This is a genomic window from Micromonospora marincola (assembly GCF_056150385.1).
Genome location: NZ_JAXCFT010000001.1, coordinates 726,823 through 784,493, shown reverse-complemented (window position 1 = coordinate 784,493; position 57,671 = coordinate 726,823). Strand labels below are relative to the sequence as shown.

Below are 57,671 nucleotides of genomic sequence, written 5' to 3'. Positions count from 1 at the left end.
GGTGAAGTTGGCCGCGATGGTGAACAGCCGCCCCAGCGCCCGGGCCTGCTGGCCGAACACCTGGCGGGCCAGCGGGTCGCCCTGTTCGCCGTGGTCGCGCAGCAGCTTCGCGGCCCGGCCGGGCTCCTCCGCGGCCAGCGGGTGATCGGGATACCGGGCCAGCCAGTATGGCAACAGGTTGCGCTTGATAGCGGTGAGCGAGGCGACGCTCTCCGCGTCACCGGCGAAGCCACAGGCACAGACCGGCACCGGCTGCCCCGGTTCGAGCAGCCCGTCCAGCGGGATGTGCACGTGCCCGAACTCGCCCGCCATGCCGGCCGCGCCGCCGACCACCCGGCCGCTTTCCACCACGCCCCCGCCCAGGCCGGTGCCGACGATCGCGGACACCGACGAGCGGGCTCTCGCGTCCGCGCCGAAGTGCACGTGGTGGGCGTAGAGGGCGGCGGCGTTGCCGTCGTTGGCGTACACCACAGGCAGGCCGAGCCGCCGCTCCAACGCGCCACGCACGTCGTAGCCCCGCCAGGCCGGCTGGGCGAAGTTCGTCGACCCGCGCGAGGAGATCACCCCGGTGGCGCTCGCCGGGCCGGGCGTGTCCAGGCCGACCGCGTGCACCAGTTCCCGGGGCACCCCGGTGTGTGCGAGCACGCCGTCGAACGCCCGCGCGAGGGCCTCGATCGCCGCCTCCGGGCCGGCGCCGACCTCGCTCGGGATCTCCAGCAGCCCGTCCACCAGGAACCGGCCGTCGACCGTCAGCACGGTGGCGTTGTTGCTCGTGCCGCCGTTGTCCAGCCCCACCACCACCGGCACCCCTGCGCTGCCCACCGCCGCCACCTCCCCGCCGAGCCTGACCTGAGGTTAGTTCCCGGCGGGTCCACCCGCCACGCGGAGATCAGCCGGGACGGCGCGCGGTCACGGCGGTGGCCTCCCGCTCCTCGTCGCGCACCACTGTCGGATCGAGCCCGGCGGCGCTGAGCACCGCGCAGAGCGTCGGCGCCTGCTCGACGCTCACCTCGACCGCGAGGTGCCCGCCCGGGGCCAGCCACTCGGCCGCGCCGGCGGCCACCCGACGCAGCACCGCCAGCCCGTCCGCGCCGCCGTCGAGCGCCACCGGGGCCTCGTGCAGCCGCGCCTCGGCCGGCAGCGTCGCCACCGCGCCGCTCGGCACGTACGGGGCGTTCGCCACCACCAGGTCCAGCCGGCCGCGCCTGTCGTCCGGCACCGCGTCGAACAGGTCGCCCTGGTAGACCGGCACGCCCAGCGGGTCGAGGTTGCGCCTGGCGCAGGCCACCGCCACCGGGTCGATGTCGGCGGCGCCCAGCCAGCGGGGCGTCAGCCGGTCGTGCAGCACAAGCGCGGCGGCGCCGGAGCCGCAGCACAGGTCGAGCACCGCCGGCTCCGGCCCGGCGACCGCCGCCGCGGCCTCGACGAGCAGCGCGGTACGCCCGCGCGGGACGAAGACGCCGGGATGGACGACTACCCGCCGCCCGCAGAACTCGGCCCAGCCGAGCAGGTGCTCCAACGGCAGGCCGGCGACGCGGCGGTCGACGAGGAAGGTAAGCGCCCGCGCCGAGTCGGCGGCGGCGATCAGCAGGTCCGCCTCGTCCTCGGCGAAGACGCAACCGGCGGCGCGCAGCCGGCGGACGAGGGCGGGACGGTCGGGAGTGAACACGGTGGATGCCATGGCAAGCCTTTCGGGGAACGCTCGTCGGCGCCCCCGGCGTCGCCTCAGCCCCGAGGCGACACGGACTCGGAGGGAGCGCCGGTCCTCTGCTTGTGGATCGGACTCACCTCCTCGGGTCGGGGCCGCACGGGCCGTGGCTGCCCGTCACGATAGCGGAGCGCGCGGCCCGCCGTCAGCCCGTGGCGGCGTCGAGCGCCGCGGCCACGTCGGCGACCAGGTCGGCGCTGTCCTCGATGCCGCAGGAGAGCCGGACGAAACCAGGGGCGGTGTCGTCGCCCCACTGGGCCCGCCGGTCGGCAGTGGTGTGCAGCCCGCCGAAGGAGGTGGCGGCGGCCACCAGGCGGGACGCGTCGACGAAGCGGGCGACCCGGTCGGCGTCGCCCAGATCGAAGGAGAGCACGCCGGGCATCCGCCGCATCTGCGCCGACGCCACCGGGTACGCCGGGTCCGCCGGCCGCCCGGGCCAACGCAGGCCGGTGACGTCCGGCCGGCCGGCCAGCAGCTCGGCGAGCGCCTCGGCGTTGGCGCTCTGCCGGGCCAGCCGCAGGTCGACTGTGGCAAGCGAGCGGTGGGCCAGCCAGCAGTCGAACGCGCCGGGCACCCCGCCGGTGGTGGTCCGCCAGGCGGTCACCGCGTCACGCAGCGTGACCTCGCGCGTCGCCACGTAGCCGAGCAGCAGGTCGGAGTGGCCGGTGAGCGCCTTGGTGCCGGACGCGACCACCACGTCCGCGCCGAGGTCCAGCGGACGCTGCCCGAGCGGTGTCGCGGTGGTGTTGTCGACCGCCAGCAGGGCGCCCGCGGCGTGCGCCGCCGTGGCCAGCGCCGGCACGTCGGCGACGTCGAGCCCGGGGTTCGCCGGCGTCTCCAGCAACACCAGCCGCACGCCGTCGAACGACGGGTACGGCCCGGCGGTCGGCACGAGGCCGACGCGTACCCCGACGCGCTCCAACGTGTCGGTGGCGAACGCCCGCACCGGGAAGTAGCCGTCGGCGGGGAGCAGCACGGTGTCACCGGGACGCAGCACGGTCAGCAGCAGCCCGGTGATGGCCGCCTGGCCGCTGGCGAAGACCCGGCAGTCACCGCCTTCCAGCTCGCCGATCGCCGCCTCCAGGAGCCGGCGGGTCGGGTTGTCCGGCCGCCCGTACCCGTCGGGGGCCGCCGCCGGCCCGCGCCACGGGTCGAGGTGGTAGGGCGCGGCGAAGACCGGGCCGGGCAGGAACGGCTGGCCGGGCGCGGGCTCGGGCAGCCCGGCGTGCACGCTGCGGGTGCCGTCCCCCCAGTCGGCGCTCACTCGTACGACTCCGGCTTGGCGGTGCGGCTCATCAGCGTGTCCACGGCCAGGCGCGGATCCATCCCCTCGTGACAGATCCGCTCGATCTGCTCGGTGATCGGCATCTCCACCCCGTGCGCCCGGGCCAGGTCCCGGATGGCCAGGCAGCTCTTCACGCCCTCGGCGGTCTGCCGGGTGGCCGCCTGGGCCTGCTCAAGCGTCTCCCCCCGGCCCAGGTGCTCGCCGAAGGTGCGGTTGCGCGCCAGCGGCGAGGAGCAGGAGGCGACCAGGTCGCCCATGCCGGCCAGCCCGGCGAAGGTGATCGGGTCGGCGCCGAGCGCCACGCCCAGGCGGGCGGTCTCGGCCAGGCCGCGGGTCATCAGCATGGCCCGGGTGTTGTCGCCGAAGCCCATCGCGGTGGCGATGCCGTACGACAACGCGATCACGTTCTTCACCGCCCCGCCCAGCTCGCAGCCGATCACGTCGTCATTGGTGTACGGGCGGAAGTAGGGCGTCCGGATGGATGCCTGGACCAGCGCCGTACGCCGGGTGTCGGTGCCGGCGACGACTGTCGCGGCCGGCTGCTCAGCGGCGATCTCCGGGGCCAGGTTCGGCCCGGAGACGACCACCACCCGGTCGGCCGGCACCCCGGCCGTCTCCATGATCACCTGGCTCATCCGCTTGGTGGTGCCCAGCTCGATGCCCTTCATCAGGGACACGAGCGTGGCGTCGGGAGCCAGGTGGGGGGTCCACTCGGCAAGGTTGCCGCGCAGTGTCTGCGAGGGCACCGAGAGCACCACCACCTCGGCCCCCTCGATCGCCTCGGCGGCGTCGCCGGTGGCGGTGACCCGCTCGGGCAGGCGCACGCCCGGCAGGTACTCCGGGTTCTGCCGCCCGGTCCGGATCGCCTCCGCCACCGCGCCGCGGCGGGCCAGCACTGTCACGTCCCGCCCGGCATCGGCGAGGATCTTGGCGAACGCGGTCCCCCAGGAGCCCGCGCCCAGCACCGCGACGTGCCCGCTCATTCGGAGACCTCCGGCGTGCCGGTGCGGGCCGGCCGCTGCCAGAGCGGCGGTGGCGTGCCGCCGCGGATCTCCGCGACCAGGTCCCGGATCCGCAGCATGATGGTGTCCGTCATCTCCTCCAGGATCGCCCGGGTCGGCGTGGCGCCCGCCCACCGGTCCAGGTCGACAGGTGGCCCGGCGACCACAGTCACCGGGGTACGCGGGCGCAGCCCGACCCGGGCCGTGCGGGGGTCGAACATCCGCTCCGGGCCGACCATGGCGACCGGGATCACCGGGGCGCCGGTGGCAAGCGCCAGCCGGGCCGCGCCGGTCTTGCCCCGCATCGGCCACAGGCCCGGCTCCCGGGTGGTGGTCCCCTCCGGGTAGATCACCACGGCGCCACCCTCGTCAAGCGCGGCGATCAGCTTGTCGAGCGACTTGACCGCCTCGACGCTGCCCCGCTCGACCGGGATCTGCTCGCACCGGTGCAGGATCCAACCGACCACCGGCACCCGGAACACGCTTGCCTTGCCGAGGAACCGCGGCCAGCGCCCGGCGTCGTGGATGAAGTGCGCGGCAACAAGCGGGTCGGCGTGCGAGATGTGGTTGGGCACGATGATGATGCCGCCGTCGTGCCGCAGGTGCTCCATGCCCCGCCAGGTGCGCCGGGTCCAGACGGTCAACACCGGCTTCACCAGCACCACGGCGAACCGTTGCCAGAATCCCAGCCTCCGCGGTGCCACAGTGCCTCCTCGTTCCGCCCCACGCGCCCCGGGAGAGAATCATGCCTGCTCGCCCCCGGTCCGGCCAGTGCGGGTGCCACCGCCCGCGCTGGCAGGATGGTCACCGTGCCTGAGTCGAGCTGGACCGTGGTGATGCCGGTGAAGCGCCTCGGGGTGGCGAAGAGTCGCCTGCGGGGCGCGCTGCCCGGCGTACCCCATGAGGAGCTGGCGCTGGCCCTGGCGGCCGACACGGTCGGCGCGGCCCTCGCGTGTCCGGCGGTCGGTCGGGTGCTCGTGGTCACCGACGACCCGCGGGTGACCGCGGCGGTGACCGCGGCGGGCGCCCGGGTCGCGGCCGATCCGGCCGCCGGGCTCAACGCGGCCTTCCGGCACGGCGCGGAGGTGGCCGGGCCGCGCGCCGCGGTGGCCGGCGTCACCGCGGACCTGCCCGCGCTGCGCCCGGCCGACCTGGCCGCGGCGCTGCGCGCGACCGAGGGGGTACGCGGGTTCGTGGCCGACGCCCCGGGCGGCGGCACCGTGCTGCTGGCCGCGCCGGCCGGGGTGCCGCTGGCGCCCCGGTTCGGGCCCGGGTCGGCCGGCGCGCACGCGGCGAGCGGGGCGCTGCCGCTGGCCGGCGACTGGCCCAGCCTGCGCCGGGACGTGGACACCGCGGCCGACCTGGCCACCGCCGTCGGGCTCGGGGTGGGTCCGCGCACCGGCGCGCTGCTGGCCGGGCGGGGCGTCCCGGTCCGGTACGGTGCTGGCATGCAGGGGACGGTGGCCACCTTCGACGCGTCGACCCGCAGCGGGGTGCTGCTGCTCGACGACGGGACCGAGCTGGCCTTCCCGGCCCGCGCCTTCGACGCCTCCGGGCTGCGCCTGCTGCGCCTCGGGCAGCGCGTGCGGGTGGAGCGGGACGCCGCCGGCGAGATCATCCGGGTGACCTTGCCGACGATGGCCTGACCAACCTGGCCGGAGTTCATTTTCTGTTCACCCTCGTCGGGCAATCATGAAGAGGTGAGCACCCCTCGCGAGCCCGCCGATCCACCGCCGCCCCTCCTCGACCCCGACGCGCCCCGCAACGGCCGCCCGACCCGCGGCCCGGACGGACGGTTCCGCCCCACCCGCCCGCCCGAGGAACGCCTCGACGCCGACCCGGACGCCGCCGGCGCCAGCGGGCTGGACGAACCCCTCGACCCGGTCGAGGGGCCCGGCCCGGTCGCCGGCACCGACCCGGACGCCGGGCCACCGCCCGCGGAGCCACTGCCGGAGGACCGCTTCCTCAACCGGGAGCTGTCCTGGCTCGACTTCAACGCGCGGGTGCTGGCGCTCGCCGAGGACCCCCGGACGCCGCTGCTGGAACGCGCGAAGTTCCTGGCGATCTTCGCCGGCAACCTGGATGAGTTCTACATGGTCCGGGTGGCCGGGCTGAAACGACGGCTCTCCGCCGGCCTGCCGGTACGCGGCGGCGACCGGCTGCCGCTGCGCGCCCAGCTCGAACTGATCACCGAGAAGGCGGCCGACCTGGTCACCCGGCACGCCGCCTGCTTCGTCGACGACGTGCTCCCCCGGCTCGCCGAGGAAGACGTGCGGATCCTGCGCTGGAGCGACCTGGACGACGCCGAGCGGGAGCGGCTGCGCACCTGGTTCCGGGAGCACATCTTCCCGGTGCTCACCCCGCTCGCGGTCGACCCGGCGCACCCCTTCCCCTACATCTCCGGCCGGTCGCTGAACCTGGCCGTGTCGGTGCGCGACCCGGACGGCGGCTCGGAACTGTTCGCCCGGGTCAAGGTGCCGAACAACGTGCCCCGGTTCGTCCGGGTCGCCCGGGACCGGCCCGGCGTCCGGTTCCTGCCCGTGGAGGACCTCATCTCGGTCCACCTCGGCCAGCTCTTCTCCGGCATGCAGGTGGTCGAGTGCCACCTCTTCCGGGTCACCCGCAACGCCGAGGTGGAGGTCGACGAGGACCGCGACGAGGACCTGCTCCAGGCGTTGGAGCGGGAGCTGGCCCGGCGCCGGTTCGGCCCGCCGGTGCGGCTGGAGGTGGCCGCCTCCATCTCCGACCACATGCTGGAGCTGCTCGTCCGCGAGCTGGACGTGGACGACCACGACGTGCTGCGGGTCCGCGGCCTGCTCGACCTCTCCGCGCTCTGGCAGGTGTACGGCGAGGCCGACCGCCCCGACCTGAAGGACCGGCCGTTCGTGCCGGCCACCCACCCCCGCCTGGCCGAGGGCGAGGTGCCGCGCAGCGTCTTCGCCACCCTGCGCGACGGCGACGTGCTCGTGCACCACCCCTACCACTCCTTCGCGACGAGCGTGCAGCGCTTCGTCGAGCAGGCCGCGGCCGACCCGAACGTGCTCGCCATCAAGCAGACGCTCTACCGCACCAGCGGCGACTCCCCGATCGTGGACGCGCTCGTCGACGCCGCCGCCGCCGGCAAGCAGGTGGTGGTGCTCGTCGAGGTGAAGGCGCGCTTCGACGAGGTGGCGAACATCGGGTGGGCGCGCACGCTGGAGCGGGCCGGCTGCCACGTGGTCTACGGCCTGGTGGGCCTGAAGACGCACTGCAAGACCGCGCTGGTGGTGCGGCAGGAGGGCAACCAGATCCGGCGCTACTGCCACATCGGCACCGGCAACTACCACCCGAAGACGGCCCGGCTCTACGAGGACTTCGGCATGCTCACCGCCGACCCGGAGATCGGGGCCGACCTGACCGACCTGTTCAACGTGCTCACCGGCTACAGCCGGCAGACCGCCTTCCGGCGGCTGCTCGTCGCGCCGCAGGGCATCCGCAGCGGCCTGATCGAACGGATCGACCGGGAGATCGAGCACGTCCGGCTGGGCATGCCGGGCCTGGTGCAGTTCAAGGTGAACGCGCTCGTCGACGAGGAGATCACCGACGCGCTCTACCGGGCGTCCCGGGCCGGGGTGCACGTGGACCTGCTGATCCGGGGCATGTGCACGCTGCGCCCGGGCGTGCCCGGCCTGTCGGAGAACATCCGGGTCCGCTCCATCCTCGGGCGGTTCCTGGAACACTCGCGCATCTTCCGGTTCGGCAACAGCGGCGACGCGGAGTTCTGGATGGGCTCGGCCGACCTGATGCACCGCAACCTGGACCGCCGGGTGGAGGCGCTGGTGCAGGTGAGCGACCCGGTGGCCCGGGCCGAGCTGGACCATGTGCTCACCGCCGCGTTCGACGCCGACGTGGACGCGTTCGAGCTGGCCGCCGACGGCACCTGGAGCCGACGTACCGGCGACGGCGACGAGCCGCTGACCCACCTCCAGGACCTGCTGTTGCGCCGGGTCGCCGGGCGGGCGGACTGAGCGGGTCGGGCGGCATACGGTGATCCGATGAGCGATGACGAGCCGGTGCGGATCCGGGCGGCGGGCGGGGTCGTGTGGCGTCCGGGTCCCGCCGGCGTCGAGATCTGCCTGGTGCACCGTCCCCGGTACGGCGACTGGTCACTGCCCAAGGGCAAGTTGGACGCCGGCGAGCACCCGCTCGTGGCCGCCGTCCGGGAGGTGGCCGAGGAGACCGACGTCCGGGCGGTGCCGCAGGTGCGGCTGCCCACGGTCCGCTACCGCAGCGAGGGCCGCGCCAAGGCGGTCGACTGGTGGTCGATGCGGGCCGTCGGCAGCGGCGGCTTCCAGCCCGGCACCGAGGTGGACGAGGTGGCCTGGTTCCCGGTCGACGGCGCGGCCCGCCGGGTCAGCTACCCGCACGACGCCGAGGTGATCGGCGCGTTCGCGGCGCTGCCGCCGGTCACCGCGACGGTGCTGCTGGTCCGGCACGCGCACGCCGGCAGGCGGGGCACCTGGTCCGGTCCGGACGACGGCCGGCCGCTTGACGCCGAGGGCTGGGCGCAGGCCCGCGCGCTGGTCCCGTTGGTGGCCCTGGTCCGCCCGGCGCGCCTGCTCTCCGCGTCGGCCCGCCGGTGCGTGCAGACGCTGGATCCGGCGGCGGCCCGGCTGGACCTGCCGATCGAGGTCTGCGGCGACCTGGACGAGCCGAAGCCCGGCCAGCAGGCCGCGGAGTGCGCGCTTGCCGCCGCGGCGCGGCTGGCCGCGTTGGCCGACGCCGCCGAGCCGGTGGCGGTGTGCAGCCAGGGCAAGGTGATTCCGGGCGCGCTGGAACGGCTCACCGGCCGCGCCGACGACTTCACCACCGCCAAGGGCGGCGGCTGGCTCCTGGCCTTCACCGGCGACCGCCTCCTCACCCCCGACCGCTTGTAAGGCGGGGGCCCCGCTTAACGCATTCGGTATAGGCGGGGCCCCCGCTTAACCCCGCCTGTTAAGCGGGGCCCCCGCCTAACGCACAGGTGGGCCGGGCAGCGCCACCGTGACCCGGACCGGGAGGTGGTCGCTGGCCTCGGTGCGCGGGGCGCGTGCCTCGGCGGCGCTCAGGCCGGGCGAGACGAAGACGTGGTCGATCTGGGCGCGCGGCTCGTCCGCCGGGCTGGTCCACAGCGGCCGGGCCGCGGCCAGCGCGTCCGCCAGGCCGGCGCGGGTGAACTCGGCGAACGCCGGATCGTCCGGCTCGGTGTTCAGGTCGCCGCCGAGCACAAGTGGCCGGCCGGCCGCGTACCCCCGGGCGAACACGGCCACCTCCCGGGCCTGCTGCACCGGGTCCCGACCGGGCGGCGGTTGCAGGTGGGTGGCGACCACGGCCAGCTCGCGACCGCCTAGTTCGAGCGTGACGCCGAGGGCCTGCGCGCCGGTCGGCGCGCCGTGCGCGGCCAGCGTCCGGCTCCGGGCGGAGCGCGCCGGGAAGCGGCTGAGCACCGCGTCACCCCAGAGCGGGTCGGCGGCGGGCGCGAAGACGTACGGCATCCGCAGCCGCGCGGCCAGCAGAGCCAGCGTGTCGTGGCCACCGTTGAGCCACCAGCCCCGGTCGACCTCACTGAGCAGCACCACGTCCGCCCCGCGCAGCACCCGGGCCACCGCGTCGAGGTCCAGCCGGCCGTCCAGGCCGAAACCCATCCGGATGTTGTACGCGGCCACCCGGATCACGGCCGGTGGGCCCGCCGGTCGCGGTGCGGGCGGCGGCGCGCGATGGAACAGCGGCCCGAGCGCGGTCAGCAGCACCAGCGCGAACGTGCTCCATCGTCGGGCCGGCCCGGGCAGCGCCACCGGCGACCAGGACGACCCGGCCAACGCCACCAGAACGACGAGGACGGCCGTGACGATCGGCACCCACCCGTTGGGGTACCCCAGGTCGTAGGCGGCGTAGTAGGCCACCGTCGCCACCGCGAAGACCACCATCCCGACGACGGCCGCGCGACCGCGCCGCTGCGCCGCCCGCGCGGCGGTACCGTGGTCGCCGGTCCCGGCCGTGTCGGCGAGCGCCAGGCAGCCGCCGATTCCGGCGGCGGTGAGCAGGTACGCCGGCACGAGCCGCCCGGCCGCGAACAGCACCGCCCCGGCGAACACCGCTACCGGCCAGAGCACCCGGGCCAGCCGGGCCGGCGGCCGGTACAGGGCGGTCAGCAGGAACAGCGCGACCGCGAACGCGCCGAGCGGTGAGGCGCCCCCGGGCGCGTGCGACAGGCCGGGAAAGCCGGCCGAGCCGGTGCCCGAGGCGGCGGCCCAGACCGCCGGGGCGAGCGCGATCTGGTTGGCCAGCAGCAGCGCCGGACCGCACATCAGCCACGCCCGACGCCCGCCCGTCGACGTCGACGGCGGCGGCGCCGGGTCGGACCCGGACGACGCCGGTCTCCCGGGCCGTTGCCACGACCCCAGCGCGGTGGCGGCCAGGAACGACAGCACCAGCAGGCAGCTCAGGGTCCAGCCGCTCGCCCCGCCACGCCATACCAGGTCCTCGGTGCCGAGCAGGGCGTGCCCGGTGGCCTGCCCGGCCAGGCCGAGCGCCAACCCGGGAACGGGCCGGTCCACAAGCGCCGCGGTGGCGGCGAGCCAGAGCAGGCCGGCGAGCAACCCGGCACACGCGAGCCAGAGCTGGGCCGCCCCGCCCGGTCCGGCGGTCAGCGCCAGCCGGACGGCGGCGAGCACGCCGGCCGCGGCGAGGCCGACCGGGCGGGCGCCGAGCCGGCGTACCAGGGTGGGCGCGCCCAGTGCGAGCACGAACCAGCCGAGCGCGAATGCGCCCAGCAACTCGGCGGGCGTCTCGGCGGCCCGGCCGAACAGGGTGATGACCGACGGGAGCCATACCCGCAGCACGTCCAGCAGAACCGCGACGCCCAGGGCGAGCGTGAGGGTGGAGAGGTGACGGTGCCGCACGGGCGCCTCTTCTCGTGACCGGCGGGGGTTTCGGCACGGCGATTCTGCGGGCCGGTGCGGCGGCCGGTCAACGCGTACCCACGCACGAGGGCGCCCACCGCGAACGGTGGGCGCCCTCGGGTGGGCCGTCCGGTCAGCGCCGGCTGGCGGCCTTCTTGGCCGGCGCCTTCTTCGCGGGCGCCTTCTTCGCCGCCGTGGTCTTCTTGGCGGTTGCGGACTTCGCCGCGGTCGTCTTCTTCGCCGCGGTCGTCTTCTTGGCCGCAGTCGTCTTCTTGGCCGTGGCGGACTTCGCCGCGGTCGTCTTCTTCGCCGCCGTGGCCGTCTTGGTCGCGGCGGTCTTCTTGGCCGGCGCGGCCTTCTTGCTCGCGGCGGAGGTCTTGGTGGCCTTCGCCGCCGTGGTCTTCTTGGCGGCCCCGGCGGTCTTCGCCGCCGTGGTCTTCTTCGCCGCCGTGGTCTTGGCGGCCCCGGTCGTCTTCTTCGCGGCGCTGGTGTCCTTCGGAACCTTGCCGCTGGCCACCATCTCCTTGAAGCCCGCACCCGCCCGGAAGGTCGGGACGGAGGTCTTCTTGACCTTCACCGCCTCGCCGGTCCGCGGGTTGCGAGCTGTTCGGGCCCCCCGAACGCGCTTCTCGAACGCTCCGAAACCGGTGATCGCCACCTTCTCGCCCTTGGTGACCGCCGCCTGGACCTCAGCGAGAACCGCGTCGAGCGCGGCCGTCGCCGTTTTCCGGTCCCCCAGGCGAACGGCGAGCGCCTCGATGAGCTCGGCCTTGTTCACGACTTCCTCCCGATTGTGCAACTGACTCGACGCGAGCCATTCTGCGCGCACCGTATGCCCTGTGCTGCCTGGACACAAACATTCGGTGGAAAAAACCCCTTGTGTCGCAACGGATTCGCCCCCACCGGCGCGGCCGGTGGGGGCGAAAAGGGGTCCGCGGTCAGGCGATCGAGGGCAGGAACGCCGGCCTGGTGGCCTCGTACTCGCCGATCTCGGCCTCGTGGCGGAGGGTGAGTCCAATGTCGTCCAAGCCCTCCATCAGGCGCCACCGGCTGTGGTCGTCGAGCGGGAACGCCCAGGTGGCGTCACCGGCGTGGACCTCGCGGGCGGTTAGGTCGACAGTGATGGGGATGGTCGGTTCGGATTCCACCAGATCCCACAGTTCCTCGACGGCCTTCAATTCCAGCTCCACCGGAAGGAGACCTTCCTTCAGGGCGTTGCCCCGGAAGATGTCACCGAACCGGGGCGAGATCACCGCCCGGAAGCCCCAGTCCCGGAGCGCCCAGACGGCGTGCTCGCGGGACGAGCCGGTGCCGAACTCGGGACCGGCGACAAGAATCGACGCTCCCGAATAAGCGGGGTTGTTGAGCACGAATGACGGGTCCTCCCGCCACGCGTTGAAGAGCCCGTCGGCGAAACCCGTCCGGGTCACCCGCTTGAGGTACACGGCGGGGATGATCTGATCGGTGTCCACGTTGGACCGACGCAGCGGCACGGCGGTGCCGGTGTGGGTGGTGAACTTGTCCATCTCGGCTGCCCTTCTACAGGTCGGCGGGGGCGGCCAGCCGGCCGACCACGGCGGTCGCGGCGGCGACCGGCGGGGACACCAGATGGGTACGCCCGCCCCGGCCCTGGCGGCCCTCGAAGTTGCGGTTGGAGGTCGAGGCCGAGCGCTCGCCCGGCTTCAGCGTGTCGGGGTTCATGCCCAGGCACATCGAGCAGCCGGCGAACCGCCACTCGGCGCCCGCGTCGGTGAAGACCTGGTCCAGCCCCTCGATCTCGGCCGCCTCCCGGACCGCGGCGGAACCGGGGACCACGAGCATGCGTACGCCCTCGGCGACCCGGCGCCCGCGCAGCACCTCGGCCGCGGCCCGCAGGTCCTCCAGCCGCCCGTTGGTGCAGGAACCGACGAAGACCACGTCCACGGCGAGGTCGCGCAGCGGCATGCCGGGGGTGAGGTCCATGTATTCAAGCGCCCGGCGGGCGGCGACCCGCTCCGGCTCGGTGACGAACTCCTCCGGGTCCGGCACCGCCGCGCCGAGCGGCACGCCCTGACCGGGGTTGGTGCCCCAGGTGACGAACGGGGTGATCCGGCTCGCGTCGAGCGTCACCTCGGTGTCGAACGTCGCCCCCTCGTCGGTGGGCAGCGTCCGCCAGTGTTCGAGCGCCGCGTCCCAGTTGGCGCCCTGGGGCGCGTTCGGCCGCCCCTTCAGGTACGCGAACGTGGTCTCGTCCGGCGCGATCATGCCGGCCTTGGCACCCCACTCGATGGACATGTTGGCGATCGTCATCCGCCCCTCCATGGAGAGTTCGCGGATCGCCTCGCCCCGGTACTCCACGATGTGACCGCGCCCGCCGCCGGTGCCCACCTGCGCGATCAGCGCGAGCACCAGGTCCTTGGCGGTGACGCCTGGCGCCAGCTCGCCGACGACGTTCACCGCCATGGTCTTCGGCCGGGCCTGCGGCAGCGTCTGGGTGGCGAGCACGTGCTCGACCTCGCTGGTGCCGATGCCGAACGCGAGCGCGCCGAACGCGCCGTGGGTGGCGGTGTGCGAGTCGCCGCAGACGATCGTCATGCCCGGCTGGGTGAGACCGAGCTGCGGGCCGATGACGTGCACGATCCCCTGGTTCTCGTCGCCCAGCGGGTGCAGCCGTACGCCGAACTCGGCGCAGTTGCGGCGCAGCGTCTCGATCTGGGTGCGGGAGGTGGGGTCCGCGATCGTGAGCAGGTCGCCGCGTCGGGCGCGGAACGCCGGGTCGTCGTACCCGGTCGGGGTGTTGTGGTCCTCGGTCGCGATCGTCAGGTCGCGCCGGCGGACCCCGCGCCCGGAGAGGCGGAGCCCGTCGAACGCCTGCGGGCTGGTCACCTCGTGCAGCAGGTGCAGGTCGATGAAGAGCAGGTCCGGCTCGCCGTCGGCGGAGCGGACCACGTGCGCGTCCCAGACCTTCTCGGCCAGGGTCCTCGGTTGAGTGACTCCCACCATCTGGACATCCTAAATTCTGGGAGGTAAATTTCGGCTTGTGGGACACAGTATGAGCGGTGTCGGCGTTCTCGACAAGGCGGTGGTCATCCTGGCCGCCTGTGTCGACGGCGCCAGCCTGGCCGAACTCGTTGAACGCACCAAGCTGCCCCGAGCCACCGCACACCGGTTGGCGCAGGCGCTGGAGATCCACCGGATGCTCGTCCGGGACACGCAGGGCCGATGGCGCCCGGGCCCACGCCTGGGCGAGTTGGCGAACGCGGCCCCGGACGTGCTGCTCACCGCGGCCGAGCCCCTGCTCTCCGCGTTGCGCGACGCCACAGGTGAGAGCGCCCAGCTCTATCTGCGTCGCGCCGACGAGCGCATCTGCGTGGCCGCCGCCGAGCGTGCCAGCGGTCTGCGGGACACCGTCCCGGTCGGCTCGGTGCTGCCGATGACTGCGGGTTCGGCGGCGCAGATCCTGCTCGCCTGGGAGCCCCCGGAGGCGGTCATGCCGCTGCTCCCCCGGTCCAAGTTCACCGGCCGCACCCTCGCCGAGGTGCGCCGACGTGGCTGGGCCCAGAGCGTGGCCGAGCGGGAGGCCGGTGTGGCGAGCGTCTCGGCCCCGATCCGGGACCGCACGGGTCGGGTGATCGCCGCGGTAAGCATCTCCGGCCCGATCGAGCGCCTCGGCCGCCGCCCCGGCGAACGTCACGCCATGGCCGTAGTCCGAGCCGGCCAACGCCTGTCCGGCCTCTGACCCACCCACCCCCGCCCACCCCCGCCTTCACGGGTTGATCATGAAGTTGGCGGCATTTTTGATCTCCCTGACTGCCGCCAACTTCATGATCAACGCGGCGGACGGCGGGGTGGGGTGGGGCCGGGGGGTGGGGGGGGAAAGGCAGACGGCCCGCCTCGCGGAGCGAGACGGGCCGTTCGATACGTAGCCCCGACCGGATTCGAACCGGCGCTACCGCCTTGAGAGGGCGGCGTCCTGGGCCACTAGACGACGGGGCCAGGCACTTTTCCTGCTTCACCAACCCTCGCGGGCGGTGCGGCAGTAGTCTAGCGGCACCAGGTCCGGCGCCGCCGCCGGGGGTCACCTCCGCACCACCGGAAACAACAGAACAGCCCGCCCCGGAAAACGGGACGGGCTGACGGTGCTGTAGCCCCGACCGGATTCGAACCGGCGCTACCGCCTTGAGAGGGCGGCGTCCTGGGCCACTAGACGACGGGGCCAGAACTTTCGTGTGCACTCCGGCAGCGGCAACTGCCAGAATCCAGCGGCCGAGATTCTCACGAACCCGCGGCTGCGCTGGGGTACCAGGACTCGAACCTAGACTAACTGAACCAGAATCAGTCGGGCTGCCAATTACCCCATACCCCATTGGCCCCTTGCGGCGCCGGGAACGAACTTTACCCTTCCCGTGCCGACAGGCCAAATCCAACCCCCCGAACCGCACCTGAGCTGCGGAAACGGGGGCATCGGACCGGATCAGGCGACCGGGACCACCGGGTTGCTGAGCTCCCCGATCCCCTCGATCCGCACCGTGACCGTATCCCCCTCGGTGAGCGGGCTAACCCCCGCCGGTGTGCCGGTGAGCACCACGTCGCCGGGCAGCAGCGTCATCACGTGGGAGATGTACGACACCAGGCCGGGCACGTCGAACACCATGTCCTTGGTCCGGCCGAGCTGGCGCACCTCCATCTCCTCCGGGTTGCGCCCCACCTCGCAGCGGACCTCCAGGTCGCGGACGTCCAACCCGGTGGTGATCCACGGCCCGATCGGGCAGAACGAGTCGAAGCCCTTGGCCCGGGTCCACTGCCCGTCCGAGCGCTGGAGGTCCCGCGCGGTCACGTCGTTGGCGCAGGTGTAGCCGAAGATGGCCCGCTCGGCGGCGGCCCGGTCGGCCCGGCGCGCGCCGGGAGCGCCGATGACCACGGCGAGTTCCGCCTCGTGCTCGACCTGCTTGGAGAAGATCGGCAACCGGATCGCGTCCCGCGGGCCGATCACCGAGGTGGAGGGTTTGAGGAAGAGCAGCGGCTCCTTCGGCACCTCGCTGCCGTGCTCGGCGGCGTGCTCGGCGTAGTTACGGCCGACACACACCACCTTGCTGGGCAGGATCGGCGAGAGCAGCCGTACGTCGGAGAGCGCCCAGCGGGCGCCGGAGAACTGGATCTGCCCGAACGGGTGGCCCTCGATCTCGGCGATGGTCAGGCCCTGCGGCCCGGCCTCCATCTCGCCCTCGACGACCCCGAACGACATTCCCTTGGCATGAGCGAAACGAGCGATGCGCACCCGGCCAATCTATCCCCGCCCGCCGGACCGGCCGTCGGACACCGGCAGGTGACACCCGGCACGACCGGAAAGGGCGCAGGGTACGCCGGATCTCGCCGGCCGGGGCGGGAATGACGGCTTCGTACCCGCCCGGCAGGCCCCGGCCCATAGCTTCGGGACCGGAGGTTCGTTGGTATGCCTGCATCGAGACGACACCACAGGACCCTGGCAGTGCTTGTGAACTGCCTCGGCGTCATCGCCGCCGTGCCGGCGCTGACCCCGGCGGCGCTCCGGGCGACCGTCGCACCCGGCCCGTCGGCTCCACCACCGGCCGTGGCTGCCGCAGCCGCCCGGCCCGCCGCGGCGGCCACCCCGATCCCGACCGGCGTGCCGGCGGCGCCCCCGGCGGTGCCGACCACCGGCCCGGCGCCGGTGCAGCCGTCGATGCCGCAGGTGAGCGTGGCCGTCGGCGCGGCCGGCACCCCGGCGCCGGGTTACCGGATCGAGGTCCGCAACGCCGGCACGGGCATGGTCGAGACGATGGTCCGGCAGGAGATGCCGGGCGACGCCCGGGCGACCACGGTGACCGGCGGCGGGCACGCCACCGGCGCGGGCGGGGTGAGCGGCGGCGCCATCGTGTGGCGACTGCGGCTGCCGGCGCGGAGCACCACCACACTGCACACCGCGCTTGCGGTGACCGGTCCGGGCACTGCGGTGACGGCTCCCGCCTGCGTCTACGGCACCGACGGCACCCGCCCGTACGACTGCGCCACGGCGACCTGGGTGGGCGGGGCCACGGCACCGGCCGCGCAGGCGACGGCGGCCCCGGTGTGGCGCCGCCCGCCGGTGCTGCTGGCCGCGCTCACCGCGCTGCTGGTGCTGATCGGCGGGGCGTTCTGGTGGGCATTCCGGCGACGCCGGCAGCGCCCCGGCCCGGTGCCTCCGGCCACCGCCACAGCCGGCACGGGCCCAACCGGCGCAGGCCCGAGCCCGGTGGGCACCGGGGTGGCCGGTCCGGCCGACCGGGGCACCGTCTACCCACGCCCGGCGCTCCCCACGCCCGCGTCCCGCCGTCGCCGGCCGCCGGTCTGGGTGGCGGTGGGCCTGGCGGCGGCGGTGCTCGCCGGCGTGGTCGGCGCGGCGGCGTGGAGCGCGACGCAGCGGGTCTCGGCGATGGACACCACCAAGCAGCCGACGAGTGGCGCGTGGGTGGGCAGCAGCGTCACCGGAACACTCGGCGTGCCGCTGCGGGAGACCGCGTTCGAGTTCACCGTCTACCGGATGAGCTGCGGCACGGCTGTCGTGCCGACCGCCCCGGGCGGCGGGCGGCCCTGCCTGGCCACGGTCGGCGTGCGCAACGTCACGTCCGAGCAGCAGACGTGGCACGGGCAGTTGCAGCGCGCGTACCTGCCGAGCGGCAACTGGGTGGCCGCCGACGAGGACGCCACAAGGGTGGCGAACCTGGGCCGGGACGTGTTCGCCCAACCGGTGGCCGCCGGCCGGCGGGTGCTGCTGCCGCTTGTGTTCACCGTGCGCGGGGCGCAGCCGCCGAAGCAGTTGGAGCTGCGTAGCGGCGTGTTCTCCGCCGGCGTGCGGGTGGACGTGGACTGATCGGGGGCCGGGCGGCGGTGCGTACCCTGGGTTCGTGACCGCCGCCCTCGCCCCCGCCGTGCTCGACGCGGCCGACTGGCGGGCCCGCCGGCGCGACCACGAGGAGCGGGCGGACGCCTGGCTGGCGCCGCACCTGGCCCGCCGGCGCACCGGCGGAAAGCACCCGGTGGAGGACTTCCTCTTCACCTACTACTCGCACCGCCCGGCCCAGTTGCGCCGCTGGCATCCGGGTGCGGGCGTGACGCTCCGGGACGCCGAACCGGCGGAGTTCGGCCCGGACTACACAGTCGGCCCCGCCGGGCTCACCCTCGACACCGATCGGGTACGCGCACGTCGCGCCGAGTCGATCGGCTGGATCCGGGCGCTGCTGGCCGCCACCGCCGGCCGGCCGGCGCAGTTCGGCTGCTTCGGCATGCACGAGTGGGCGATGGTCTACCGGCAGACCCAGGAGCAGGTGCGGCACAACGCCTGGCCGCTGCGGCTCGACCCGGAGGCGACCGCGGCGGTGGTCGAGGAACGGGGCGTCAGGTGCAGCCACTTCGACGCGTTCCGCTTCTTCACCGCGCCGGCCCGGCCGCTCAACGTGCTCCAGCCGAGCCGGGAGCGCCAGCACGAGTTGGAGCAGCCGGGCTGCCTGCACGCCAACATGGATCTTTACAAGTGGTCGTACAAGCTCTCCCCGCTGGTGCCGTCGGAGCTGGTGGCGGACGCGTTCGCGCTGGCCCGGGAGATCCGGACCCTGGACATGCGGGCCAGCCCCTACGACCTGGCCGACCTGGGCCACCCGCCGGTGCGGGTGGAGACGCCGGAGGGCCGGGCCGAGTACGCCACCGCGCAGCGCGGGTTCGCCGGGCGGGCCGCCGTGCTGCGGGCCCGCCTGCTGGCCGCGTTGGACCGGTCCGACCAGACCTGACTCCCGTCCGGCCGACCCCGCCGAGGCGGGGCCGGCCGGACGCGGACGGTCAGCCGAGGGCGCAGACCGGGGTCGGCGGCGGGTTGGGTACCGCACCGGTGGCCAGGAAGCCGAACGTGGCCTCGGCGCCCGGGGCGAGCGCGCCGTTGTAGCTCGCGCTGCGGGCGACCACCGCCGCCCCGCCCTGCGCCACCTGGGCGTTCCATGCCTGGCTGACCTGCTGGGCGCCGGGGAACGAGAAACGGACCACCCAGTACGGGATGGCCACGGCGCCGGTGTTGCGGACCGTCACCTCGGCCTGGAAGCCGCCCGGCCACTGCCCCACGGTGCGCCAGGTGGCCGTGCAGCCGCCCACGGTCTGGGTCGGCGACGGGCTGTCGGTGGGGTGCGGGGGTCCGGTCGGGCTCCAGGTCGGTGACGGGGTGGGCGTGGGCGACGGGCTGTCGGTCGGATACGCGGGGCCGGTCGGGGTGGGCGACAGGCTGAGCGACGCGGTGGGCGCCGGGCTCGTCCGGCGCAGCGCGGCGGTGAGCGCCGGATACCACCTGTCGGACATCTTCTGGTCACCGGCGGCGTTCGGGTGCACCCCGTCGTACGTGTCGGTGGCGGTGCTGAAGCCGGTCCACTGGTCCACCACCACGATCGGCGAGGCGGCGGTGGTCTTCCCCGCCGCCCAGCCATCGATGGCGGCGTTGAGCGCGACGGTCCGCTGCCCGCACTCGGCGCAGCTCGCCGGGTTCATCGGGATGATCTTCGCGACCAGCACGGTGGTGGCCGGGTTGGCGGCCCGCATCTGGTCGACGAGCTTCGAGTACGCCGCCAGGATCGTGCTCGGCGCGATGTTGCTCCACACGTCGTTGGTGCCGAGGTGCATGAGCACCACGTCCGGGTGGGTGGCGGCGAGCCAGCCGGGCAGCAGGTTCTGGTTGGCGATGTTCGTCGCCAGGTAGCCGCCGTGGCCCTCGTTGTCGCCGTCGTAGGGCGTGCCGCAGCCCTGCGGGCCGAGGGTGCCGACGAAGTCGACGTCGGTGTAGCCGGTGGACTGGAGGCGGTTCCAGAGCACGGCGCGCCAGCAGCCGGGCGATCCGGTGATGGAGTCGCCGAGCGGCATGACGCGGATCGGGGCGGCAGCCGCGGCGGCCGGTTCGGTGGCGGAGGCGAGGGCGAGGCCGAGGGCGAGGACGGGCAGCAGCGCGGCGAGCGCGGTGAGCGCGGCGCGCAGGCGGTTTCGGGACATGCGGCGGGGACTCCTGTCACGTGACGGATCATCGGTGACGGCCCTGACGCTCCCGTACGCATTGAAGCGCTTCGACGCCCGCGACTCAACCCTCCGGGTGGACCGACACGGTCAGTCGCCGTCCACCCGGCGGTCACGCTTGCGTTGGGACTGGCGCTTCTTCTCGGCCAGCCGGCGCTCCTTGGCGCCCCGGGACGGGCGGGTCGGCCGGCGCGCCTTCGGTGGCGGGGCGACCGCCTCGCGCAGCAGCGCGGCCATCCGCTCCCGGGCCGCCTCCCGGTTGGCCAGTTGCGCGCGGTGCTCGCTCGCGGCCACCGTCAGCACGCCGTCGACAAGCCGGCCGGCGAGCCGGCCCAGGGCCCGTTCCCGCAACGCCTCCGGCACGCTCGGCGAGCCGGCCAGGTCGAAGCTCAGCTCCACCCGCGAGTCGGTGGTGTTGACGCCCTGCCCGCCCGGCCCGGAGGACCTGGAGAACCGCTCCCGCAGCTCGGCGGCCGGCACCACCAGCCGGTCGGTCACCCGCAGTCCGTCGTCCACGCCCCGAGGCTAGCGTCCCGGCCGGTGACCCGGGGTGGCGGTGGCGGTCGGGGTGGGGCTGGCCCGTTCCTCGCCGGAGCCGGACGCCGCGTACGCGGCGGCGCCGACAAGCAGCAGGGCGATCACGGCGGCCTTGACCGCCACGCCCCGGATCGCGGCCCAGGCGTTGCGCCGCGCGCCCGGCACGCTGGTCCGGACCGTCCGATAGTCCTTCCAGCCGCGCTTGGCGCGGGCGTACGACGCGCCGACTCCGGCGCCGATGACCAGGCCCACCAGCAGGAGGGCCGCGATGACAGCTTGCTCCACCTCCGCCAGTATTCATACTCAGCGTGATATTTCCATGATCCGATGCTCCCCGGCCGGATATCCGACAGTTCCGGCTTGTCGGCGCAGGTCAGCCGCCCCGGCCGATGATGGTGTCGGCGGTCTGCTGCACCTGGTCGATCGGGATGGCGAAGCCGATGCCGATCGACCCGTTCCCGTCGATGGTGGCGATGGCGGTGTTCACCCCGACCACCTCGCCGCGCGCGTTCACAAGCGGCCCGCCGGAGTTGCCCGGGTTGATGGAGGCGTCGGTCTGCACCGCGGTGTGCCGGCCGTTGCCGATCCGGACCTGCCGGTTGAGCGCGCTGACGATGCCGGCGGTGACCGTGCCGGAGAGCCCCAGCGGGGAACCGACCGCGAGCACCGGCTCGCCCACCCGGGTCGCGTTCGCCTTGGCCAGCGGCAGCGGTGGCAGCCCGGCCGACGCGGGGACCTTGAGCACGGCCAGGTCGCTGTCCGGCGCCCGGCCCACCACCTCGGCGGCGAACCGCCGCCCGTCCGAGGTCTCCACCGTGACCGGGCCCGAGCCGCCCCGGGCCAGGATGTGGTCGTTGGTGACGATGTGCTGCTCGTTGTCGATGGCGAAGCCGGAACCGGACGCCCCCGCGCCTGTTTTTCCCCCGACCATCACCGAGACCACCCCCGGCACCGTCTTGCCGGCCGCGGTGACCAGTTCGGCCGGCACCGGCGCGGCGACGGCCGCCGACGGGCCCGGCGCGTCCCGGTCGGCCGCCCAGGTGCCGGCCGCCGCGCCGGAGACGGTGGAGAGCGCCACCACCGCCGCCGCGCTGAGCAACCGGCCGCGCCAGCTCCGCCGCCCCGCCGGCCCGCCGGATCCGGGTACGCCGGACCAGCCGCGCCCGTCCGGGTCCAGTTCGGGCGAGACGAACCACGGGCCGCGCGGCTCGCCGAGTCCGGTCTGCACTGCCATGCCTGGCTCCTCACGTGTCGTGGGTCGTCCGCCTCGGGTGTTCGGTCAGGGCAGTCGGGAGAACCACCGCAGCGATCCGGCGGCGGCGCCCATGGCCAGGACCAGCCCGAAGCCGATGAAGCGGGCTGAGATGTCCTGCCGTTGGGTGCGGTAGCCGACCGAGGTGCCGATGTCCTCGTAGACGTCCTTCAGCTCGCGGCTCGTCGACGCCTCGTGGAAGCCGCCGCCGGTCGCCTCCGCGACCGCCTTGAGCGTCTGCCCGTCCACCGGCACCTGGATCGCCCGGCCGCCCCGGTCCACCGACCCGCCGGGCGTACCGAACGAGATGGTGTGCACCGGCACCTTCGCCGTCACCGCCTGGTCGGCCGCCTCCATCGGGTCCATCCCGGAGGTGTTCGCCCCGTCGGAGAGGATGATGATCCGGGCCGGCGGCGGATTCTTGGCGGCGCTTGCGTCCAGGCTCTTCACCGCGCCCAGCGAGGTGCTGATCGCCTCGCCGATGGCGGTGCCCTGCACTCCGGTGATGCCCTCGGCGAGCCGCTCGATCCCCTCGTGCAGGGCCTCGCGGTCGGTGCTCGGCGGCACCAGCACCGCGGCGCTGCCGGCGAACGCCACCAGGCCCACGTTGAACTCGTCCGGCAGCCCGTCGACGAACTTCCGACCCGCCTCCTTGGCCGCAGTGAGCCGGTCCGGGTCCACGTCGCTCGCGAGCATCGAGGTGGACACGTCCACCGCGACCATCACGGTGGCCCGTTCCCGGGGCACCCGCACCTCCGCCTCGGGCCGGGCGAACCCGACCACGAGCAGCGCCAGCATGGCCAGGAAGAGTCCCGCCGGGACGTGCCGCCGCCAGGCCGGCCGGCGCGGGGCCACCCGGTCCAGCAGGCGCAGGTTGGTGAAGCGGACCGCGTACCGGCTCTGTCGCCGCTGGAGCACCAGGTAGCCGGCGACGAGCGCGGCGACCGCGAGCAGCAGCCAGAGGCGGGCGGGCGACTGCCAGCTCACGCGGCACCTCCCCGGGCGGCGGCCGGCGCGGTGGCCAGCCGGCGCTGCTCGTGCACGTGCCGGACGACGTCCGCGCACCAGTCCCGGTCGGTGCGCAACGCCAGGTGGGTCGCGCCGGCCCGGCGCAGGATGCGGCGCACCTGGTCGCGCTGGGCGGCGGCGGCCCGCGCGTACCGCTCGCGCAGCGCCCGGTCACCGGTCCACACCTCGCGGTGGCGCCCGCTCTCCGGGTCGACCAGGGTGACCAGCCCGACGTCGGGCAGCTCCAGCTCGCGCGGGTCGGTCACCTCCACGGCGAGCACCTGGTGCCGCGCCGCCAGCCGGCGCAGGGCGACCGCCCAGGGCGGCGGCGCGTCCGGGTCGTCGGGCAGCTCGTCGAGGAAGTCGGAGACGACCACCACAAGCCCCCGCCGGGTGGCCACCCGCTGGAGCCCGGCCAGGCCGTCGGCCAGGCCCGACGCCGGGGGCCCGCCGCGGTCGTCGACCCGGCGCGCCGCGCGCGACTCCGGCGGATCGCCGGTACGCGGGGCGCCGAGCAACGCGCGCAGCAACCCGAGCAGATGGGTACGCCCGCTGCGGGCCGGGAACCGGCGCAGCCCGTCCGGGGTGAGCACCTGGGCCCCGAGCCGGTTGCCCACCCCGGCGGCGAGGAAGCCGACGCAGGCGACCGCCGCCACCGCCAGCTCCCGCTTGTCCAGGGTGGACGTGCCGTACTCCATACTCGGGCTGGCGTCGACGAGCATCCAGGTGGTCAGCTCCCGGTCGGCGTCGACCTCCCGCACGTGCGGGACCGTGGTCCGGGCGGTGACCGCCCAGTCCATCCGGCGCACCTCGTCCTCGCCGGCGCGGTATTCGCGGCTGCCCGCCGCCTCGCTGCCGGGGCCGGGCAGCAGGCCCCGGTACCGGCCGTGCAGCAGGCCGTCGAGCCGCCGGGTCACCGTCAGCTCCAACCGGCGCAGCCGCTGGTCGGGGGCGAGGTCGCCGATCCCGGGATCGACGGCGCAGAGCCCGGCGCGGGCGGCGACGCCGGCCGCGTGCGCGCCGGTTTCGGTGGGCGCGGGGGCGGACCGGCGGGTCACGCCGCTGCCAGATCGGGCGCCGCCGGCGCCGGACCGGTCACCAGCCGGGGCGGCGGCACCGCCTCGACCAGGCGGCGCACCACGTCCTCGCCGGAGACCCCGTCGGCCACCGCGTCGAAGGAGAGCACCAGGCGGTGCGCCAGCACGTCCACCGCCAGCTCGCGCACGTCCTCGGGGAGCACGTAGTCGCGCCCGTGGATCAGCGCGTGGGCGCGGGCGGCGGCCACCAGGCCGAGCGTGGCGCGTGGGCTCGCCCCGTACGCCAGCAGCGGCGCGATCTCGGGCCGGCCGAAGCGCCCCGGGTCGCGGGTGGCGAGGATGAGCCGGACCACGTACTCGGCGAGCGCGTGGTGGACGAAGACGTCGGCGGCGCGGCGTTGGAGCTCGCGCAGCCGGACCGGGTCGAGCACCGGTCGCGCGGTGGGGCGCTCGGCGCTCATCCGGTAGAGGATGGCCAGTTCGTCGGCGTCACTCGGGTAGTCGACCACGACCTTCATCAGGAACCTGTCGCGCTGCGCCTCGGGTAGCTGGTAGACGCCCTCCGACTCGATCGGGTTCTGGGTGGCCAGCACCAGGAACGGGTCGGGCACGGGCCAGCTCCGCCCGGCGATGGAGACCTGCCGTTCGGCCATCGCCTCCAGCAGCGCCGACTGCACCTTGGCCGGGGCCCGGTTGATCTCGTCGGCGAGCACCAGGTTCGCCATGATCGGTCCCAGCTCCACGTCGAACGCCTCGGTGGACGCCCGGTAGATCCGGGTGCCGACGATGTCCGACGGGACCAGGTCGGGGGTGAACTGGATCCGGGAGAACGTGCCGCCGACCACTGTGGCGAGCGTCTGCGCGGCAAGCGTCTTGGCCACCCCCGGTACGCCCTCAAGCAGGCAGTGGCCGTCGGCGATCAGGGCGGTGAGCAGGCGGTCGACGAGTCGATCCTGCCCGACGATCACGCGTTTGACCTCGAAGAGGGTCTGGTCCAGCTCGACGCCGCTCGCGTCCGCATCGACCGGGCTGGGCACGCTGGCCAGGGTGTCCGAGATGTCCGTCACGGTGCTTGCTTCCCGTGCCGGACCGGGGACAAACGTCGGATTATCGGCCCCACTGCCACCCGGGACGGGCCGGACCGGGAGAAGCTCCCCGACCGGGCGGCAACGACCCGAACCAGGGACGCGCGGACCGGATCGGGACGGAACACGACACCGGCCCCCACCGTGGCGGGGGCCGGTGCGCGGCGGGACGGATCAGCTCGTGACCACGATGTGGAAGCCTCGCGGCGAGGGCGAACCGGCGGAGGTGCGGGTCTGCACGAAGACCGCGTTCGGGGTCAGCAGGCGCGGCGCGACGGAGATCTCGCCGGCGGGCGGGACGTTCGCCGAGTCGTTGGTGCCGATCGTCGCCACGTACGCCTTGTGGCTCACGTCGTAGTCGAGCAGCACCTGGTACTGCCCCGGCCACACGCCCGGCCCGGGCGCGAACCGGAACGAGGACACCACGTTGCCGGAGTGCTGCAACAGCGTCCCGGTGGACGACACCACCGCCCAGGCGACCTGGCCGGAGGCCGGCGGCGCCAGGGTGGCCCGCATGGCCGACCGGGCAGCCTTCTGCTCGGTGGCGCTCACCGTCGGCTGCTGCCCGGTCGCCCGGGCCGGCTGGCCCGCCTTCGACTCGGGCTGGGCGGCGACCGCGATCCCGCCGCCGGCCACGGTGAGGGCCAGCGCAGCGAGCGCCACAAGCGTCGCCTTGCGTTTGAAGAATGTAGCCATGACAGATCCCCTCGATAGAGCGTGGTGATACGGCGAGTGCGCACAATTGCGGATCATCGGGTATCCGCTTTCGGTCAGCACCGCTGCTGAGCTGGCATTACACGGAATATTGAGGCGCCTCAACCAGGTGGAACCTAACACCGAAAAATGGGGCGGTCAATAGCGGATACCGCATGCTCGACACCCGTAGAAAACTCGTCATAAATTGCGAGAGAGAAACGCTCGACCATTCACGAAATTGCTTCACGGGCAGCGCCGACAGCCCGTTCGCCGGTAGCCTCACCGTGATGATCACGCTTGACGATCCGCCGCGCCCTGGCGTCCGGGGCGGCCGGTGGGCGACGGCGGTGTGCTGGTCGGCGGTCGCGCCGGTGGCCGCCTGGGCGGTGCTGCGGCTGGCCGGGCTGGAACGGGGCCCGCTGGTGCTGACGACCGCGTTCACGCCGTACGTCGCCGCCGTGGCGCCGGTCGTGGCGGTGCTGGCGCTCGCGCTGCGACGCCGCGCGCCCGCAGTGGTCGCGGCACTTGCCGCGCTGGCGCTCGCCGGCGCGGTGGCGCCACGGGTGGTGGCCGACGACCAGCCCCCGGCCGACGGCCCGACGCTGCGGCTGCTCACCGCGAACCTGCGTCTGGGATCGGCCGACCCGGCGGCGCTCGTGGCCCTGGTCCGCGCGCACCGGGTGGACGTGCTCACCGTGCAGGAACTCACCCCACAGCTCGCCGCCGACCTGGACCGGCTCGGCCTGGCCACCCTGCTGCCGCACCGGTCGCTGAGCCCGGAGGTGGGCTCCACCGGCTCCGGCCTGTACGCCCGCCATCCGCTGCGCGACCCCGGCCACCGGCGTCACCGGAGATGGTTCCTCACCCAGGCGTACGCGACCCTGACGGTGCCGGGAGCGCCGCCGCTGCGGGTGGAGTCGGCGCACCCGGGCGCGCCGTACGTCCTCGACGCGGTGCCGCAGTGGTGGACCGACCAGCGCGCCCAGCCGCCGGCCACCCCGACCGCCGGGCTCAGCGTGCTGGCCGGCGACTTCAACGCCACGCTCGACCACGCCACGATGCGCCGGCTGATCGCGACCGGCTACACCGACGCCGCCGACGCGGTCGGTGCCGGGCTCGCCGGCACCTGGGGCCCGTACGACGGCGACCCGATCCCGCCGATCACCATCGACCACGTGCTCGTCGACAGGCGCATCGCGGTCCGCGCCGCCGGCACCCTGCCGGTGCCCGGCAGCGACCACCGCGCACTGCTGGCCGAGCTGCGCCTGCCGGCGGGGTGAGACGGGTGTTAAGCGGGGCCCCTTCCTCTACCGGAGGCGTTAAGCGGGGCCCCCGCCTTGCTGAGGCCGTAGGTGAGCGCGTCGACGAGCGCGTGCCAGCTCGCCTCCACCACGTTGGGGTGCACGCCGACAGTGGTCCAGTCCCGGCCCACGCCGGCCGTCTCCACGAGCACCCGGGTCACCGCGCCGGTGCCGTGACTGCCCTCCAGGATGCGCACCTTGTAGTCGGCCAGCTCGAACTCCCGCAGCTCCGGGTAGTGCCGGGCCAGCCCGACCCGCAGCGCCTCGTCGAGCGCGTTGACCGGGCCGTTGCCCTCGGCGGTGGCGATCACCCGCTCGCCGCGTACCCGGATCTTGACGGTCGCCTCGGAGACCACCGCGCCGTCCTCACGGTGCTCGACAAGCACCCGGTACGACTCCAGCGCGAACGGCCGGGCCGGCGCGGCGTCCGGCAGCTCCGAGCGGACCAGCAGCTCGAACGAGGCGTCGGCGGCCTCGAACGACCAGCCGCCGGCCTCCAGCTCCTTGACCCGCCCGGTGACCCGGGACAGGGCGTCCGGATGGCCGGCGAGGTCCAGCCCGAGCTCGCGACTCTTGAGCTCGATGCTGGCCCGGCCGGCCATCTCGGTCACCAGGATCCGCATGTCGTTGCCCACCACCGCCGGGTCCACGTGGTTGTAGAGCAACGGGTCGACCTTGATCGCGCTCGCGTGCAGCCCCGCCTTGTGGGCGAAGGCGGCGGCCCCGACGTAGGCCTGGTGGGTGTCGGGGGCGATGTTGGCGATCTCGGCGATGGCGTGCGAGACCCGCACCATCTGTTCCAGGCAGCCCTCCGGCAGGACGGGCATGCCGAGCTTGAGCTGGAGGTTCGCGACGATCGCGAAGAGGTCGGCGTTGCCGGGGCGCTCGCCGTACCCGTTCGCGGTGCCCTGCACGTGCCGCACGCCGGCCTCGACCGCGGCGATGGTGTTTGCCACCGCGCAGGCGGTGTCGTTCTGGGCGTGCATGCCGAGCTGCTTCGGCGCGATCCCGGTCCGCGCGACCAGATCGGCGATCACGGCGGTGACCTGGGAGGGCAGCATGCCGCCGTTGGTGTCGCAGAGCACGAACCGCTCGGCGCCGGCGGCCAGCGCGGCCTCCGCCACGGCGGCGGTGTAGCCCGGGTCGTGCCGGAAGCCGTCGAAGGTGTGCTCCCCGTCGACGAAGACGCGCCGTCCCTGCGCCACCAGATAGGCCACGGTGTCCCGCACCATCGCGAGGTTCTCCCCGGCAGTGGTGCGCAGCGCCCGCTCGACGTGCCGCAGGTCCGCCTTGGCGACGAGCGCCACGGCCGGGGTCTGCGCGTCGAGCAGCCCGCGCACCTGCGGGTCGTCCTCGACCGCCACACCGGCCTTGCGGGTGGCGCCGAACGCGACCAGGACGGCGTGCCGCAGCTCCAGCTCGGTGCGCGCCCGGTGGAAGAACTCGGTGTCCTTGGGCACCGCGCCCGGCCAACCGCCCTCGATGAAGCCGACCCCGAGGTCGTCGAGCAGGCGAGCCACCGCCAGCTTGTCGACCACCGAGTAGCTGAGTCCTTCGCGCTGCGCGCCGTCGCGCAGCGTCGTGTCGTACACCTGGAAGGTCATCGGAGTCCTCTTCTCGTGCCTGGGGAGAGCAACAAAAAGACCCCCCGCGAATGCGGGAGGTCTGCGCGCTCGGCGAGGGGAAAGGCCGGCGCGCTAGCTGCTAATGATCAGGACGGAGCTGGTCACGACCGGTACTCTGCCACCTCCGCCGGGTTCTGGGAGCCGTAATCCACATTCCGGGACGCCGCTGCCGGGTTGGTGCCCGGACCGGGTGGGTAACCCGGTCGAAGGACAGCGTCGCTGCGACGGCCACCGCCGTCGGGACGGGAGTGGGCAGATGGAGAGACTGGACCCGCACGCCACGCACGCCGGCACCGAACCGGTCGTCGACGACGGTCGGGGCGCGGTCGCCGGCGGCGCCCCGGGCGGCGCGTTCGACCCGTGGCGCTACCGGGACGAGGCCGGGGTGGCAAGCGCGGACCTGACCGGCTACAAGGTCGAGGCCACCGACGGCGGCATCGGGAAGATCGACCGCGCCAGCCACGACGTCGACGACAGCTACCTGGTCGTCGACACCGGCCCGTGGATCTTCGGCAAGAAGGTCATGCTGCCGGCCGGCACCGTGAACCACGTCGACCACGACGAGCGGAAGGTCTTCGTCGACCGGGACAAGGACCAGATCAAGGCCGCCCCGGAGTACGCCGAGGCCGACCACGCCGACCCGGCCTACCGGGACAAGCTCGGCGGCTACTACGGCGAGAACCACTCCGCGCTCCCGCCCGACGGCCCGCCCCGGAGCTGACACACGACACCGGCAACGGCCGGCGGGGGCACACCGATGCCGCCGCCGGCCGTTACCGTGTCAGGGATGGACGCCCCGGAGAATCCCTTCCCCGCGTTGTTCAACTTCCGCGACGTGGGTGGCTACCGCACCCGTGACGGGCGCGCCGTCCGGCGCCGCCGGCTCTACCGCTCCGACTCCCTGCACCGCATCGACGAGACCGATCGGGCGGCGTTCACCGCGCTCGGCATCCGCACGGTCATCGACCTGCGCCGCCCCACCGAGGTCGAGCGCGACGGCCGGGTGCCGGCCTACGACGGGCTGACCTACCGGCACATCCACCCCGAGCACGAGGACTGGGCCGCCCGGCGGTACGAGTCCGCCGACGTCAGCCTGGCCCGCTACCTCGCCGACAGGTACGCCGACCTGGCCCGCACCGGCACCGCGGGGCTGGCCGAGGCGGTCGGCCTGATCGCCGACAGCGCCAACGCCCCGGTGGTGGTGCACTGCGTCGCCGGCAAGGACCGCACCGGCATCGTCTGCGCGCTCACCCTCGCCGTGCTCGGCGTGCCGGACGCCGACATCGTCGCCGACTACGCGCTGAGCACCGCGGCGTCCGCGCGGTTCGGCGCCTGGGTGCGGGCCACCCTGCCGGACGCGGAGGAGCCGCCACCGCCGTTCCTGGCCTCCCCCGCCGAGGCGATGGAGCTGTTCCTCGCCGAACTGCGCGCGGGCCACGGCTCGGTCGAGGGCTACCTCGCCCACGCCGGCGTCACCGACGAGCAGCTCAGGGCACTCCCGGCCCACCTGTTGGAGTGACCGCGTGGCCGGCGTCGCCCGGGGGCGCCGCCGGCCACGGTGCGGCCGTCAGAGCACGCGGGTGACCCAGCCGTGGCGGTCCTCGGCGCGACCCCGCTGGATGTCGACAAGCTGCTGCCGCAACGCCATCGTGGTGCGGCCCGGCTCGCCGCCGCCGACGAGGAACTCGCCGTCCGGGAAGCGCACGCCACCGATCGGCGTGATGACCGCGGCGGTGCCGCAGGCGAAGACCTCACGCAGCCGGCCGCTTGCCGCGTCCGCCTGCCAGTCGGCGAAGGAGACGGGCCGCTCGTGCACCGCGTGCCCGGCCTCGGCGGCCAGCGTCAGGATGGCGTCGCGGGTGATGCCCGGCAGGATCGTGCCGCTCAGCGGCGGCGTGACCAGGGTGCCGTCGTCGTAGACGAAGAAGACGTTCATGCCGCCCAGCTCGTCGACGTACCGCTGCTCCACCGCGTCCAGGAAGACCACCTGGTCGCAGCCGGCCTCGATCGCCTCGGCCTGGGCCGCGAGCGAGGCGGCGTAGTTGCCGCCGCACTTGGCCGCGCCGGTGCCGCCGGGCGCGGCCCGGGTGTAGTCCGGGGAGACCCAGAGCGTCACCGGCTTCACCCCGCCGGCGAAGTAGGACCCGGCCGGCGACGCGATGACGCAGTAGAGGTATTCGTTTGCCGGGCGGACCCCGAGGAAGACCTCGCTGGCGAACATGAACGGACGCAGGTAGAGGCTGGCGTCCTCGTCCTCCGAGATCCACTCCTTGTCGATCTCGACCAGCCGGCGCAGCGACTCCACGAACGTCGCGGGCGGCAGCTCCGGCATGGCCAGCCGTCGGGCGGACGCGACGAAGCGGGCCGCGTTGGCCTCCGGGCGGAACATGGTGACCGCCCCGTCGGCGGTCCGGTACGCCTTCAGGCCCTCGAAGATCTCCTGCGCGTAGTGCAGCACCGCGGTGGCCGGGTCCATCGGGATCGGCGCGCGCGCCTCGACCCGGGCGTCGTACCAGCCCTTGCCCTCGGCGTAGCGGACGGTGACCATGTGGTCGGTGAACACCCGGCCGAAGCCGGGGTTCGCCAGCAGTGCGGCCCGGTCGGCGGCGGATACCGAAGCGGAATTCGGACGGATCTCGAAATCGAGCATGTCACCACCGCTCATCGCGCTGACCTCCCTGCGGTCCCACGGCGCGCGGGATCGCACGCCGACGTCACTGGTGCCAGAAACTTACCCCGAACGGTCGTTCAGCGGATAGCTCCGCCCCCGCACATCGACGATGCCAATCGGGAGGTGCTGGCCCGGAAACGGGTCCGGCGGCCCGGATCCGGGTCGCCGGGAGGATCGGCCCGGTCAGGCTACGGCGTGGCCGGCGAGGCGGTCGCCGACCTCCTCGGTGCGCAACGACGCCCCCGGAGTGCGCCCGGCCAGCTCGGCGGCGACCGCGGCGGTGACCCGCGCGGCGGCGTCGGCGTGACCGAGCTGGTCGAGCAGCAGCGCGGCGGAGAGCACGGCGGCCACCGGGTCGGCGACGCCCTTGCCGGCGATGTCCGGCGCGGAGCCGTGCACCGGCTCGAACATCGAGGGGTAGCGCCCCTCCGGGTTGATGCAGCCGCTGGCGGCCAGCCCGATGCCGCCGGTCACGGCCGCCGCGATGTCGGTGAGGATGTCACCGAAGAGGTTGTCCGTCACCACCACGTCGTAGCGGGACGGGTTGGTCACCAGGAACATCGCCGCGGCGTCGACGTGCTGGTACTCGGTGGTCACGTCCGGGTGCTCGGCGGCCACCTCGGCGAACGCCCGGGACCACAGCGAGCCGGCGTGGGTGAGCACGTTGGTCTTGTGCACGAGCGTCACCTTGCGCCGTTCCCGGCGGCCGGCCCGCGCGAACGCGTCCCGGATCACCCGCTCGACGCCGTGCCGGGTGTTCAGGCTCTCCTCGGTGGCGACCTCCGCCGGGGTGTCCCGGTGCAGGCTGCCGCCGGCGCCCGCGTACAGCCCCTCGGTGCCCTCACGGACCACCACGAGGTCGACCTCGCCGGGCTTGACGGCGGCCAGCGGGCCGGTCACGCCGGGCCAGAGCCGGGACGGGCGGAGGTTGACGTACTGGTCGAAGGCGAACCGGAGCTTGAGCAGCAGACCGCGCTCCAGCACGCCCGGCGGCACGGTCGGGTCGCCGACCGCGCCGAGCAGGATGGCGTCGTGGCCGGCCAGCTCGTCGAGGACGGTGTCCGGCAGCACCTCGCCGGTGCGGTGCCAGCGCGCGGCGCCCAGGTCATACTCGGTGGCCTCGATGCCGGGGAGCACCGCGTCGAGGACCTTGCGGGCCTGCCCGACCACCTCGGGACCGATGCCGTCACCGGCCACCACCGCGATGCGTGCCACCTGGCGCTCCTCACCTCGTCGTTCTGCGCAACGGTACGTCGCTGTCCCGCCCCCCGGTACGAATCGTCCAACATTCGGGACATGCGATGCACAGCATGCTCCCAGCCGGCATTCATGACGCGGTCATCTCCACTGCTTAGGGTCAGGTCAACCGGGTCGACGGGCGCCCGGGACGGCATCGCCGCGACGCCGCGGCGGCCAGCGAGGGGGCGGGTGTCATGCGGATCGACCAGCGGCGGGCACACTGGGCGGACGAACAACCCCGGGCCCGCTGGGTCGACCAGTCCGCGTTCCACCAGCCCCGCCCCGACCTGCGCCTCGGCGCCCGCAGCCACCGGGTGGAACGGGCCGGGGCCACCGCCTACGACCGGATCGCCGTCCGGCACACCGTGAGCACCTCCACCGCGGAATACACGCTGCTGCTCAACGCGCCCGACTGGCTTGGCCACCGGGGCGTCGGCGAGGCGCTCCGGGACGCCGTGGCCGAACTGCGCGCCATCGACCTCACCTACGGCCCGAACCAGCCGGACAGCCTGGTGTCGCGCCTGCGCCGCGACGAGATCAGCCCCGACTCGTACCCGCCGCTCGCCGACCTGGTGGACCGCTGCGCCGCGATGCGGGCGGCGACCGACGGGTGGTTCGACGCCTGGGCGGTGCCGGGCGGCTTCGACCCCGGCGGCCTGCTCGGCGGCTGGGCGGTGGAGCGGGCCGCGGCGCGGTTGCGGGCCGCCGGCATCCACGACTACGCCGTGCTCACCGGCGCCGACCTGACCGTACGCGGCCACGCCGCGCACGGTGGCCCCTGGCGGGTCGCGGTGCACCACCCGACCGACGCGCGCCGGGCGCCGCTGGTGCTGGAGATGACCGCCGGCGCGGTGGGCACCTCAGGGGTCACCGGTCGGCGCGGGCACGTCGTCGACCCGCACACCGGCGAACCGACCGACCGGCTGGTGGCCGCCACCGTGGTCGGCCCCGACCTGGCGGTCGCCGACGCCTACGCCACCGCCCTGTACGCCGCCGGCCCGGCCGGGCTGGCCTGGTTCCACGACGGTTCGGACTATCGGGCGCTCTTCGCGCACCACCGCCGCTGACCCGTCGCCACGCCCCGCGCTCGCATCCGGGGCGTGGGCCGCGATCGGCCCCCGCGGTCTCGGCAACGACCGTGGGGGCCGGTCAGCGACGAGTGCGCGTGGCTCGCGCAATCGAGGGGTGCGGGCCGACCGGCCGCACGCCCGACCGCGCCACCCGAAGACGGGCCGGGAAATCGACTCAGCCGAGCACCGCACCGGTACGCTAGCGAATCGACGCAACTCGACGCAAGAGTCTCCACACCGGACCTCCCGGTTTCGTGTCGACAATCAGCAGGTGAATCCCCGGGGCGGGGCAGAAGTGACGTGCGCCGCCCGGGATGGCACGCTGTCCGCCGTGAGTTTCGATCTGAGCGTGTGGGCCCTGCCGGACGGGGCGACACCGGAACAGGTGCGGGCATCGGTGCGGCAGTGCCGCGACGGGTGGCACAGCGGGCAGCACCCCGACCCGCGGGTGGTGGGCTTCTACCGGGCCATCACGGCGCGCTATCCCGACCGTCCGGCCCGGCCGGGCACGCCGTGGGAGGTGGCGCCGCTGCACGCGGCGGCCGACCACGTCGAGATGAACCTGCACCCCACGTGCCCGGACCAGGTTCTGCTTGACATCGAGCGGCTGGCCGGCGAGCACGACCTGATGCTCTTCGACGCGCAGGACGGCTCGGTCTACCCGCCACCGGCCCGCGTCCGTTCCTGACCCTCCGGAAGGGACGAAGGGCCCGGCCGCACCGGCCGGGCCCCGATCAGTCCTGTTCGGACTACTCGTCGCGCAGGTCCGCCGCGCTTGCCGCGACCGCGCCGATCGAGTCGGCCGCGGAGGTGAGCAGGTCGGCGCCGAGCGCCTGGTCCACGGTGAGCGTCATGAGCGTCTCACCGCCGGCCTCCCGCCGGGCCACCTGCATGGCGGCGATGTTCACGCCGGCCTCGCCGAGCAGCGTGCCGACCGTGCCGACCACACCGGGCCGGTCGACGTAGCGCAGGAAGACCAGGATGCCCTCCGCGCCGATCTCCACGTCGAAACCGTCCACCTCGGTCAGCTTGAGCACGTCGCGGGCACCGGAATGGGCCACCGTGCCGGAGACCCCCACGGTCCGCCCGTCCGGAAGCGCGCCGCGCACGGTCACCAGGTTCGGGTGGTCGGCGGTCTCGGCCGGCGTGGCGAGCGTGACCTCGACGCCCCGCTCGGCGGCCAGGTGCGGCGCGTTGACGTAGGTGACCTGCTCCTCCACCACGGAGCTGAACAGCCCCTTGGTGGCGGCGAGCTTGAGCACCGACACGTCGTGGGTGGCGATCTCACCGCGCACCTCGACGGTGACGCTCGCGGCCACCCCGCCGGCCAGGGCGGTGAAGGCCCGACCCAGCTTCTCGGCCAGCGGCAGCAGCGGCCGGACGTCCTCGGCGACGACGCCACCGGCCTGCACGTTCACCGCGTCCGGCACGAACTCGCCCTGCAACGCGAGCTTGACGCTCTTCGCCACCGCCAGGCCGGCCTTGTCCTGCGCCTCGTTCGTGGAGGCGCCCAGGTGCGGGGTGGCCACCACGTTGTCGAACGCGAACAGCGGCGAGGAGGTGCAGGGCTCCTTGGCGTACACGTCGATGCCGGCGCCGGCGACCCGGCCCTCGGCGATCGCGTCCGCGAGCGCCTGCTCGTCGACGAGCCCGCCCCGGGCGGCGTTGACGATCCGGACGCCCGGCTTGACGATCGCCAGCTCCTTCTCGCCGATCAGGCCCACCGTCTCCGGCGTCTTGGGCAGGTGGATCGAGATGAAGTCGCTCTCCCGCAGCAGCTCCTCCAGGCCCACCAGGCGCACCCCGAGCTGCGCGGCCCGGGCCGGCTGGATGTACGGGTCGTACGCGATCAGCCGGGTGCCGAACGCGGCGATGCGGGACGCGAACAGCACGCCGATGCGGCCGAGGCCGACCACGCCGACGGTCTTGCCCTGAAGCTCCACGCCCGTGTACTTCGACCGCTTCCACTCACCGGCCTTGAGGGCGGCGCTGGCGCTCGCGGTGTTGCGGGCCACCGCGAGCAGCAGCGCGACGGCCTGCTCGGCGGCGGAGACGATGTTGGAGGTGGGAGCGTTGACCACCATCACGCCCCGGGCGGTGGCGGCGGGCACCTCGACGTTGTCCAGGCCGACGCCGGCCCGGGCGACCACCTTCAGCCGGGGCGCCGCGGCGATCGCCTCGGCGTCGATCTGGGTGGCGCTGCGTACGATCACCGCGTCCGCCTCGGAGAGGGCGGAGAGCAGGGCCGGGCGGTCGGTGCCGTCCACGTGGCGCACGTCGAAGTCGTGCGCGAGCACCTCGATGGCGGCGGGGGCGAGTTCTTCGGCGATCAGTACGACAGGATTCATCGGTCCTCGTAGACGCTCGGTATCGGTTGGCCCGGGGCGTCGGGACGCCGCACTGCGCCCTGCGCCGATCCGTGCCATGGCCGTCGGGTGCCGCGCGAGGGCACCACACCAAGGATGGTAGGGCGCGGCCCGCCCTCCGGGTCACGGACCGTGGGGTGAGGGCCCTCACACAGTCCGTCGCACGCCCGACATCCGCCGTTCACGCGCGCACGGCGGCCCGCGGCCCGACGCCGGGGAGAGCGTCGGATCGCGGGCCGCGCGGTGCGTCGGGTCAGGCGGTCTCGGTGAGCGGCCGGTCGACCCAGCTCATCATCGAGCGCAGCTTCTGACCGGTCTCCTCGATCGGGTGCGCCGCGCCCTCGGCCCGCCACTTGGCGAAGTTGGGCCGGCCGGCCTCGTCCTCGGCCACCCACTCGCGGGCGAACTCGCCCGACTGGATCTCGCCGAGGATCTTGCGCATCTCCTCCTTGACCCGGGCGTCGACGACGCGCGGGCCACGGGACAGGTCGCCGTACTCGGCGGTGTCGGAGATGCTGTAGCGCATCCGGGCGATGCCGCCCTCGTACATCAGGTCGACGATGAGCTTCAGCTCGTGCAGGCACTCGAAGTAGGCCACCTCGGGCGCGTAGCCGGCCTCGGTGAGCACCTCGAAGCCGGTCTGCACGAGCGCCGCCGCGCCGCCGCAGAGCACCGCCTGCTCGCCGAAGAGGTCGGTCTCGGTCTCCTCGGTGAACGTGGTCCGGATCGCCCCGGCCCGGGTGCCGCCGATCGCCTTGGCGTACGCCAGGGCCAGGCCGAACGCGTTGCCGCTGGCGTCCTGCTCGACGGCGACCAGGCAGGGCACGCCCTTGCCGTCGACGTACTGGCGGCGGACCAGGTGACCGGGGCCCTTCGGGGCGACCATCGCCACGTCCACCTCGGCCGGCGGCTTGATCAGGCCGTACCGGATGTTGAAGCCGTGGCCGAAGAAGATCGCCTTGCCGGGCGCCAGGTTCGGCGCGATGGCGTCGGTGTAGAGGCCGCGCTGGGCGGTGTCCGGCGCCAGGATCATGATCACGTCGGCCTCGGCCGCCGCCTCGGCCGGGGTGAGCACCCGCAGGCCCTGCTCCTCCGCCTTGGGCCGGCTCTTCGAGCCGGCGGGCAGGCCGATCACCACGTCGACGCCGGAGTCGCGGAGCGACAGCGCGTGCGCGTGGCCCTGGCTGCCGTAGCCGATCACGGCGACCTTGCGGCCCTGGATCAGGCCCAGGTCGGCGTCGTCGTCGTAGTAAACCTCAACGCTCATTGACTTCCCTTTCCTACGGCGGTGCCCGTCGGCCCGTCGAAAAACTGGTGGGTACGGATCAGGCGGCGCGCAGCGCCGGGCCGGCGGTGATGGCGCGGGAGCCACGCCCGATGGCCACCGTGCCGGACTGGACCATCTCCTTGATGCCGAACGACTCCAGGTCACGCAGCAGCGCGTCGAGCTTGTCCGGCGTGCCGGTGGCCTCGACGGTGAGTGTGTCCGGCGCGACGTCGACCACCCGGGCGCGGAACAGGCTTACCGTCTCCAGCACCTGGGCGCGGGCGCTGCGGTCCGCGCGGACCTTGACCAGCAGCAGCTCCCGGGTCACCGACACCTGCGGGTCCAGCTCCACGATCTTGAGCACGTTGACGAGCTTGTTGAGCTGCTTGGTCACCTGCTCCAACGGCGAGGACTCGGCGTTGACCACGATGGTGATCCGGGAGACGTCCGGGTTCTCGGTCTCGCCCACGGCGAGGCTGTCGATGTTGAACCCGCGCCGGGAGAACAACCCGGAGACCCGGGCCAGGACACCCGGCTTGTTCTCGACAAGCACGGACAGCGTGTGCAACGTCATTAGATATCGTCCTCGTCGAAGGCCGGGCGCACGCCCCGGGCGAACATGATCTCGTCGTTGCTGGTGCCGGCGGCCACCATCGGCCACACCATCGCGTCCTTGCCGACCACGAAGTCGATGACCACAGGCGCGTCGTTGATCGCCATCGCCGCCTCGATGGTCTTGTCCACGTCGGCGGCGTTCTCGCAGCGCAGCCCGACGCAGCCGAGCGCCTCGGCGAGCTTGACGAAATCCGGGATGCGGTGCTTGTGCGTGCCCAGCTCGGTGTTGGAGTAACGCTCCCCGTAGAACAGGGTCTGCCACTGCCGGACCATGCCCAGGTTGCCGTTGTTGATCACGGCGACCTTGATCGGGATGCCCTCCAGCGCGCAGGTGGCCAGCTCCTGGTTGGTCATCTGGAAGCAGCCGTCACCGTCGACCGCCCACACCGTGGTGTCCGGCCGGCCGACCTTGGCGCCCATCGCCGCCGGCACGGCGTAGCCCATGGTGCCCAGGCCGCCGGAGTTCAGCCAGGTGTTCGGCTTCTCGTACGAGATGAACTGGCTGGCCCACATCTGGTGCTGCCCGACGCCGGCGACGTAGATCGCCTCCGGGCCGGCGATCTCGCCCAGCCGCTTGATCACGTGCTGCGGGGAGAGCGTGCCGTCGGCCGGCTCCTCGAAGCCGAGCGGGTAACGCTCGCGCAGGTCGTCGAGCTGGGTCCACCAGTCGGCCAGGTCGACCGCCGGGTGGGCGGCTCGCTCGGCCACGACCGCCGCGATCAACTCGTCGATCACGTGCCGCGCGTCGCCCACGATCGGGACGTCGGCGTGCCGGTTCTTGCCGATCTCGGCCGGGTCGATGTCGGCGTGCACCACCGTGGCGTCCGGCGCGAACGAGTCAAGCTTGCCTGTCACCCGGTCGTCGAAGCGGGCGCCGAGCGCCACGATCAGGTCGGCCTTCTGGAGGCCGTAGACCGCGGCGACGGTGCCGTGCATGCCCGGCATGCCCAGGTGCTGGCGGTGCGAGTCGGGGAACGCGCCGAGCGCCATCAGCGTGGTGACCACCGGGATCCCGGTCAGCTCGGCCAGCCGGCGCAGCCCCTCGGTGGCCCCGGCCTTGAGCACGCCGCCGCCGACGTAGAGCACCGGGCGGCGGGCGGCGGCCATCAGCCGGGCCGCCTCCCGGATCTGCTTGCCGTGCGGGTGCAGGGTGGGTCGGTAGCCGGGCAGGTCAAGCGTGGGCGGCCAGGAGAAGGTGGCCTCCGCCTGGAGGACGTCCTTGGGGATGTCGACGAGCACCGGGCCGGGCCGGCCGGTCGAGGCCAGGTGGAACGCCTCGGCCAGCACCCGGGGGATCTCGTCGGGGGTCTGCACCAGGAAGTTGTGCTTGGTGATCGGCAGCGTGATGCCCTGGATGTCGGCCTCCTGGAAGGCGTCCGTGCCGATCGACGGCCGGGCCACCTGGCCGGTGATCGCCACGATCGGCACCGAGTCCATGTAGGCGTCCGCGATCGGGGTGACGAGGTTCGTCGCGCCCGGACCGGAGGTGGCGATGCAGACGCCGACCCGGCCGGTGGCCTGCGCGTAACCGGTGGCCGCGTGCCCCGCGCCCTGCTCGTGGCGGACCAGGATGTGCCGCACCGTCGAGTCGTAGAGCGGGTCGTACGCCGGCAGGATCGCGCCGCCGGGGATGCCGAAGACCACGTCGACGCCGAGCGCCTCCAGCGACCGCACAAGCGAGCCGGCGCCGGAGACCTGCGCGGCGGCGGGCTGCCGTACGGGCGCGGCGGCGGTGGTGTCCGCGCCGGCCGGGACGGTCCGGCTTCCGGCCGGGGCGGCGCCCGGGCGGGGGGCGGGAGCGTGGTCGGGGTCGCCGGCCGCGCCGGCGCCCGGGCGGGCTCGTCGGGCGGAGTGGGCGAGGGTCTCTGGCGTGGGTCTCGTCATGGCGGTTCAGGCCTTCGGCTGTGAGTGGGTTACGCGGTTGTCAGGATGGGACGCGGGCGTCCCGGCAATGGTCCGACGGCAACAAAAAAGCCCACGTGCAGATGCACGGGGCCAGCGCACTCTCAGTGGGAGAGTGCGCTCAGGTAAGTACTCGCAGCGACCGGTTCGACGACATGTGGCTAAGCCTGACGCATCTCACGCGATGAGTCAACTGATCCCACATTTTGGTTGACGGCTGTGGGCGCCTCGGCCGCCGGCACCACCTCCGCACCCGGCGCCACCTGCGGTGACGCCTCCATTTGGGGGCGCGGCGCGGGCGGATTGTTCCGCAGCCTGGGCAGCAGCGGCGACGGGCCGCGCACCGGCGGGGGCGGCGGCGACGGCGGGGCCGCGGCCGGCCGGTTGCCGGGCGCGGTGGCCGCCTCCAACATCGCCTCCAGGTGCTCGGCCGGCACCCCCCAGCCGAAGAGCGCGCCCTGACCGAACCGGCAGCCGGCGGCCACCACCGCGGCCAGCTCCGCCGGATTCGTCACCCCCTCGGCGATCACCTCCAGACCGAGCTGGTGACCGAGGCGCATGACGATGTCGACCATCGGGGCGAAGGCCGGCCCCTCGCGGCCGACCGGCCGGACCGGCTCGTGCTCGGCCACCAGACTGTGGTCGATCTTCAGGATGTCGATCGGCAGCCGCCGGAGCTGCCCGAGCGAGGAGTAGCCGGCGCCGAAGTCGTCGAGCGCGATCCGTACGCCGGTCAGCCGCAACGCGGTCAGCCGCCGGATCAGCTCGTCCAGGTCGGTGGCGACGGCGTGCTCGGTGACCTCAAGCACCAGCCGCTGCGGCGGCACGTGGTGCGCGCGCAGCGCGTCGGCGACCTGGACCACGTATTCCGGGGCGTGCAGCTCGCGCGGCGAGACGTTCACCGACACCCAGACGTCGTGCCCGTCGGCCAGCCAGCGGGAGAGCTGGTAGCAGGCCTGGTGCAGCACCCAGGCGCCGAGCTTGGCGATCATCCCGCACTCCTCGGCGAGCGGGATGAACTCGTCCGGCCGGACGTTGCCCAGCTCCGGGTGGTGCCAGCGGAGCAGCGCCTCCGCGCCGACCGGTCGGACCGAGGGCAGCGACGCCACCGGCTGGAAGACCAGCCGCAGCTCGTTCCGCTCGATCGCGCCACGCAGCTCGTGCTCCAGCCGGGTGCGCCGGCTGAGCAACTGGTCGTACGTGGCGTCGTAGCGCTCGACCCGGTTCTTGCCGCGCTGCTTCGCGTAGCGCAGCGCCAGGTCGGCGTTGCGCAGCAGCAGCTCCACGTCGTGGTCGCCGCGGCTGCCGGCCACCCCGATGCTCACCGAGAGGAAGACCGGCCCGTCCGCCTCCTCGTACGGCCGGCCGAGCACCCCGAGCAGCCGCTCGGCCACCGGCCCCGGCTCGGCCGACCCGTGCATCAGCACCGCGAACTCGTCCCCGCCGAGCCGGGCGGCCAGGTCACCCGGACGCAGGTTGCCGCGCAGTCGCCGCCCCACCTCGGCCAGCACCGCGTCGCCCACGTCGTGCCCGCGCATGTCGTTGACATTCTTGAAGCCGTCCAGGTCGAGCCCGAGCAGCACGCACGGGACGCCGGTCTCGGCGCACCGGTGCAGGGCACGCAGCAGCCCGCGCCGGTTGGCCAGGCCGGTGAGCGGGTCGGTGTGCGCCAGCTCACGGAAGTGCGCCTCCCGCTCGGCCAGCCGGACGGCATAGCCGCGGACGTCGTTGAGGGCCAGGTACTGCCGGGCCACGAGCGCGAACCCCTCGGCGCTGCCCGCCACGATGCCGAATCCGTCGAACCGGCCACCCTGGGTGAGGTGGTACATCGCGGAGGCGGCCATGGCGAACATCGGCACGAAGGCGTACTCGCCGTCGCGCCGGATCAGGTCGACGTCGAACCGCGTCGCATCGGCGTGCCGCCCGGCCACGGCGACCGCCAGCAGGCCGGCGGCGGTCACCACCGCGCCGGTCGCCAGCATGCCGGGGCCGCCCTGGCACAGCCCGGCCGACACGGCCAGCCCGCCGAGCGTCACCGCGATCGCCCCGGCGCCGAGCAGGGCCAGCCAGCCGCGCGGCGGGGCGGCCCGGAGCACCAGGATCAGCGTCAGCCCGACGGTGAGCGCCGCGCTGACGGTCGCAAGCAGGATCGGCAGGCAGGCGACCGGAGTCGCCGCGCCGAGCAGCCGGGTCGGCGAGCTGACGGCCACCCAGCCGACGAACCAGAGCGCGGTGGCCATGACCACGCCGTCCAGCAGCAACCGGGCGGTGGCGGCCCGGGTCGCCGCCGCGCCGGGCAGCCGGAGCAGCGCGGCCCCGAGGCCGAGCCCGGCCAGCGTGGTCGACACCGAGACAAGCGTGGCCCAGCCCGTGCGCTGGCCCTGCCGGTGCGTCCAGTGGTCGCCGGCGACAAGCATGCCGCCGAGGCCGAGGAGCAGGCTGAGCAGGGCGACCGAGCCGGCGACGGCAAGCAGCAGGTGGGCCTGTCGGCGGGGGCAGACGCGGCGGCGGGCCGACCCGGCGAGCATCACGACGGCGCCGGCCGCGGCGAGACCGCTCAACGACGTGACGGTGACCATCCCCGGGGACGACTGCACACGTCCAACTGTGCCGGATTCGCGCCTCCCGTGGGGCACCGGGTGTGCAACTGTTGGGACACGGGACGCGCGGGTGGGAACGGGCGGCCCGGCGGTGTCAGACTGGTACCCATGCCTGAGCTGCGGTCGAGGACATCCACCCATGGTCGGACGATGGCCGGCGCCCGGGCCCTCTGGCGGGCCACCGGGATGACCGACGACGACTTCGGCAAGCCGATCGTCGCCATCGCGAACAGTTTCACCCAGTTCGTACCCGGTCATGTCCATCTGAAGGACCTCGGCGGCCTGGTCGCCGACGCGGTGGCCGACGCCGGCGGCGTGGGGCGGGAGTTCAACACCATCGCCGTCGACGACGGCATCGCCATGGGCCACGGCGGCATGCTCTACTCGCTGCCCAGCCGGGAGCTGATCGCCGACGCGGTGGAATACATGGTCAACGCGCACTGCGCGGACGCCCTGGTCTGCATCTCGAACTGCGACAAGATCACCCCGGGGATGCTGCTGGCCGCGCTGCGGCTGAACATCCCGACCGTCTTCGTCTCCGGCGGCCCGATGGAGGCCGGCAAGACGGTGGCCGTCGAGGGCGTCGTCCACTCCAAGATCGACCTGATCGACGCCATGATCGCCTCCTCCAACGAGGCGGTCACCGACGACCAGCTCGGCGAGATCGAACGCTCCGCGTGCCCGACCTGCGGCTCCTGCTCCGGCATGTTCACCGCCAACTCGATGAACTGCCTGACCGAGGCGATCGGCCTGGCGCTGCCCGGCAACGGCTCGACGCTCGCCACCCACGCCGCGCGCCGGTCGCTCTTCGTCGAGGCCGGCCGCACCGTCGTGGAGATCGCCAAGCGCTGGTACGACCAGGACGACGCCTCCGTGCTGCCCCGCTCGATCGCCGGGCGGCCGGCGTTCGAGAACGCGGTCGCCCTCGACGTGGCGATGGGCGGCTCGACGAACACCGTGCTGCACCTGCTCGCCGCCGCCCGCGAGGCGGAGCTTGACTTCGGCGTGGCAGACATCGACGCCATCTCCCGGCGGGTGCCGTGCCTGGCCAAGGTCGCCCCCAACTCGCCCGACTACCACATGGAGGACGTGCACCGGGCCGGCGGCATCCCGGCCATCCTCGGCGAGATGGACCGCGCCGGCCTGCTCCACCGCGACGTGCTCGCCGTGCACTCCCCAAGCCTCCAGCAGTGGCTTGCCGACTGGGACGTCCGGGGCGGCTCGGCCACCCCCGAGGCGGTCGAGCTGTTCCACGCCGCACCCGGCGGGGTGCGCACCACCGAGCCGTTCTCCACCACCAACCGCTGGTCGTCGCTCGACACCGACGCCGCCGGCGGTTGCATCCGGGACCGCGAACACGCCTACAGCGCCGACGGCGGGCTGGCCATCCTGCACGGCAACCTGGCACCGGACGGCTGCGTGGTGAAGACCGCCGGGGTGCCCGAGGAGTGCCTGACCTTCCGAGGGCCGGCGAAGGTCTACGAGTCGCAGGACGACGCGGTCACCGCCATCCTGGCCAAGGAGATCGTCGCCGGGGACGTGGTGGTGATCCGCTACGAGGGCCCGAAGGGCGGCCCCGGCATGCAGGAGATGCTCTACCCCACCTCGTTCCTCAAGGGGCGCGGCCTGGGCCGTTCCTGCGCGCTGCTCACCGACGGCCGGTTCTCCGGCGGCACCTCCGGCCTGTCCATCGGGCACGCCTCCCCGGAGGCCGCCTCCGGCGGGCTGATCGCCCTGGTGCGCGACGGCGACGAGATCGTCATCGACATCCCGGCCCGCTCCATCGAGCTGAACGTGCCCGCCGACGAGCTGGAGGCGCGCCGGGTGGCCGAGGAGAAGCGCGACCGCCCCTACACCCCCACGGACCGCCAGCGCCCGGTCTCGGCCGCACTCCGCGCGTACGCGTCAATGGCCACCTCCGCCAGCGACGGCGCCTACCGCCGCGTCCCGGAGTAAGGAGGGGCCCCCGCTTAACGCCTCCGGTATAGGAGGGGGCCCCGCTTAACACCCGTCGCCGGTAAGGTCCGGCGGCGTGGAGACGACGGTGAGTTTCGCGCGACTGGTCCGACCGGCGATCGACCGGGTCTACGCGGGCGCCCGGTGGGCGGCCCGACCCCGGATGGAGGCGTTCTACGCCGAGCGAGGCTGCGACCTCGGCGCTGAGAACAGTTTCTTCTCCGGCGTGCTGGCCCGGCCGATGCCCGCCGACGCGTTCGCCGACGGCCTGGTCTACACCTCCGCCAGCATGGAGAAAGAGCTGAAGCAGGGCATCTTCGTCCGCGACGACGAGGGTGCCTGGCACCTGACCGAGTTGGGCCGGGAGTTGACGCTGTTCGCGCAGCGGGCCACCGGCGAGGCCGCCGAGGAGCTGTGGGGGGCGCTGCTGCCCGGCGTACTGCCCGGCCTGACCATCGTGCCCCGGCTCGCGGACCTGGTCGGCCGGGTGCTGGCGCACGGTCAGGCCACCGGCGGGCCGGCGTTCCGGGCCATGTCCCCGCCGTACGAGCCGGAGGGCGCCTCCCCCGCGCTGCTGCTTGTGACGCGGCTGAGCTCGCTGCGGCACCACCGCGCCGACGCGCACCGGGCCGCGTGGCGGGCCGCCGGCCTGACCGCCGACGAGATCCGCGCGCTGCCCGACGGGTCGGAGCGCGCGGCGATCGAGGCCGACACCGACCGTCGCGACGAGCCGGCGTACGCGGTGCTCACCGACGCCGAGCGGTGGGAGTTGCTGTCCGGGCTGGCTGCCCTACCCAACTAGGCGCACGCCGCCGTCGTCATGGCGGTGCACGGTGTGGCCGTCGCGGGTCACGCGCAGGGTCAACGCCCGGCCGGCGTGCTGCGCAGCGAGCCGGAGCAACGCGGGCACCGGGTCGGTGACGGGCTCGCGGGCCGGTGAGCCGGGCACCGGAAGCGGCTCGTCCGGGTCGGTAGGGACCAGTTCGGCCACGTCGTCGGTCAGGTGGGTGAGGCAGTCGTCGAGCGCTGCCGCCAGGCTGGGCCGGGTGGGCAGGTCGTCCGGATGCACCGGGGCGTCGCGCGGGCGCACCTCCACCGACCACCACCGGCCGTCCGGCCACAGCGGGTGGCCGGCGTGCCGCCGCAGGTCGAGCACGCTGAGGTGCAGCGCCAGGTCCAGGCCGAGCACGAGCCGGACCAGCTCGGACGGCGGCGGCACCGTCGGGCGGGCGGCGGTGACGAGAAGCCGACCGGCGGGCAGGTCCGCCCCGGCCCGGCGCACGTACTCCCCCACCGGGTCGGCCCCGACCCAGGGCAGGGTGACGTATCCGTCGCGCAGGTCGCGGGCGATCATGTGGCCGCCGTCCGCCTCCGCCAGGTCCTCCCCACGTACGCCGAAAACGCGCGCCCACGCGCCGAGCCGGTAGCGTTCGGGGAGCTGCACCACCGGCCGGCCGTCCGGCGCGGTGGCCACCGTGCCGGTGGTCTCCGGGGTGCCGCTCCGCCAGGTCAGGTGCACCACCCGGTGCCGCAGGTCGGTGACGGTGACCAGCACCGCCGAGCGGTCCCGATCGGGAGCCGGTGCGCCGAGCCGGGACGGTTCGAGTGGCTCGGCGACCCGACACAGGGGCGGCCGTCCCCGAACCGCCGACCAACCGAGTGAGCCGGCCTGCCGCAGGCCGGTGAGCCACCAGCCGCCCTCCCGCCACACCGCCTGGGCGCCCGGCCGGTCGACACCGCCGGCCAGCTCGGCGAGGACGCGTCGCTCGATCCGGCCGACCGGCTCGATCGGTGCCGGAACCGGCGGTCCCTGCGCCGTGCCGCAGCGCCGGGGGCCGGCGTCGAGCGGCCGGGCAGGCGCGGACCGTCCCCGCTCGGTGAGGCCGGCCAGGGCTGCCCGCGCGTCGGTCAGCGTCAGCGCGGTCGCCAGGTCGGGGCTGCCCTCGACCGGCCCGCCGGGAACGGGTGAGCCGGGCATTTCGTAGCGGACCGTCCACACCCGATGGCCGTCGCATCGGCGGACCGTCACGACGAGGTCGAGCAGGAGTAGGTCAGCCAGGCGGCAGAGCTGGGTGAGCCGGATCTGGGGATCCACCGGGGACCGGGCGGTCGAGCCGCCCACCCAGAGCCGCCACGGGCGGCGGGCCGCGTCGGCGAGGGCCTGCGCCGCGAGGATGTGCCGCTCGGTGGCGGGCAGCTCGGGACGCCAGGCCGGCGGGAGGCGTACCCGCAGTGGGTCGGGGTCGAGCGCGACGGCGACGGTGGACGCGAGGTCGCGTACCCGGGTGGTCAGGTCGGCCACCGCGCCACCTGCCGGATTCGGTCGGGGATCGAGGTCGGCGGGCGTCACCCGGTGGGAGGCGACCGCGCCGGTGTCGGTGTTGGCGACGGTGAGCAGGAGCTGCGCGCGGCGGCGGCCCCGCCAGTGGCAGCGCGGGCAGCCGCCGTCGCACTCCGGGCACGCGGCCGTGTCGCTCACCGCGGCGGCCTCGGCGCGCAGGGACCGTCGTGGTCGACGCGACGCGCGCACCGGCGGCGGTCGGGCAGCGGCAGGTCGCAGAAGACCCGATGGCGTACGCCCTGCGCGTCCTCGAAGCTGACGGTGACTTCGCCGGCGTCCACCTCGGACAGGAAGCTCACAGAGCGGGCCAGCGTCCCGGCGAAGTGCCGGGCGGCGGGCAGGTCGGTCGCGGTGAAGGGCAGGTGCGCCACGAAGCGCTCACTCATGGGATTCCCAGAACAGGTACACGAGAACACCACTCCCATTTCCGATAACCGCTAGGACAAAGCTTTCGCGCTGGCCATCCTGTGGCTTTGTCGGCCTCGGCGCAACGTACTCAAGCCCCGATTCTTGACTTATTTCTCCGTAACCGATATGCATTCCGGAGAGGGCATTCCGGGTGTTGCAAAATGGGACGGAGGCGGGGGCGTTGGCCGAGGACATGGGTTCGACGGTGCCGCGACGGCAGCTCGGCCGGGCGCTGCGGCAGTTGCGCACCGAGGCCGGGGTGACGCTCGACGCGGCGGCCGAGGCGCTGGAGTGCAGCCGGCAGAAGGTGTGGCGGATCGAGCGCGGCCTCGGGTCAGCACGCGGGGTCGACGTGCGGGCGATGTGCCAGCTCTACGACGCGAACGCGGAGTTGACCGGCGCGCTGGCCGCGCTGGCGAGCGAGACGAAGGCGAAGGGTTGGTGGCACGCCTACGGCGACGCCATCCCGGACTGGTTCGAGCTGTACGTCAGCCTGGAACAGTCAGCCGGTCGGATACGGCGGTACGACGAAGCACTTGTCCCGGGCCTGTTACAGACCCGCGCATACGCGCTCTCGGTGTACCAACACCGCAGCGAAGTGACCGAGGAGGAGCGGGAACGACTCGTAGAGGTCCGGCTGCAACGGCAGGCCCTCCTCACCAGGCGACTGCCGCCCTCACCGAAGATGGAGGTTGTGGTTTCCGAGGCTGCGCTGCTTCGCCTGGTCGGTGACCGGGAGACGATGGCTGAACAGCTCCGCCACCTGCTGACGATCGGCGAACGGCCCAATGTCCGCATCCGGATTTTGCCGCTCTCTGCGGGTCTGCATCGAGGCGTCGAGGCAGGCACGTTCGTCATGCTGGAATTTCCGCCCGGAGCTCGGGCCACGCCGGAACCACCAGTGATCTACAGCGAGTCATGGACCGGCGCGCTATATCTGGACCGTCCAGAGGAATTCGCCGCCTACGAGAGCATTTGGGCGGGGCTCTGTCAGCTCGTCCTCGATGAAGGACAATCGAGGCAACTGATCCACAAGATCATTGCGGAGGTCCACCATGGATGATCTGACCGGCGCACAATGGCGTAAGAGCACCCGCAGCGGCAGCAACGGGGGCGACTGTGTCGAGGTCGCCGACAACCTGCCCGGCCTGGTCGCCGTACGCGACAGCAAGGATCCGGCGGGTCCGGTCCTCACCTTCACCCCCGCCGCTTGGACCACCTTCACCGCCCAGACCAAGCACACCCGCTGACGGCAGCCCGGGGTGCGGCGGGGTGATGGCCGCCGCGCCCCGGGTTCAGTAGTACTCGCGGATGTAGCCGAGGGCGCGCTCGTACACGTCGTTGTCACGGATCTTGAATTTGATGTAGAGCGTTTTGCGCAGGGACTGCTGGACCTCGCGGTCACCGTCGCGGGTGTCCTGCCAGCCGTCGAAGCGCACCGCCCGCACGACCTCGTCCACCTCCTCGACGACCTTCTCCGCGATGATCGGTGTTCCGTTGCCCTTGAGCGACTGGAACAGCTCGGTGAGCGCCGCCTTGCCCTGCTCCTCGCGGGGGATCTGCGCGGCGGCCTTCTCCGCGGCGACCGTGTCCCGGGCGAGGGCGAACAGGTCTTTGAGGAAGTCCAGGCTGGCCTGCTGCGCGTGGGCGTACTTCTCCCGTAGCGCCGAGAGCCGCTTGCCGAGTTCGACGAAGGCCGGGTTGCCCTTGTGCCTGGCGATGCGGGCGGTAATCCACTTTTCGACCTCGACCGGGTCGACGTCCGGACGCCGGCCGGACATGAGGTCCTCGATCACCTGCGCGTCGAGCACGATCGTATCGAGGTCCGTGCGGGGCACCTCGACGGTGACGTGTTCGTTGATGAGTTCCAGCGTCTTGGCACCGAGGGCGTGCCAGACCAGCCGGCCGGCGATGTCCGAGGGCCGCACCGACTCGTACACGTCGGTGAGCCACCGGTAGTCGGTGGCGTAGGGCGAGACGATCGGGTCCGGGCTGAGGGTTTCCCAGAGTTGGGCGACAACGCTGTAGGCCGCCCCGAACGCGTCGCGGGCCTCGTCGCTGCTGATCGCCGTCTGCGCGGCGATGAGCCCTTCGTAGCCGCCGACGGTCCGGTCGACGCCGGGGAAGAAGGCCAACGCCGCCTCGACGGCTGGGCGGAGCTGATTCTTCAGCACGTCGATGTTGCTGATGACCTGCTGGACGCTCTTCTCGTCGAAGGCGAACGCCTTGGCGACGTTGTCGAAGATGCCCAGGTAGTCGACGATCAGACCGTGCGTCTTGCGCGGCGGGTAGACCCGGTTGGTGCGGGTGATCGCCTGGAGCAGGTTGTGCTCCTTGAGCGGCTTGTCGACGTACTGCGCGTAGAGGATGGGCGCGTCGAAGCCGACGAGCAGCTTCGCCGTCACGATGATGATCTTCAGGGGATCGACCGGGTCGTTGAACCGGGCAGTGATGCGCTCCAGCTCGTCCCGGTCCGGCGAGTATTCCTTCCACGCCTCCGGGTCGCGAGCGGTGCGGCTCATGACGACCGTGGAGGCGTCGGGGCCGAGGATGTCGTCGAGTTCCGCCTTGTAGGCGACGCAGGTTTCCTTGTCGTAGACGACCACCTGCGCCTTGAACCCCTGCGGTTCGACCTTCGCCCGGAAGTGCTCGGCGATGTCCTCGGCGATCCGACGAACCCGCCCGGGAGACTTGATCAGCGACTCCAGCGAGGCGGCCCGCCTGGACAGCGTCGACTTGTCCGCCTCGGTGAGCCGGTGCTGCTCGGCCAGCTCCGCGAAGGCGGCGTCGATCGCGGCCTCGTCGAGGTGGATCTCCGACAGTCGCGGCTCGAAGTGCAACGGCAGCGTCGCCCCGTCCCGGATCGAATCCTGGAACGAGTAGCGCGACAGATAACCGCCTTCATCCTTTGTGGACCCGAACCACATGAACGTGTTGCGGTCGCGGCGGTTGATCGGAGTGCCTGTCAGGCCGAAGAGAAACGCGTTCGGCAGGGCCTCGCGCATCTTCCGGCCGTAGTCGCCCTCCTGGGAACGGTGGGCCTCGTCGACCATGACGATGATGTTGTCGCGGACGTCCAGCACGCCCGGCGCCTCACCGAACTTGTGGACCGTGGTGATGATGACCTTCCGCGCACCGGTGCTGAGCAGATCCTGAAGCTCCCGGCGGCTGTTGGTCGAGACGAGGTTCGGCACGTCCGAGGCGTTGAACGTGCCGGTGATCTGGGTGTCCAGGTCGATCCGGTCCACCACGATGATCACGGTGGGGTTGGTCAGCCCCGCCGTGGCGCGCAGCTTCTGCGCGGTGAACACCATGAGCAGCGACTTGCCCGAGCCCTGAAAGTGCCAGATCAGGCCCTGCTTGACCTGACCGTGCAGCACCCGTTCGACAATCAGGTTCGTCGCTTGGAACTGCTGGAACCGCGCGATGATCTTTATCTTGCGGTGCTTCTTGTCGGTGGCGAACACCGTGAAGAAGCGCAGGAAGTCCAGCACCGCCGCCGGTGACAGCACACCCTCGGCCGCCTCGCGCACCACCGCCAGACCGGACCGCGCCGGGGCGTCGTCGTCTGCCTCTTCCCGCCACGGCCCCCAGAGGCCGACCGGCATGCCGACCGAGCCGTACCGGAAATCCCTGCCCTCGGTGGCGAAGCTGAACACGTTCGGCACGAAGAACGCCGGTACGTTGACCTCGTAGTCCTCGTTGATCTGCGCCGCCGCGTCGATCCAGGAGTACGCCGGCCGGACCGGTGACTTCGCCTCGCCGACAACCAGCGGGAAGCCGTTGCACCACAGCACCAGGTCGAAGCGGCGCTCGATCCGACCGACCCGGTAGGTCACCTCCGTCGAGACGATCCACTGGTTGACGCTCGGGTCCAGGTTGTCGAAGTCGATGAGCCGGACCGTGATGTGCTCGCCGGACGGGCCGAACGGCATCGACTTCTGCCCGGTCAACCAGGCGGCGAACTGCTCGTTGGCGACGACCGGGTTCGGCGTCCGCCGCGCGGCCAGGATGATCGCCCGAAGCTGGTAGATGACCTCATCGGCGCGTCGTGGGTCGGCTTCGATGGCTGGGTTCAGCCGGATCAGGGCCGCTTTGAGCGGCCCCTCCAGTAACACCTCGTCCTCCCGGCGCGGCAACTGCTTGCCGGACACGAACTGGATATCACGAGACGCAACAAGGTCACGAACGAAGTCTCGAACTGTGTTCGCCTCATTGAATCTCACTGGGAGCCCTCCAATACCTGCGCGAGCAGACTTTTCGTCAGGACTCTAGTCTCGGCCAACACGCGCTCCAGTGAGGTGGCCCCAATCACGAAGCGCGAGAGTTCCCCAAGCAGACGCTCCTGCCGGTCAACTGAGACGACCGGAAAGAGCAACTTTGCGAGCGACTGCCGATTGATCTTCACCATGCTCGTCGCACTGCCTGCCGCGGTGCGTCGCATATGCGCTCGTCCATGCGAACTCGATAGGACCGCTTCAGCGAACCTCGGCGTGATTCCATCCACTAGTCGGAGCCGCATCATGGTATCCGGGAAAGAAACGTCATCTCGCGACTCATCAAAGATTCCTACCCGCCCCACAGCTTCCACAGTATTCGCTCTCGATACTAGGAGGTCGCCAGCGGCCAGGGTGGCTGATCGTGACGCATAGCTATCCGGGACGTTCTTCAACTGACCCCTTTGATAGCCATCGACCCCCAAAGCCGCCAAAGACAGCACGTAACGTCCCGTCACGTAGTCCACGGGAGAAGCGGACCATCCACTTTCAGGCGAACGAGCCCACACCACCTCGAACGGAGCAGCCCTTTCTGAAAGCAGATCATCGATTGCCGTGGACAGCCAGTGCATCCGTACAGCACGCATGGCCTTCTGTTCAGAAGCGACCGACAAGCGGTGACGTTCGACAGCCCAGAGTAGATCGGCAAGACGCATCTGTTCATCGAGCGGCGGCAAATCCACTTCGCACCGCTGCATTGGCCCCCACAGCAACCGCGGGTTCATGGAACCGGTTGCTTCGGCGGTCGCATAATCGACGAACGCCTCCGAGGAGAGTACGAACGGCAGGAATTCCTGGAGCAACCCATTCTCGGGGATAGCGTCCAGCACGTAGGTCTTGTCCGCCACGACACCGGCGAAGCTGGGCACGCCAACCTTACGGAGATACGGCCGTGCTGACACGAAGAGCACCTGCCCCGGCTTGAAGACATACCGGAAGGTCGAGCCCATCTGGCCGTCGCCCACCTGACCCCAGCGCTCGATCGTCACGCCTTCGCTGTCGACGTGGCCGCCAGCGACGTAGCGCTCCACACCACTAGCCACCGGGTCGACCTGTGTCCGCGAGCGGCGGATCACGTCACCCAGCCGCACTCGCTTCCAGGTGCTTTTGTCGAGGTTGAGACTCACCGGACCACCTCCTGCCGCAGAAGCGCCATCACACCATCAACGGCTGTGTCGGCCGCTGCGGCAGCCTCCCGCCAGGCCGCGACGCTGACACCAACATGGTCGCTGGCGGTCGTAATCCCTCCTCCGCGTGGCGGTCTGACGTAAAGCGGAATTGCCAGGTTGTAGTTGTTTCCGGCGATCTGCTCTAAGGTAGCGACGGTCGCGAAATCTTCCTCGTCCTGGAATGCTCGGTAGGAGTCGAGGATCCGCTCCTGGTGACGATCGTTGAGGAACGACTGCGCCTGCACTCGGGCAAAGTCACGGACGGCGTTGACGAACAGGATCCGGCCACGCCGATCAGCCGGCTTGCCGGACCGGAGAACGAGCACCACCGCTTCCATGGAGGAGTTGTAGAACAGACCCGGCGCCAGGCCGATCACCGCCTCCACGAGGTCTGCGCGGATCATCGCCTGACGGACCGCCGCCTCGGAGACCCGGGTCAGGACGCCATGCGGCAGCAGCACCGCCGCCCTACCCGACGCCGGGTCGAGACTCTTGGTGATGTGTTGCAGGAACGCGTAGTCGGCGGCGTTCTGCGGCGGCACTCCCCACATGTTGCGGCCGTACGGGTCGTTGGTGAACGCGGTCCGGTTCCACGCCTTGATGGAGTACGGCGGGTTGGCGAGCACCACGTCGAAGGTGCGCAGCCGGTTACCGTCGAGGAAGGCTGGCTTGGTGAGCGTGTCGCCGTACGCGATGTCACCGTCGACGATGCCGTGCAGGAACAGGTTCATCCGGGCGATGGCCGACGTCCCGTAGTTGAGTTCCTGCCCGTACAGTCGCAGGTTGCGCCACTCCTTGCCCTGGCGGCGCAGCTCGGCGGCGGTGGAGATGAGCATGCCCCCGGTGCCGCAGGTCGGGTCGTAGACCGACTCGCCCGGCTCGGGCTTGAGCATCATCGTCATCAGGTGCACGAGTGTGCGGTTGGTGTAGAACTCCTGGGCGGTGTGGCCGGAGTCGTCAGCGAACTTCTTGATCAGATATTCGTACCCCTGACCGAGTTCGTCCTCCGGCAGGTTCGCCACCGACAGTGTCTTGGTGGAGAAGTGCTCGATGAGTTCCTTGACGGTCCGGTCGGGCAGCAGGCTCTTGTTGCCCCACTCGCCGTCGCCGAACACGCCGGTCAGGGTGTCCGGGTTGGCCGCCTCGATCGCCCGCATGGCAGCCAGGACCGCCGCGCCGACGTCGCTGCCGGCCGCGCGGATGTCCTGCCAGTGGGCGCCGTCGGGGATGGCGAAGCGGTGGTTCTCCGGCAGGTCGGCCAGTGCCTCTTCGCCGTAGGCGGCCAGCGCGGCGGCGTGCTCCTCGTCGTAGACGTCGGAGAGCCGCTTGAGGAAGACCAGCGGGAAGATGTACTGCTTGTAGTCCCCGGCGTCGATGAGGCCGCGCAGCACGACGGCCGCGCCCCACAGGTAGGACTCCAGCTCGCGCTGCGTGATGCGGGTGCTCATGCCGTCACCTCCTTCGGGCCGAGGCCCCACTTGGCCAGTTCAACCTCCAGCGCGGCGCGTGTCTCGCGTGCTGCGGCGTGGGCCGCTTCGAGGTCGGCCAGGGCCTGCTCCAACGTGCGTTGCTCGCCGTCGTCGACGGGCGCGACGTACAGCGGGATGTTGAGGTTGAACCCGTTGGCCTTGATGTCGTCGAGCGTGGCGACGGCCGCCAGGCCGGGTGCGTCGGTGAACGACTGGACGGTGCGCAGCAGCGTGTCGGCGTGCTCGGGTTCGAGCGTGTTCTGGTTACGGCCGCGCCGGAACAGCGTCTCGCCGTTGACGAACAGCACCCGGCCCGCGCGCTCTTCGGCCTTCCGCCGACGCAGGATCAACACGGACGCGGCCAGGCCGGTGCCGTAGAAGAGGTTCGGCGCGAGGCCGATCACGGCTTCGACCAGGTCCGCCTTCAGCACGAACTCGCGGATACGCCCCTCGGCGCCCTGGCGGAACAGCGCACCCTGCGGGAGCACGACGGCCACCCGGCCGGTGCCGGGCGCCGCGGATTCGATCATGTGCTGGACCCACGCCCAGTCGGCGTACCCCTTGGGCGGCACGCCCCCAAGCCGGTTGCGGCCCCACGGGTCGGTGCCCCACGCCACGTCGCCCCAGTTTTTGAGTGAGAACGGCGGGTTGGCGATGACGCAGTCGAACTGGGTGAGACGACCGCCGTCGAAGAAGGCCGGCGCACGCAGCGTGTCCTCGTGCTCGATCCTGAAGTCCTGGACGCCGTGCAGGAGGAGGTTCATCTTGGCGAGGCCGGAGGTGGCAAGCACCTTCTCCTGCCCGAAGAGCTTGCCCCAGAGCGTCTGCGGTCGGCCGCCCTGGCGCTTTACGTGCTCGATGACCTCGATGAGCATGCCACCCGTGCCGCAGGCCGGGTCGTAGACCGTCTCGCCCTCCTGCGGGTCGAGGATGTCGACGAGCAGTCTCACCACCGGGCGCGGGGTGTAGTACTCGCCAGCCTTCTTGTTCGACTGGTCCGCGAACCGCTTGATGAGATACTCGTACGCCTGCCCGAACACGTCCGGCGCGACGACCGCGTTGCTCAGCGTCCGGGTGGAGAAGTGCTCGATGAGATCGCGCAGCTTGGCGTCGGGCAGCTTGTCCTTGTTGGTCCAAGCGGCCCCGCCGAAGACGCCGTAGAGCACGTCCGGGTTGACCTTCTCTATCGCCCGGAACGCGGTCACCAGGGCCTGTCCGATGTTCTCGGTGCGGGCGCGCACGTCCTCCCAGAGGCTGCCGGTGGGGATGCCGAAGCGGTGGTTCTCCGGGAACGACGCATACGCGTGGTCGCCGTCCGACTCCGCCAGGGCCCGCTCGTACTCCTCGGTGTAGACGTCGCTGATCCGCTTGAAGAACATCAGCGGAAAGATGTACGCCTTGAAGTCCGCCTGGTCGATGCTGCCGCGCAACAGGTCGGCGGCGCGGGCAAGATACTGCTCCAGCTCCGAGAGGCTGAGCGGGATGGCGAGCGTGTCACGGGGTGTCGCGGAAGCCCGCGCATAACGCTCGGTCATATCGCGGTCCGGTCATGGGTCATGCTTGGTGCTGTCTCCTCGTGCGCGGGCGGTCACGAATCCGTGCCGGTCCACCGTAGTCGCATGGGCGACTGGCAAGGATTCCCGGCACGGGGATGTTCCCGGCGCGCCATCCGACGCGATGCTCACCCGATCGTGCGAGAGCCCGGCCCGCAGTCAGCTACCGGACAGAAGCCGCAGCAGGGCCCGAAACGTTGACGCGGACCTCTCCATCCGGCAGTCCGAGCCGGCCCGGGCGGGTCGCCCGACACCCGACCGGTCAACTCTTTTCGTGCGTACGCGCCAACGATCACGCCGCTTTCCGGGCCGGCCCGCGAGTAACTTCTCGTACCACCGCCTTCACGAGGAGTCATTGCATGTCCGAGGAGACCTGGCTCGCCGCCCGCCTGATCCCCACGTCCGGCATCAACGGCGCGGAGGAACAGGAACGCCGGGCGACCTCCGCACTGTTGGCGGTGATGAGCGCGGTCCGGGAGTTCGGACGGGTCCTGACCCAGTCCCTCGGCGCGCCGGCCGGCACGGTGCAGACCTTCATCGAGGTGCCGTTCAAGCTCGGCAACCAGCAACTCTTCCCGGACGGCCTCGTCCGCGTCACGCGGGGTCAGCGGCAGTGGACCGCGCTGGTCGAGGTGAAGACCGGCAGCAACGCGCTGAAGTCGGAGCAACTGGAGGCGTACCTGGACATCGCCCGGGAACAGGGCTTCGACGCCCTCGTCACGATCTCCAACGAGATCGCCCCGGTTCCGGGCCAGCATCCGACCACGATCGACCGCCGGAAGCTGCGGAAGGTCGCGCTCTACCACCTGCCCTGGACGGAGATCCTGACCCAGGCGGTGATCCAGAAGGAGTACCGCGGCGTCGCCGACCCGGACCAGGCTTGGGTCCTGGGTGAGCTGATCAGATACCTGGAGCACCCCCGTTCGGGCGCGCTGGAGTTCAGCGACATGGGGCCGGCCTGGGTCCCCGTACGAGATGGGGTGTCGGCGGGAACGCTGCGGGTCGGCGACGGCGGCGCGGCGGAGGTGGCCGGCCGATTCGACGCCTTGATCCGCTACGCCTGCCTGCGCCTCGGCCGGCAGTTGGGCACCGACGTCACGCCCGCACTGAGCCGCCGTGACCTCGCCGATCCGGCGGTACGCACCCAGTCGCTCGTCAACCAACTCGTCACCACGGGCACGCTGACCGGAAGCATCCGGATTCCGGGCGCGGTCGGCCACCTTCACCTCACCGCCGATCTGCGGGCCGGGCAGATCGTCTGCCACGTCGACGTCGACGCTCCCCGCACCGGCCGGCCGACCACGAGGGTGAACTGGCTCATCCGCCAACTGAAGGACGCGCCGGAAACGGTACGGGTCGAGGCATTCGCCATGCACGCCCGCGGTGGCGGCGCGACAGATCTCCTGCGCCAGGTCCGCGCCGAGCCCACGACGCTGATCGTCGACCCCGCCCGCGAGTTGCGGGCCTTCCGGGTCGCCCAGAGCACGGCGGCGGGAACCAAGCGGGGCAGCGGACGGGGTGCCTTCATCGATTCGGTCTTGCACGCGATCGACGACTTCTACGAGCAGATCATCCAAAACCTGAAGCCGTGGATGCCCGCACCGCCACGCCTTCGCACGTCGGACGACGTCACGCCCGTGCAGCCGGTCGCCGCCAGCCTCGTCTCCACCGCCATCTCCTCCCAGGACAGCCCGGAACTCGACGCCTCGTCTCACCCCACTCCGGGGATGTCCGTCAAACCTTCGATCCACCCGGCGACCACTGACGTCTGGATGGCATAGCCATAGGAATAGTCAGGCGCGTACGCGTAGTAGATCCCGTAGACGCGGTCGCCCGCCCAGACGCCCGCGCCCGAGTCTCCCTTCACCGGAATGCCGTCGATGGGAGTCAGCCGCATGTGGTCCACGGCGGACCCGTCCACCGACAGGGAGCAGACCCGGAGCGACGGAGTGGGAGCCGATGAGGGAACGGATGGCTGATCCTGACCCCAGCCTCGCACCGCGACGGTGATGCCGGTCTTCAGGAGCGAGTTGGCGTTGTACTTCGCGATGAGGTTCACGTTGCGCACGGACCACCGCAGATGCAGCACCGCGACGTCGTACTTGTCGTTGGGCGCCCAGCCGATGACCGGGACCCCCTCGCCGTACTTCGGTCTGCGGTCGCCGGTCCAGATCTGGAACCTGTCGGGGTCCTCGCCGTCGAAGCAGTGCTTGGCGGTGAGCACCCAACGCTGGCCGATCAGGGTGCCGGTGCACTTGTATCTCGTTCCGGAGTCGGCCCAGATGTTGACCTGGC

At 72.6% G+C, this 57,671-nt stretch carries 48 protein-coding genes, 3 tRNA genes and 1 pseudogene (2 of these 52 only partly in view); 16 read left to right on the top strand and 36 right to left on the bottom strand.

The features are described from left to right. From SM450_RS03745 to SM450_RS03725, 5 genes are all read right to left on the bottom strand, one after another. Window positions 1-822, bottom strand: the 5' portion of a protein-coding gene (locus SM450_RS03745) for an ROK family protein (RefSeq protein ID WP_474618212.1). Its footprint begins 213 nt before the window's first position; the window shows 822 of its 1,035 coding nt (coding positions 1-822); it begins with the start codon at window positions 820-822; the stop codon falls past the left edge of the window. Window positions 823-889: 67 nt separating this feature from the next. Further along, the gene (locus SM450_RS03740; RefSeq protein WP_474618211.1) at window positions 890-1,681 is read right to left on the bottom strand and encodes a putative protein N(5)-glutamine methyltransferase; all 792 of its coding nucleotides are present in this window, start codon (window positions 1,679-1,681) and stop codon (window positions 890-892) included. A gap of 172 nt (window positions 1,682-1,853) precedes the next feature. Further along, entirely contained in the window at window positions 1,854-2,972 is a 1,119-nt protein-coding gene (locus tag SM450_RS03735) for a cystathionine gamma-lyase (protein ID WP_474618210.1), read from the bottom strand. Next, window positions 2,969-3,976 carry an NAD(P)H-dependent glycerol-3-phosphate dehydrogenase gene (locus SM450_RS03730; protein WP_474618209.1) on the bottom strand — a complete coding sequence of 336 codons (1,008 nt, stop codon included), beginning with the start codon at window positions 3,974-3,976 and terminating at the stop codon, window positions 2,969-2,971. Before SM450_RS03730 ends, SM450_RS03735 begins: the two co-directional genes overlap by 4 nt. Continuing rightward, window positions 3,973-4,698: a lysophospholipid acyltransferase family protein gene (locus SM450_RS03725; protein WP_474618208.1), complete on the bottom strand. Its 726-nt coding sequence runs from the start codon at window positions 4,696-4,698 to the stop codon at window positions 3,973-3,975. The genes SM450_RS03730 and SM450_RS03725 overlap by 4 nt, the downstream gene beginning before the upstream one ends. A 96-nt stretch (window positions 4,699-4,794) precedes the next feature. On the opposite strand from SM450_RS03725, the pseudogene cofC reads away from it, so the two are divergent. The 3 genes and pseudogenes from cofC to SM450_RS03710 form a co-directional block, all read left to right on the top strand. Then, window positions 4,795-5,424 (top strand): annotated as a pseudogene (gene cofC, locus SM450_RS03720) (2-phospho-L-lactate guanylyltransferase); the annotation flags it as partial. Between the two features lie 270 nt (window positions 5,425-5,694). After that, window positions 5,695-8,001: an RNA degradosome polyphosphate kinase gene (locus SM450_RS03715; RefSeq protein ID WP_474618207.1), complete on the top strand. Its 2,307-nt coding sequence runs from the start codon at window positions 5,695-5,697 to the stop codon at window positions 7,999-8,001. Between the two features lie 27 nt (window positions 8,002-8,028). Then, a complete protein-coding gene (locus SM450_RS03710; protein ID WP_474618206.1) occupies window positions 8,029-8,910 on the top strand; it encodes an NUDIX hydrolase in 882 nt (293 codons plus the stop codon). A 75-nt stretch (window positions 8,911-8,985) separates the two neighbouring features. On the opposite strand, the gene SM450_RS03705 is transcribed toward SM450_RS03710, so the two are convergent. From SM450_RS03705 to leuC, 4 genes are all read right to left on the bottom strand, one after another. Next, the gene (locus SM450_RS03705) at window positions 8,986-10,914 is read right to left on the bottom strand and encodes an endonuclease/exonuclease/phosphatase family protein (protein ID WP_474618205.1); all 1,929 of its coding nucleotides are present in this window, start codon (window positions 10,912-10,914) and stop codon (window positions 8,986-8,988) included. 133 nt (window positions 10,915-11,047) lie between these two features. Further along, window positions 11,048-11,692: an HU family DNA-binding protein gene (locus SM450_RS03700; protein WP_474618366.1), complete on the bottom strand. Its 645-nt coding sequence runs from the start codon at window positions 11,690-11,692 to the stop codon at window positions 11,048-11,050. A gap of 160 nt (window positions 11,693-11,852) precedes the next feature. Beyond that, on the bottom strand, window positions 11,853-12,440 hold the full coding sequence (leuD, locus tag SM450_RS03695; RefSeq protein WP_474618204.1) for a 3-isopropylmalate dehydratase small subunit: 588 nt from the start codon (window positions 12,438-12,440) through the stop codon (window positions 11,853-11,855). Window positions 12,441-12,453: 13 nt separating this feature from the next. Further along, entirely contained in the window at window positions 12,454-13,896 is a 1,443-nt protein-coding gene (gene leuC / locus SM450_RS03690) for a 3-isopropylmalate dehydratase large subunit (protein WP_474618203.1), read from the bottom strand. 49 nt (window positions 13,897-13,945) lie between these two features. On the opposite strand from leuC, the gene SM450_RS03685 reads away from it, so the two are divergent. Continuing rightward, window positions 13,946-14,632, top strand: a complete 687-nt coding sequence (locus tag SM450_RS03685) for an IclR family transcriptional regulator (RefSeq protein WP_281584509.1) — start codon at window positions 13,946-13,948, stop codon at window positions 14,630-14,632. A gap of 184 nt (window positions 14,633-14,816) precedes the next feature. Here the strand turns inward: SM450_RS03685 and SM450_RS03680 are convergent. From SM450_RS03680 to SM450_RS03665, 4 genes are all read right to left on the bottom strand, one after another. Beyond that, window positions 14,817-14,889 (bottom strand) — tRNA-Glu (locus SM450_RS03680). 149 nt (window positions 14,890-15,038) lie between these two features. Next, window positions 15,039-15,111: transfer RNA gene (locus SM450_RS03675), tRNA-Glu, on the bottom strand. 76 nt (window positions 15,112-15,187) lie between these two features. Next, a tRNA-Gln gene (locus SM450_RS03670) sits at window positions 15,188-15,259 on the bottom strand. A 108-nt stretch (window positions 15,260-15,367) separates the two neighbouring features. Next, window positions 15,368-16,171, bottom strand: a complete 804-nt coding sequence (locus SM450_RS03665) for a fumarylacetoacetate hydrolase family protein (RefSeq protein ID WP_281584510.1) — start codon at window positions 16,169-16,171, stop codon at window positions 15,368-15,370. Window positions 16,172-16,345: 174 nt separating this feature from the next. Between SM450_RS03665 and SM450_RS03660 the strand changes: the two genes are divergently transcribed. Then, complete coding sequence (locus SM450_RS03660; RefSeq protein ID WP_474618202.1) at window positions 16,346-17,761, top strand: hypothetical protein; 1,416 nt, start codon at window positions 16,346-16,348, stop codon at window positions 17,759-17,761. Between the two features lie 34 nt (window positions 17,762-17,795). Continuing rightward, window positions 17,796-18,674: a 3-methyladenine DNA glycosylase gene (locus SM450_RS03655; RefSeq protein WP_474618201.1), complete on the top strand. Its 879-nt coding sequence runs from the start codon at window positions 17,796-17,798 to the stop codon at window positions 18,672-18,674. Window positions 18,675-18,723: 49 nt separating this feature from the next. On the opposite strand, the gene SM450_RS03650 is transcribed toward SM450_RS03655, so the two are convergent. From SM450_RS03650 to SM450_RS03615, 8 genes are all read right to left on the bottom strand, one after another. Continuing rightward, complete coding sequence (locus SM450_RS03650) at window positions 18,724-19,911, bottom strand: cellulose binding domain-containing protein (protein WP_474618200.1); 1,188 nt, start codon at window positions 19,909-19,911, stop codon at window positions 18,724-18,726. A gap of 111 nt (window positions 19,912-20,022) precedes the next feature. Then, complete coding sequence (gene arfB / locus SM450_RS03645; RefSeq protein ID WP_281584514.1) at window positions 20,023-20,448, bottom strand: alternative ribosome rescue aminoacyl-tRNA hydrolase ArfB; 426 nt, start codon at window positions 20,446-20,448, stop codon at window positions 20,023-20,025. Between the two features lie 9 nt (window positions 20,449-20,457). Then, on the bottom strand, window positions 20,458-20,754 hold the full coding sequence (locus tag SM450_RS03640; RefSeq protein WP_474618199.1) for a hypothetical protein: 297 nt from the start codon (window positions 20,752-20,754) through the stop codon (window positions 20,458-20,460). A gap of 88 nt (window positions 20,755-20,842) precedes the next feature. Continuing rightward, window positions 20,843-21,703 (bottom strand): S1C family serine protease, encoded by an 861-nt coding sequence (locus tag SM450_RS03635; protein WP_474618198.1) that lies wholly within the window; start codon window positions 21,701-21,703, stop codon window positions 20,843-20,845. Window positions 21,704-21,748: 45 nt separating this feature from the next. Further along, a complete protein-coding gene (locus SM450_RS03630) occupies window positions 21,749-22,708 on the bottom strand; it encodes a VWA domain-containing protein (protein ID WP_474618197.1) in 960 nt (319 codons plus the stop codon). Next, window positions 22,705-23,694, bottom strand: coding sequence for a DUF58 domain-containing protein (locus tag SM450_RS03625; protein ID WP_474618365.1), 990 nt, complete (start codon window positions 23,692-23,694; stop codon window positions 22,705-22,707). Before SM450_RS03625 ends, SM450_RS03630 begins: the two co-directional genes overlap by 4 nt. 89 nt (window positions 23,695-23,783) lie before the next feature. Further along, a complete protein-coding gene (locus SM450_RS03620) occupies window positions 23,784-24,833 on the bottom strand; it encodes an AAA family ATPase (RefSeq protein WP_474618196.1) in 1,050 nt (349 codons plus the stop codon). Window positions 24,834-25,025: 192 nt separating this feature from the next. Next, entirely contained in the window at window positions 25,026-25,547 is a 522-nt protein-coding gene (locus SM450_RS03615) for a hypothetical protein (protein ID WP_474618195.1), read from the bottom strand. Between the two features lie 287 nt (window positions 25,548-25,834). Here SM450_RS03615 and SM450_RS03610 point away from each other — a divergent pair, with 287 nt between their 5' ends. Further along, the gene (locus SM450_RS03610; protein WP_474618194.1) at window positions 25,835-26,827 is read left to right on the top strand and encodes an endonuclease/exonuclease/phosphatase family protein; all 993 of its coding nucleotides are present in this window, start codon (window positions 25,835-25,837) and stop codon (window positions 26,825-26,827) included. 8 nt (window positions 26,828-26,835) lie between these two features. Here the strand turns inward: SM450_RS03610 and cimA are convergent, their stop codons facing one another. Beyond that, window positions 26,836-28,452, bottom strand: a complete 1,617-nt coding sequence (gene cimA, locus SM450_RS03605; protein WP_474618193.1) for a citramalate synthase — start codon at window positions 28,450-28,452, stop codon at window positions 26,836-26,838. Between the two features lie 277 nt (window positions 28,453-28,729). Here cimA and SM450_RS03600 point away from each other — a divergent pair, with 277 nt between their 5' ends. Then, window positions 28,730-29,194, top strand: coding sequence for a PRC-barrel domain-containing protein (locus SM450_RS03600; protein WP_474618192.1), 465 nt, complete (start codon window positions 28,730-28,732; stop codon window positions 29,192-29,194). A gap of 66 nt (window positions 29,195-29,260) precedes the next feature. Beyond that, entirely contained in the window at window positions 29,261-29,992 is a 732-nt protein-coding gene (locus tag SM450_RS03595) for a tyrosine-protein phosphatase (RefSeq protein ID WP_474618191.1), read from the top strand. A 48-nt stretch (window positions 29,993-30,040) separates the two neighbouring features. Here SM450_RS03595 and SM450_RS03590 read toward each other — a convergent pair whose 3' ends face one another. Both SM450_RS03590 and SM450_RS03585 read right to left on the bottom strand, forming a co-directional pair. Beyond that, complete coding sequence (locus SM450_RS03590) at window positions 30,041-31,138, bottom strand: branched-chain amino acid aminotransferase (protein WP_474618190.1); 1,098 nt, start codon at window positions 31,136-31,138, stop codon at window positions 30,041-30,043. A gap of 189 nt (window positions 31,139-31,327) precedes the next feature. Continuing rightward, window positions 31,328-32,359: a 3-isopropylmalate dehydrogenase gene (locus SM450_RS03585; RefSeq protein ID WP_474618189.1), complete on the bottom strand. Its 1,032-nt coding sequence runs from the start codon at window positions 32,357-32,359 to the stop codon at window positions 31,328-31,330. A 218-nt stretch (window positions 32,360-32,577) separates the two neighbouring features. Here SM450_RS03585 and SM450_RS03580 point away from each other — a divergent pair, with 218 nt between their 5' ends. Further along, window positions 32,578-33,450, top strand: coding sequence for an FAD:protein FMN transferase (locus tag SM450_RS03580; RefSeq protein WP_474618188.1), 873 nt, complete (start codon window positions 32,578-32,580; stop codon window positions 33,448-33,450). A 334-nt stretch (window positions 33,451-33,784) separates the two neighbouring features. Next, a complete protein-coding gene (locus SM450_RS03575; protein ID WP_474618187.1) occupies window positions 33,785-34,141 on the top strand; it encodes a hypothetical protein in 357 nt (118 codons plus the stop codon). A 61-nt stretch (window positions 34,142-34,202) separates the two neighbouring features. On the opposite strand, the gene serA is transcribed toward SM450_RS03575, so the two are convergent. The 5 genes from serA to SM450_RS03550 form a co-directional block, all read right to left on the bottom strand. Beyond that, window positions 34,203-35,801: a phosphoglycerate dehydrogenase gene (gene serA, locus SM450_RS03570; RefSeq protein WP_474618186.1), complete on the bottom strand. Its 1,599-nt coding sequence runs from the start codon at window positions 35,799-35,801 to the stop codon at window positions 34,203-34,205. A gap of 271 nt (window positions 35,802-36,072) precedes the next feature. Beyond that, window positions 36,073-37,086, bottom strand: coding sequence for a ketol-acid reductoisomerase (gene ilvC, locus SM450_RS03565; RefSeq protein WP_474618185.1), 1,014 nt, complete (start codon window positions 37,084-37,086; stop codon window positions 36,073-36,075). A gap of 58 nt (window positions 37,087-37,144) precedes the next feature. Beyond that, entirely contained in the window at window positions 37,145-37,660 is a 516-nt protein-coding gene (ilvN, locus tag SM450_RS03560; RefSeq protein WP_474618184.1) for an acetolactate synthase small subunit, read from the bottom strand. Continuing rightward, the gene (locus tag SM450_RS03555; RefSeq protein WP_474618183.1) at window positions 37,660-39,585 is read right to left on the bottom strand and encodes an acetolactate synthase large subunit; all 1,926 of its coding nucleotides are present in this window, start codon (window positions 39,583-39,585) and stop codon (window positions 37,660-37,662) included. Before SM450_RS03555 ends, ilvN begins: the two co-directional genes overlap by 1 nt. Window positions 39,586-39,764: 179 nt before the next feature. Next, complete coding sequence (locus SM450_RS03550; protein WP_474618364.1) at window positions 39,765-42,182, bottom strand: putative bifunctional diguanylate cyclase/phosphodiesterase; 2,418 nt, start codon at window positions 42,180-42,182, stop codon at window positions 39,765-39,767. A gap of 129 nt (window positions 42,183-42,311) precedes the next feature. Between SM450_RS03550 and ilvD the strand changes: the two genes are divergently transcribed. Both ilvD and SM450_RS03540 read left to right on the top strand, forming a co-directional pair. Then, window positions 42,312-44,159: a dihydroxy-acid dehydratase gene (gene ilvD / locus SM450_RS03545; protein WP_474618182.1), complete on the top strand. Its 1,848-nt coding sequence runs from the start codon at window positions 42,312-42,314 to the stop codon at window positions 44,157-44,159. 88 nt (window positions 44,160-44,247) lie between these two features. Further along, a complete protein-coding gene (locus SM450_RS03540) occupies window positions 44,248-44,961 on the top strand; it encodes a hypothetical protein (protein WP_474618181.1) in 714 nt (237 codons plus the stop codon). Here the strand turns inward: SM450_RS03540 and SM450_RS03535 are convergent. After that, window positions 44,950-46,638, bottom strand: coding sequence for a hypothetical protein (locus SM450_RS03535; RefSeq protein WP_474618180.1), 1,689 nt, complete (start codon window positions 46,636-46,638; stop codon window positions 44,950-44,952). The two genes, SM450_RS03540 and SM450_RS03535, sit on opposite strands and share 12 nt — an antisense overlap. Beyond that, window positions 46,635-46,886 (bottom strand): hypothetical protein, encoded by a 252-nt coding sequence (locus SM450_RS03530; RefSeq protein WP_474618179.1) that lies wholly within the window; start codon window positions 46,884-46,886, stop codon window positions 46,635-46,637. The genes SM450_RS03535 and SM450_RS03530 overlap by 4 nt, the downstream gene beginning before the upstream one ends. A gap of 203 nt (window positions 46,887-47,089) precedes the next feature. Here SM450_RS03530 and SM450_RS03525 point away from each other — a divergent pair, with 203 nt between their 5' ends. Together SM450_RS03525 and SM450_RS03520 are read left to right on the top strand one after the other, a co-directional pair. Next, entirely contained in the window at window positions 47,090-47,971 is an 882-nt protein-coding gene (locus tag SM450_RS03525) for a helix-turn-helix domain-containing protein (RefSeq protein ID WP_474618178.1), read from the top strand. Beyond that, the gene (locus SM450_RS03520) at window positions 47,964-48,158 is read left to right on the top strand and encodes a DUF397 domain-containing protein (protein ID WP_474618177.1); all 195 of its coding nucleotides are present in this window, start codon (window positions 47,964-47,966) and stop codon (window positions 48,156-48,158) included. Before SM450_RS03525 ends, SM450_RS03520 begins: the two co-directional genes overlap by 8 nt. 45 nt (window positions 48,159-48,203) lie before the next feature. On the opposite strand, the gene SM450_RS03515 is transcribed toward SM450_RS03520, so the two are convergent. Genes SM450_RS03515 through SM450_RS03500 form a run of 4 tightly spaced genes read right to left on the bottom strand, consistent with a single transcriptional unit; the run spans window position 48,204 to window position 55,358 of the window. After that, on the bottom strand, window positions 48,204-51,134 hold the full coding sequence (locus tag SM450_RS03515) for a type I restriction endonuclease subunit R (RefSeq protein WP_474618176.1): 2,931 nt from the start codon (window positions 51,132-51,134) through the stop codon (window positions 48,204-48,206). Next, window positions 51,131-52,312, bottom strand: a complete 1,182-nt coding sequence (locus tag SM450_RS03510; RefSeq protein WP_474618175.1) for a restriction endonuclease subunit S domain-containing protein — start codon at window positions 52,310-52,312, stop codon at window positions 51,131-51,133. Before SM450_RS03510 ends, SM450_RS03515 begins: the two co-directional genes overlap by 4 nt. Then, window positions 52,309-53,802: a type I restriction-modification system subunit M gene (locus SM450_RS03505; RefSeq protein ID WP_474618174.1), complete on the bottom strand. Its 1,494-nt coding sequence runs from the start codon at window positions 53,800-53,802 to the stop codon at window positions 52,309-52,311. The genes SM450_RS03510 and SM450_RS03505 overlap by 4 nt, the downstream gene beginning before the upstream one ends. Further along, window positions 53,799-55,358: a type I restriction-modification system subunit M gene (locus SM450_RS03500; RefSeq protein WP_474618173.1), complete on the bottom strand. Its 1,560-nt coding sequence runs from the start codon at window positions 55,356-55,358 to the stop codon at window positions 53,799-53,801. Before SM450_RS03500 ends, SM450_RS03505 begins: the two co-directional genes overlap by 4 nt. 377 nt (window positions 55,359-55,735) lie before the next feature. Between SM450_RS03500 and SM450_RS03495 the strand changes: the two genes are divergently transcribed. Further along, the gene (locus SM450_RS03495) at window positions 55,736-57,157 is read left to right on the top strand and encodes a stress response protein (protein WP_474618172.1); all 1,422 of its coding nucleotides are present in this window, start codon (window positions 55,736-55,738) and stop codon (window positions 57,155-57,157) included. Here the strand turns inward: SM450_RS03495 and SM450_RS03490 are convergent. Then, window positions 57,088-57,671, bottom strand: partial view of a trypsin-like serine protease gene (locus tag SM450_RS03490; protein WP_474618171.1) — the 3' portion only. The gene runs 130 nt beyond the window's last position; only the last 584 of its 714 coding nucleotides appear in the window; its start codon lies off the right edge, out of view — the gene reads right to left on this strand; the stop codon is at window positions 57,088-57,090. The genes SM450_RS03495 and SM450_RS03490 overlap by 70 nt on opposite strands.

Bases quoted from the DNA above. Each gene is read 5' to 3' on its own strand.
- ilvD (WP_474618182.1), top strand. From the start codon at position 42,312: ATGCCTGAGCTGCGGTCGAGGACATCCACCCATGGTCGGACGATGGCC.
- leuD (WP_474618204.1), bottom strand. From the start codon at position 12,440: ATGGACAAGTTCACCACCCACACCGGCACCGCCGTGCCGCTGCGTCGG.
- SM450_RS03685 (WP_281584509.1), top strand. From the start codon at position 13,946: ATGAGCGGTGTCGGCGTTCTCGACAAGGCGGTGGTCATCCTGGCCGCC.
- SM450_RS03590 (WP_474618190.1), bottom strand. From the start codon at position 31,138: ATGAGCGGTGGTGACATGCTCGATTTCGAGATCCGTCCGAATTCCGCT.
- SM450_RS03740 (WP_474618211.1), bottom strand. From the start codon at position 1,681: ATGGCATCCACCGTGTTCACTCCCGACCGTCCCGCCCTCGTCCGCCGG.
- SM450_RS03505 (WP_474618174.1), bottom strand. From the start codon at position 53,802: ATGAGCACCCGCATCACGCAGCGCGAGCTGGAGTCCTACCTGTGGGGC.
- SM450_RS03610 (WP_474618194.1), top strand. From the start codon at position 25,835: ATGATCACGCTTGACGATCCGCCGCGCCCTGGCGTCCGGGGCGGCCGG.
- SM450_RS03600 (WP_474618192.1), top strand. From the start codon at position 28,730: ATGGAGAGACTGGACCCGCACGCCACGCACGCCGGCACCGAACCGGTC.
- ilvC (WP_474618185.1), bottom strand. From the start codon at position 37,086: ATGAGCGTTGAGGTTTACTACGACGACGACGCCGACCTGGGCCTGATC.
- leuC (WP_474618203.1), bottom strand. From the start codon at position 13,896: ATGGTGGGAGTCACTCAACCGAGGACCCTGGCCGAGAAGGTCTGGGAC.
- SM450_RS03595 (WP_474618191.1), top strand. From the start codon at position 29,261: ATGGACGCCCCGGAGAATCCCTTCCCCGCGTTGTTCAACTTCCGCGAC.
- SM450_RS03635 (WP_474618198.1), bottom strand. From the start codon at position 21,703: ATGGCAGTGCAGACCGGACTCGGCGAGCCGCGCGGCCCGTGGTTCGTC.
- SM450_RS03730 (WP_474618209.1), bottom strand. From the start codon at position 3,976: ATGAGCGGGCACGTCGCGGTGCTGGGCGCGGGCTCCTGGGGGACCGCG.
- SM450_RS03495 (WP_474618172.1), top strand. From the start codon at position 55,736: ATGTCCGAGGAGACCTGGCTCGCCGCCCGCCTGATCCCCACGTCCGGC.
- SM450_RS03660 (WP_474618202.1), top strand. From the start codon at position 16,346: ATGCCTGCATCGAGACGACACCACAGGACCCTGGCAGTGCTTGTGAAC.
- serA (WP_474618186.1), bottom strand. From the start codon at position 35,801: ATGAATCCTGTCGTACTGATCGCCGAAGAACTCGCCCCCGCCGCCATC.
- SM450_RS03710 (WP_474618206.1), top strand. From the start codon at position 8,029: ATGAGCGATGACGAGCCGGTGCGGATCCGGGCGGCGGGCGGGGTCGTG.
- SM450_RS03555 (WP_474618183.1), bottom strand. From the start codon at position 39,585: ATGACGAGACCCACGCCAGAGACCCTCGCCCACTCCGCCCGACGAGCC.
- SM450_RS03580 (WP_474618188.1), top strand. From the start codon at position 32,578: ATGCGGATCGACCAGCGGCGGGCACACTGGGCGGACGAACAACCCCGG.
- SM450_RS03550 (WP_474618364.1), bottom strand. From the start codon at position 42,182: ATGGTCACCGTCACGTCGTTGAGCGGTCTCGCCGCGGCCGGCGCCGTC.
- SM450_RS03615 (WP_474618195.1), bottom strand. From the start codon at position 25,547: ATGGCTACATTCTTCAAACGCAAGGCGACGCTTGTGGCGCTCGCTGCG.
- SM450_RS03530 (WP_474618179.1), bottom strand. From the start codon at position 46,886: ATGAGTGAGCGCTTCGTGGCGCACCTGCCCTTCACCGCGACCGACCTG.
- SM450_RS03520 (WP_474618177.1), top strand. From the start codon at position 47,964: ATGGATGATCTGACCGGCGCACAATGGCGTAAGAGCACCCGCAGCGGC.
- SM450_RS03500 (WP_474618173.1), bottom strand. From the start codon at position 55,358: ATGACCGAGCGTTATGCGCGGGCTTCCGCGACACCCCGTGACACGCTC.
- SM450_RS03650 (WP_474618200.1), bottom strand. From the start codon at position 19,911: ATGTCCCGAAACCGCCTGCGCGCCGCGCTCACCGCGCTCGCCGCGCTG.
- cimA (WP_474618193.1), bottom strand. From the start codon at position 28,452: ATGACCTTCCAGGTGTACGACACGACGCTGCGCGACGGCGCGCAGCGC.
- ilvN (WP_474618184.1), bottom strand. From the start codon at position 37,660: ATGACGTTGCACACGCTGTCCGTGCTTGTCGAGAACAAGCCGGGTGTC.